The 56233-nt window shown below is 69.6% G+C and carries 55 protein-coding genes and 1 tRNA gene (2 of these 56 running past the window's edge); 22 read left to right on the top strand and 34 right to left on the bottom strand.

Going from position 1 to position 56233, the window contains the following annotated elements:
• On the top strand, positions 1-66 hold the end of the coding sequence (locus tag FK219_RS02705) for an SDR family oxidoreductase (RefSeq protein WP_152582164.1). Its footprint begins 714 nt before the window's first position; 66 of the gene's 780 nt are visible here — the last part of the coding sequence; its start codon lies off the left edge, out of view; the stop codon is at positions 64-66.
• On the opposite strand, the gene FK219_RS02710 is transcribed toward FK219_RS02705, so the two are convergent.
• Positions 54-635 (bottom strand): PadR family transcriptional regulator, encoded by a 582-nt coding sequence (locus tag FK219_RS02710; RefSeq protein ID WP_165638019.1) that lies wholly within the window; start codon positions 633-635, stop codon positions 54-56. The genes FK219_RS02705 and FK219_RS02710 overlap by 13 nt on opposite strands.
• Before the next feature lie 79 nt (positions 636-714).
• On the opposite strand from FK219_RS02710, the gene FK219_RS02715 reads away from it, so the two are divergent.
• From FK219_RS02715 to FK219_RS02735, 5 genes are all read left to right on the top strand, one after another.
• Positions 715-1635 carry an alpha/beta hydrolase gene (locus FK219_RS02715; RefSeq protein WP_152582166.1) on the top strand — a complete coding sequence of 307 codons (921 nt, stop codon included), beginning with the start codon at positions 715-717 and terminating at the stop codon, positions 1633-1635.
• A complete protein-coding gene (locus FK219_RS02720; RefSeq protein ID WP_152582167.1) occupies positions 1635-3236 on the top strand; it encodes a flavin-containing monooxygenase in 1602 nt (533 codons plus the stop codon). Before FK219_RS02715 ends, FK219_RS02720 begins: the two co-directional genes overlap by 1 nt.
• 69 nt (positions 3237-3305) lie before the next feature.
• Positions 3306-4049, top strand: coding sequence for an SDR family NAD(P)-dependent oxidoreductase (locus FK219_RS02725; protein WP_152582168.1), 744 nt, complete (start codon positions 3306-3308; stop codon positions 4047-4049).
• Positions 4046-4495 (top strand): acyl-CoA thioesterase, encoded by a 450-nt coding sequence (locus tag FK219_RS02730; protein ID WP_165638020.1) that lies wholly within the window; start codon positions 4046-4048, stop codon positions 4493-4495. The genes FK219_RS02725 and FK219_RS02730 overlap by 4 nt, the downstream gene beginning before the upstream one ends.
• The gene (locus FK219_RS02735) at positions 4492-4926 is read left to right on the top strand and encodes a nuclear transport factor 2 family protein (protein ID WP_152582170.1); all 435 of its coding nucleotides are present in this window, start codon (positions 4492-4494) and stop codon (positions 4924-4926) included. Before FK219_RS02730 ends, FK219_RS02735 begins: the two co-directional genes overlap by 4 nt.
• On the opposite strand, the gene FK219_RS02740 is transcribed toward FK219_RS02735, so the two are convergent.
• A complete protein-coding gene (locus FK219_RS02740; protein ID WP_152582171.1) occupies positions 4910-5965 on the bottom strand; it encodes an MBL fold metallo-hydrolase in 1056 nt (351 codons plus the stop codon). The genes FK219_RS02735 and FK219_RS02740 overlap by 17 nt on opposite strands.
• Positions 5966-6051: 86 nt before the next feature.
• Here FK219_RS02740 and FK219_RS02745 point away from each other — a divergent pair, with 86 nt between their 5' ends.
• Together FK219_RS02745 and FK219_RS02750 are read left to right on the top strand one after the other, a co-directional pair.
• Positions 6052-7431 (top strand): MFS transporter, encoded by a 1380-nt coding sequence (locus tag FK219_RS02745; RefSeq protein WP_152582172.1) that lies wholly within the window; start codon positions 6052-6054, stop codon positions 7429-7431.
• Between the two features lie 43 nt (positions 7432-7474).
• Entirely contained in the window at positions 7475-8689 is a 1215-nt protein-coding gene (locus tag FK219_RS02750; protein ID WP_152582173.1) for an NADH:flavin oxidoreductase/NADH oxidase, read from the top strand.
• Here FK219_RS02750 and FK219_RS02755 read toward each other — a convergent pair.
• The 7 genes from FK219_RS02755 to FK219_RS02785 form a co-directional block, all read right to left on the bottom strand.
• The gene (locus FK219_RS02755) at positions 8642-9106 is read right to left on the bottom strand and encodes a nuclear transport factor 2 family protein (protein ID WP_152582174.1); all 465 of its coding nucleotides are present in this window, start codon (positions 9104-9106) and stop codon (positions 8642-8644) included. The genes FK219_RS02750 and FK219_RS02755 overlap by 48 nt on opposite strands.
• Complete coding sequence (locus FK219_RS02760; RefSeq protein WP_152582175.1) at positions 9103-9858, bottom strand: hypothetical protein; 756 nt, start codon at positions 9856-9858, stop codon at positions 9103-9105. The genes FK219_RS02755 and FK219_RS02760 overlap by 4 nt, the downstream gene beginning before the upstream one ends.
• 46 nt (positions 9859-9904) lie before the next feature.
• On the bottom strand, positions 9905-10783 hold the full coding sequence (locus FK219_RS02765) for a cytochrome b/b6 domain-containing protein (protein WP_328821580.1): 879 nt from the start codon (positions 10781-10783) through the stop codon (positions 9905-9907).
• 533 nt (positions 10784-11316) lie between these two features.
• A complete protein-coding gene (locus FK219_RS02770) occupies positions 11317-12276 on the bottom strand; it encodes an electron transfer flavoprotein subunit alpha/FixB family protein (RefSeq protein ID WP_152582177.1) in 960 nt (319 codons plus the stop codon).
• 10 nt (positions 12277-12286) lie between these two features.
• Positions 12287-13063, bottom strand: a complete 777-nt coding sequence (locus FK219_RS02775; RefSeq protein ID WP_152582178.1) for an electron transfer flavoprotein subunit beta/FixA family protein — start codon at positions 13061-13063, stop codon at positions 12287-12289.
• 87 nt (positions 13064-13150) lie between these two features.
• On the bottom strand, positions 13151-13915 hold the full coding sequence (locus FK219_RS02780; protein WP_152582179.1) for an enoyl-CoA hydratase/isomerase family protein: 765 nt from the start codon (positions 13913-13915) through the stop codon (positions 13151-13153).
• Between the two features lie 382 nt (positions 13916-14297).
• Positions 14298-14369, bottom strand: a tRNA-Gln gene (locus tag FK219_RS02785).
• A 136-nt stretch (positions 14370-14505) separates the two neighbouring features.
• Here FK219_RS02785 and FK219_RS02790 point away from each other — a divergent pair.
• Entirely contained in the window at positions 14506-15009 is a 504-nt protein-coding gene (locus FK219_RS02790) for a MarR family winged helix-turn-helix transcriptional regulator (RefSeq protein WP_152582180.1), read from the top strand.
• Between the two features lie 98 nt (positions 15010-15107).
• On the opposite strand, the gene FK219_RS02795 is transcribed toward FK219_RS02790, so the two are convergent.
• Together FK219_RS02795 and FK219_RS13570 are read right to left on the bottom strand one after the other, a co-directional pair.
• Positions 15108-15515: a hypothetical protein gene (locus tag FK219_RS02795; RefSeq protein WP_152582181.1), complete on the bottom strand. Its 408-nt coding sequence runs from the start codon at positions 15513-15515 to the stop codon at positions 15108-15110.
• A gap of 25 nt (positions 15516-15540) precedes the next feature.
• Entirely contained in the window at positions 15541-15948 is a 408-nt protein-coding gene (locus FK219_RS13570; RefSeq protein ID WP_152582182.1) for an arsenate reductase ArsC, read from the bottom strand.
• Positions 15949-16099: 151 nt separating this feature from the next.
• On the opposite strand from FK219_RS13570, the gene FK219_RS02805 reads away from it, so the two are divergent.
• Genes FK219_RS02805 through FK219_RS02815 form a run of 3 tightly spaced genes read left to right on the top strand, consistent with a single transcriptional unit; the run spans position 16100 to position 17677 of the window.
• Positions 16100-16450, top strand: a complete 351-nt coding sequence (locus tag FK219_RS02805; protein ID WP_152582183.1) for an ArsR/SmtB family transcription factor — start codon at positions 16100-16102, stop codon at positions 16448-16450.
• An 18-nt stretch (positions 16451-16468) separates the two neighbouring features.
• Positions 16469-17236 carry an MIP/aquaporin family protein gene (locus FK219_RS02810; RefSeq protein WP_152582184.1) on the top strand — a complete coding sequence of 256 codons (768 nt, stop codon included), beginning with the start codon at positions 16469-16471 and terminating at the stop codon, positions 17234-17236.
• 9 nt (positions 17237-17245) lie between these two features.
• The gene (locus tag FK219_RS02815; protein WP_152582185.1) at positions 17246-17677 is read left to right on the top strand and encodes a hypothetical protein; all 432 of its coding nucleotides are present in this window, start codon (positions 17246-17248) and stop codon (positions 17675-17677) included.
• Between the two features lie 91 nt (positions 17678-17768).
• Here the strand turns inward: FK219_RS02815 and FK219_RS02820 are convergent, their stop codons facing one another.
• From FK219_RS02820 to FK219_RS02830, 3 genes are all read right to left on the bottom strand, one after another.
• Positions 17769-19337, bottom strand: a complete 1569-nt coding sequence (locus FK219_RS02820; RefSeq protein ID WP_152582186.1) for a SulP family inorganic anion transporter — start codon at positions 19335-19337, stop codon at positions 17769-17771.
• A gap of 153 nt (positions 19338-19490) precedes the next feature.
• A complete protein-coding gene (locus FK219_RS02825) occupies positions 19491-21314 on the bottom strand; it encodes an ABC-F family ATP-binding cassette domain-containing protein (protein ID WP_152582187.1) in 1824 nt (607 codons plus the stop codon).
• 10 nt (positions 21315-21324) lie between these two features.
• The gene (locus FK219_RS02830; RefSeq protein WP_152582188.1) at positions 21325-22107 is read right to left on the bottom strand and encodes an IclR family transcriptional regulator; all 783 of its coding nucleotides are present in this window, start codon (positions 22105-22107) and stop codon (positions 21325-21327) included.
• Positions 22108-22236: 129 nt separating this feature from the next.
• Between FK219_RS02830 and FK219_RS02835 the strand changes: the two genes are divergently transcribed.
• From FK219_RS02835 to FK219_RS02850, 4 genes are read left to right on the top strand one after another with little or no spacing between them, the layout of a single operon-like run.
• Positions 22237-22968 (top strand): CoA transferase subunit A, encoded by a 732-nt coding sequence (locus FK219_RS02835; protein WP_152582189.1) that lies wholly within the window; start codon positions 22237-22239, stop codon positions 22966-22968.
• Between the two features lies 1 nt (position 22969).
• Positions 22970-23617, top strand: coding sequence for a CoA transferase subunit B (locus FK219_RS02840; protein ID WP_152582190.1), 648 nt, complete (start codon positions 22970-22972; stop codon positions 23615-23617).
• Positions 23614-24780, top strand: a complete 1167-nt coding sequence (locus FK219_RS02845; protein ID WP_152582191.1) for an acetyl-CoA C-acyltransferase — start codon at positions 23614-23616, stop codon at positions 24778-24780. Before FK219_RS02840 ends, FK219_RS02845 begins: the two co-directional genes overlap by 4 nt.
• Positions 24781-24814: 34 nt before the next feature.
• Positions 24815-25411: a signal peptidase II gene (locus tag FK219_RS02850; RefSeq protein WP_152582192.1), complete on the top strand. Its 597-nt coding sequence runs from the start codon at positions 24815-24817 to the stop codon at positions 25409-25411.
• On the opposite strand, the gene FK219_RS02855 is transcribed toward FK219_RS02850, so the two are convergent.
• The 6 genes from FK219_RS02855 to rsmI all read right to left on the bottom strand — a co-directional run bounded on the left by FK219_RS02855 (position 25341) and on the right by rsmI (position 31790).
• A complete protein-coding gene (locus tag FK219_RS02855; RefSeq protein WP_152582193.1) occupies positions 25341-26276 on the bottom strand; it encodes a 4-(cytidine 5'-diphospho)-2-C-methyl-D-erythritol kinase in 936 nt (311 codons plus the stop codon). The two genes, FK219_RS02850 and FK219_RS02855, sit on opposite strands and share 71 nt — an antisense overlap.
• A 37-nt stretch (positions 26277-26313) precedes the next feature.
• A complete protein-coding gene (locus tag FK219_RS02860) occupies positions 26314-27321 on the bottom strand; it encodes a hypothetical protein (RefSeq protein WP_152582194.1) in 1008 nt (335 codons plus the stop codon).
• Entirely contained in the window at positions 27318-28196 is an 879-nt protein-coding gene (gene rsmA / locus FK219_RS02865; RefSeq protein ID WP_152582195.1) for a 16S rRNA (adenine(1518)-N(6)/adenine(1519)-N(6))-dimethyltransferase RsmA, read from the bottom strand. Before rsmA ends, FK219_RS02860 begins: the two co-directional genes overlap by 4 nt.
• 24 nt (positions 28197-28220) lie before the next feature.
• Positions 28221-29246, bottom strand: coding sequence for a TatD family hydrolase (locus FK219_RS02870; protein ID WP_152582196.1), 1026 nt, complete (start codon positions 29244-29246; stop codon positions 28221-28223).
• Positions 29247-29286: 40 nt separating this feature from the next.
• Complete coding sequence (gene metG, locus FK219_RS02875) at positions 29287-30876, bottom strand: methionine--tRNA ligase (RefSeq protein ID WP_152582197.1); 1590 nt, start codon at positions 30874-30876, stop codon at positions 29287-29289.
• 98 nt (positions 30877-30974) lie between these two features.
• Complete coding sequence (gene rsmI / locus FK219_RS02880) at positions 30975-31790, bottom strand: 16S rRNA (cytidine(1402)-2'-O)-methyltransferase (RefSeq protein ID WP_152582198.1); 816 nt, start codon at positions 31788-31790, stop codon at positions 30975-30977.
• A gap of 49 nt (positions 31791-31839) precedes the next feature.
• On the opposite strand from rsmI, the gene FK219_RS02885 reads away from it, so the two are divergent.
• On the top strand, positions 31840-33417 hold the full coding sequence (locus FK219_RS02885; RefSeq protein ID WP_152582199.1) for a dolichyl-phosphate-mannose--protein mannosyltransferase: 1578 nt from the start codon (positions 31840-31842) through the stop codon (positions 33415-33417).
• Here FK219_RS02885 and FK219_RS02890 read toward each other — a convergent pair.
• On the bottom strand, positions 33414-34658 hold the full coding sequence (locus FK219_RS02890; protein WP_165638022.1) for a DUF418 domain-containing protein: 1245 nt from the start codon (positions 34656-34658) through the stop codon (positions 33414-33416). The two genes, FK219_RS02885 and FK219_RS02890, sit on opposite strands and share 4 nt — an antisense overlap.
• A 266-nt stretch (positions 34659-34924) precedes the next feature.
• On the opposite strand from FK219_RS02890, the gene FK219_RS02895 reads away from it, so the two are divergent.
• From FK219_RS02895 to FK219_RS02910, 4 genes are all read left to right on the top strand, one after another.
• A complete protein-coding gene (locus FK219_RS02895; RefSeq protein ID WP_152582201.1) occupies positions 34925-36649 on the top strand; it encodes a hypothetical protein in 1725 nt (574 codons plus the stop codon).
• A 67-nt stretch (positions 36650-36716) separates the two neighbouring features.
• Entirely contained in the window at positions 36717-38009 is a 1293-nt protein-coding gene (locus FK219_RS02900; protein WP_152582202.1) for an O-acetylhomoserine aminocarboxypropyltransferase/cysteine synthase family protein, read from the top strand.
• 2 nt (positions 38010-38011) lie between these two features.
• The gene (locus FK219_RS02905) at positions 38012-38602 is read left to right on the top strand and encodes a CoA-binding protein (RefSeq protein WP_152582203.1); all 591 of its coding nucleotides are present in this window, start codon (positions 38012-38014) and stop codon (positions 38600-38602) included.
• 46 nt (positions 38603-38648) lie between these two features.
• Positions 38649-39845 (top strand): cellulase family glycosylhydrolase, encoded by a 1197-nt coding sequence (locus FK219_RS02910; protein ID WP_152582204.1) that lies wholly within the window; start codon positions 38649-38651, stop codon positions 39843-39845.
• Between the two features lie 9 nt (positions 39846-39854).
• Here FK219_RS02910 and FK219_RS02915 read toward each other — a convergent pair whose 3' ends face one another.
• The 11 genes from FK219_RS02915 to FK219_RS02965 form a co-directional block, all read right to left on the bottom strand.
• Positions 39855-41732: a thioredoxin domain-containing protein gene (locus tag FK219_RS02915; protein WP_152582205.1), complete on the bottom strand. Its 1878-nt coding sequence runs from the start codon at positions 41730-41732 to the stop codon at positions 39855-39857.
• A 144-nt stretch (positions 41733-41876) separates the two neighbouring features.
• Complete coding sequence (locus tag FK219_RS02920; protein WP_152582206.1) at positions 41877-42719, bottom strand: aldo/keto reductase; 843 nt, start codon at positions 42717-42719, stop codon at positions 41877-41879.
• A 34-nt stretch (positions 42720-42753) separates the two neighbouring features.
• Complete coding sequence (locus FK219_RS02925; protein ID WP_152582207.1) at positions 42754-43884, bottom strand: bifunctional 2-methylcitrate synthase/citrate synthase; 1131 nt, start codon at positions 43882-43884, stop codon at positions 42754-42756.
• A gap of 78 nt (positions 43885-43962) precedes the next feature.
• Positions 43963-44859, bottom strand: coding sequence for a methylisocitrate lyase (gene prpB, locus FK219_RS02930; protein ID WP_152582208.1), 897 nt, complete (start codon positions 44857-44859; stop codon positions 43963-43965).
• Complete coding sequence (locus FK219_RS02935) at positions 44859-46367, bottom strand: MmgE/PrpD family protein (RefSeq protein WP_152582209.1); 1509 nt, start codon at positions 46365-46367, stop codon at positions 44859-44861. The genes prpB and FK219_RS02935 overlap by 1 nt, the downstream gene beginning before the upstream one ends.
• On the bottom strand, positions 46364-47107 hold the full coding sequence (locus FK219_RS02940) for a GntR family transcriptional regulator (RefSeq protein ID WP_152582210.1): 744 nt from the start codon (positions 47105-47107) through the stop codon (positions 46364-46366). Before FK219_RS02940 ends, FK219_RS02935 begins: the two co-directional genes overlap by 4 nt.
• 54 nt (positions 47108-47161) lie before the next feature.
• Positions 47162-47599, bottom strand: coding sequence for an ArsR/SmtB family transcription factor (locus FK219_RS02945; RefSeq protein ID WP_152582211.1), 438 nt, complete (start codon positions 47597-47599; stop codon positions 47162-47164).
• A gap of 227 nt (positions 47600-47826) precedes the next feature.
• Positions 47827-48645, bottom strand: a complete 819-nt coding sequence (locus FK219_RS02950; RefSeq protein WP_235923698.1) for an ABC transporter permease — start codon at positions 48643-48645, stop codon at positions 47827-47829.
• Entirely contained in the window at positions 48642-49574 is a 933-nt protein-coding gene (locus FK219_RS02955) for an ABC transporter ATP-binding protein (RefSeq protein WP_152582212.1), read from the bottom strand. The genes FK219_RS02950 and FK219_RS02955 overlap by 4 nt, the downstream gene beginning before the upstream one ends.
• Entirely contained in the window at positions 49571-49867 is a 297-nt protein-coding gene (locus FK219_RS02960; protein WP_152582213.1) for a transcriptional regulator, read from the bottom strand. Before FK219_RS02960 ends, FK219_RS02955 begins: the two co-directional genes overlap by 4 nt.
• Entirely contained in the window at positions 49864-50520 is a 657-nt protein-coding gene (locus FK219_RS02965; RefSeq protein WP_152582214.1) for a hypothetical protein, read from the bottom strand. The genes FK219_RS02960 and FK219_RS02965 overlap by 4 nt, the downstream gene beginning before the upstream one ends.
• A gap of 107 nt (positions 50521-50627) precedes the next feature.
• Between FK219_RS02965 and hrpA the strand changes: the two genes are divergently transcribed.
• Positions 50628-54491 carry an ATP-dependent RNA helicase HrpA gene (gene hrpA / locus FK219_RS02970; RefSeq protein ID WP_152582215.1) on the top strand — a complete coding sequence of 1288 codons (3864 nt, stop codon included), beginning with the start codon at positions 50628-50630 and terminating at the stop codon, positions 54489-54491.
• Positions 54492-54906: 415 nt separating this feature from the next.
• Here the strand turns inward: hrpA and FK219_RS02975 are convergent, their stop codons facing one another.
• Positions 54907-55257, bottom strand: coding sequence for a VOC family protein (locus FK219_RS02975; RefSeq protein WP_328821581.1), 351 nt, complete (start codon positions 55255-55257; stop codon positions 54907-54909).
• A 55-nt stretch (positions 55258-55312) separates the two neighbouring features.
• Positions 55313-56233 carry the 3' portion of an acyl-CoA thioesterase gene (locus FK219_RS02980; RefSeq protein WP_328821582.1) on the bottom strand. The gene runs 57 nt beyond the window's last position, so only the last 921 of its 978 coding nucleotides appear in the window; its start codon lies off the right edge, out of view; the stop codon is at positions 55313-55315.

Genomic DNA, 56233 nt, shown 5'->3' on the forward strand with positions numbered 1-56233 from the left:
GCGTCGTCACGTGCCGGATTCATCACCGGGCACAAGCTCGACGTCGACGGCGGCTACGGCGTGTAGTCGTTCTGGCGAGACAGCCGTTCGATCAACCACTCGGTGCGCGCGGCTTCGTCACGGTAGTAGCGATCGGCCCACTCCAGAGCGACCGACGAGAAGTGCCATTCGGGAACGTCGGCGGAGTGCTCGGCGTGAAGGCGAGCCTGGTCCGCGCGCGTCAGCGCCGTCTCACGGTGCTGCCGCAGAATCTCGGCCAGGCGATTCCGATCGCCCATGTGAGCCGCCCACACTCGCAAGACGATCGGGTGCTTGAGAACGACAGCCTCCGGTGAGATGTCGTCGGCCCACCGCCGCATCGCCGCGACACCGTCGTCGGTGATGCCGTAGAGCCGCCGCGACTTCGCCTCGTGCGTCTGCTCGACGCGCGAGACGACCAGGCCGCGACTCTCGAGCCGCCGAAGCTCGCCGTAGATCTGGCTCTGCGAAGGCGCCCAGTAGAAGAACGCCAGGCTCTGATCGGCCCATCTCTTGACGTCGTAGCCCGAGAGTTCTGACCCAAAGGACAACACCCCGAGCACGGCCCAGGCGGTGGGAGGAAGCTCGTCGTCGCGCGCTGGGCTGCTCTCAGTCACGTGCGTTCCCCTCGACATCTTCCGGTAACTATGCCTAATAGTATTATGCTCACCTGGCATACCGATCGAAGGAGATCCCATGTCGCAGACCCAGCGCATGATCGAGCTGCTCAACGAGAACTTTCCCGACCTCGCTGCGCTGCCGCCGCTGGAGGCGCGTGCGACCGCCGACGCTCGCGTGAGGACTCCCGACAATCTGGATGACGTGGCCGGAGCGACCGATCACCGAATCGACGACCACGGCGTGCCGGTGCGGGTGTATGTGCCGCACTCCCCTCGGGCCGGAGCGCCAGTAACCGTCTTTGCCCACGGCGGCGGTTTTCTGCACGGTTCGATCGCCAGCCACGATGGCTTCTGCCGGCGCTGGTCGCGCGGCACCGGCACCATCGTCGTCTCCGTTGGTTATCGCCTCGCACCCGAGCACCGAGCGCCCGCGGGTGTCGACGATGTGCTGGCCGCCGTCGACTGGGTACTGCGTGAAGGGTTGGGCACCGAGGTGGTTCTCGCTGGCGACAGTGCCGGCGCCACCCTCGCGGCGATCGCCAGCCTCCGTCTTCGCGACCGAGGTCACTCTCCGGTCCGCGCACAGGTTTTGCTCTATCCCTTTCTCGATCCGACGATGTCGAGCGAGTCCCACCGGGCACTCGCCACGGGCACGTTTGTCACCGGCCGCCTCCTGTCGTACTACTGGGAGGTCTACCTCGGCGATGAGCCTCGCTCGGCGATCACCGCTGACGTGAACCCGAGCCTCGCCGAGCGTCATGACGGGCTACCGCCAGCCATTGTCGTGACAGCGGGGCGCGATCCACTCTGCGACGAGGGACGCGACTACGCACAGCTGCTCAGTCGCGCTGGCGTGCACACCACCCATCGTCACTACCCGGATCAGTTCCACGGCTTCGCCACGATTCCGAACTACGCCCCGAGCGAGTCAGCCGCACACCTGTTGTGGTCCGACCTCGCCGATGCGCTGTCCGCCACTGCAGAGGAGACCCCCTGATGAGCACTGCCCCCGTCGATTTGGTGATCATTGGCGCCGGCTTCGCTGGCATCTACACCACCCTTCACGCCCAGCGCCGTGGGCTCACCACCGTGGGAATCGATGCCGCGAGCGACGTTGGCGGCACCTGGTACTGGAATCGCTACCCGGGCGCGCGCTGCGATGTCGAGAGTCTTGACTACTCCTACTCGTTCGACGACGACCTTCAGCGAGAGTGGCGGTGGAGCGAGCGCTACGCGACGCAACCCGAGATCTTGCGCTATCTGGAGCATGTCGCAGACCGTTACGACGTTCGTCAGCACTATCGATTCGGTGAACGGATGCTCAGCGCCGACTGGAGCGAGACGACGCACACCTGGACTGTGCGCACCGACGCTGGCTCGGTCGTCGAGAGTCGATGGCTCGTCATGGCCACCGGCAGCCTGTCGGCGCCGATCCTGCCCGACCTTCCGGGTCGTGACACCTTCCGGGGCGAGGTTTACCAGACGGCGGCCTGGCCGATCGAGCATCCCGACCTCCGCGGCAAGCGCATCGCGCTGATCGGCACCGGGTCGTCGGGCATTCAGGCTCTGCCCCACCTGGCGGCAGCAGGCTCCGAGGTTGTCGTGTATCAGCGCACGGCCAATTACAGCGTGCCCGCCTTCAATCGCAATATTGACGACGACGAGTGGCTGGCTGCGCTCGCCGACTATCCCGAACGCCGTCGCGCATCGTGGAACAGCTTGGCGGGCTCTCCGTGGACCAGCCACCCCGTGCCCTTCCACGAGGCGTCTCCCGACGAGCGCGAAGCGGTCTTCGAAGAGTTCTGGACTCGGGGCGGGGTTCTCTTCGCCAAGGCCTTTCAGGGCCTCACCGGCGATGCGGAGATTAACGCAGCGGCGACGGAGTTCTTCGAACGTCAGCTCGCGACACTGGTGGACGATCCGCACACCCTCGCCGACCTGACCCCCCACGACCACCCCCTGGGCACGAAGCGCATCTGCACCGACTCTGGCTATTACCAGACCTTCAATCAGGAGCACGTGCATCTCGTGAACCTCCAGCGTGAGCCCATCACAGCGGTGTCAGAGAGGGGCATCACCACGAGCTCGACGTTTCGTGAACACGACGTGATCGTCTACGCCACGGGGTTCGATGCGATGACAGGCGCCTTGACCGAGGCTGACATTCGAGGTCGTGACGGCCGCCTGCTTCGAGATGAGTGGAAAGGCGGCCCCACGACGCTGCTGGGCATCGGCATTCCCGGCTTTCCGAATCTGCTGTCACTCAACGGACCCGGTTCTCCCAGTGTGCTGTCGAACATGGCGCTGTGCTCAGAACAGCAGGGAGACTTCGCCCTGCGCCTCATCGATCACTGCGCACAGACGGGGTTCACCTCTGCCGAGGCTCGATGGGACGCCGCGCTCGAGTGGACTGAGCACGGTCGAGAGCTCGCGAGTCGATCCTTCTTCGGATCAACCCGTTCCTGGTACACGGGCGCGAACGTCGAGGGGAAGGCGCGCGGTTTCTTGCCCTACATCGGCGGCTTCCGCCCCTACATCGAGCGGTGCGACGACGTTGCGGGCGCGGGTTACGCCGGTTTCGTGCTCAGCGAGCACTGAGGCTAGGACTGTCGAGCGTTCCCGGCTACGATCAGTTAGCAAGCAAATGCTTGGTAGTGGAGGAGCGTCATGGGCGATGCACAACTCGGCTTCACGGCCGACGACACGATTTTGATCACAGGGGCGGGAAGCGGCATCGGCCGAGCCACGGCCTTGCGCGCGGCCGAACAGGGACTGCGCGTGAGCGCCTGGGACATTGCCCCCGGGGGAGTGCACGAGACGGTCGACCTCATCACTGCCGCGGGAGGAACCGCGCGCGCATGGGTCGGCGACGTGTCGGATCCCGAGATCGTGACCACCGGCTTGCGCGATGCGGTCGAGGCTCTCGGTCCCGTTCGCTATCTGCACAACAACGCCGGACCCGCCTCAGCACACCCACTCGAGTTCGACCGGGCCATCCACATCTCCCTGGGCAGTGTGCGCCGGATGACCGACACCTGGGCCGCGAGTGGCCTGCCCGAAGGCGCAGCCATGGTTGTCACCACCTCGGTTGCGGGCAACCTCGTCGGCACCGATGTCGACTGGTACTCCACGGCAAAGGCGGGCCTCATGGGCTACGTGCGACACCTGGCAGCGCACCGCGCCCACGAGTTTCGCAGCAATGGCGTGGCACCGGGTATGACAGACACCCCCCGGCTCGCCTCGTTCAAGGCAAGTGAGATCGGCAATCGCGTGCTCGAGCGAATCCCCCTCAAGCGCATGGCGACGGCCGACGACATCGCGTGGGCGACGCTCTTCCTGTTCTCTCCCCTCGCCGGGTACATCAACGGTGTCTTTCTGCCGGTTGACGGGGGTTGGACGGTCACGCAGTGAGCACGGCCGCTTCGGTGCTGCACAGTCACACCATCCGCTTGAGCTACGCCGACACCGACCCCGCGGGCATCCTGTACTACGGTTCGTGGTTTCCGAAAATGGAAGGCCTGCAGAGCGAGTTTCTCTTTATGCAGGGCTTTCGTCAGGACACTCTGGCCGAACGCTTCGGCTGGTGGACGGTCTCGCGCGCGACGCGCTGCGACTACCTCGCCGCCGCGCGCCTGTTCGATGAGATCAGAATCGACCTGCGCTTGGGTGAGATCGGCACCAGTTCGTTCCGCTTCGACTTCGAGATGCGTCGCCTGAGCGATGACGTTCTGGTGGCCACCGCATCCAACACTGCGGTGACCGTTGATCTCAGCCAGCGCCCGGTTCGTATTCCCGACGATTTTCGGCGGCACCTCAACGGCTGGCTCGCCGCCCACCGAGAGGGCGCCCCCGCATGAGCACCGAGCTGCACGACCTGACTGCGCGCCTGGCCATCACGAGCCTGCTCGCGCGCATTGCCCACTTGGCCGACGACGGAGAGGTCGCCGAGTACCTGGCTTGCTTCACCGCAGACGCCAGTTGGGAGCTGAAGAACGGCCGCGGCCTCGACCTTGCGCCGCAGGTTCGCCGCGGCTACGACGAGCTCGCTGCCGGGGTGCATGAGCGACGCGCGAGCGGAATGCAGGGCCCCGGCAGCCACACGATGCACGACATCTCGAGCATCGACATTCGGGTCGACGGCGACACCGCGCGGGCGACGAGCTACTTTCGCTACTACCGTTCGACCGACGCCACGCCAGAACTTGTCACGATGGGCCGGTACGACGACGAGTTCACGAAGACGGTGGACGGCTGGCGCATGCGGCGCCGCGTCATCCGTCGCGACTAGCGGCGACCGACAGCCAACGCTCCGCGCGGCCGGTCTCGACGAACTCCTTGTGCAGTTCGGTCTGCCGGAGGGCGGAGTGTAGCCAGAAGTCGTGCATGCCGTCCCATCCCGCCGTCCAGGTCAGACGACGTGCGTATTCCCAGACGGGAGCGTCGCCCAGTGTCGGCACGAGCGCCGCCACTTCGCGAGTGCGACGCAGGTGGTGGTTCACGATCTCCTCACGGCGACCCTCGAGCCCGATGAAGCGAAACTCGTGCCCGGGCAGCACCTGATAGTCATCCATCGGCGCGAGACGGTCGAGCGACGTGAAGTAGTCGTGGAGGGGGTCGGTGTCGGGCAGAGTGCCCAGCCCGATTCCCGCGAAGATACGGGGCAGTACGTGGTCTCCGGAATAGACCAGGTGGCGGCGATGGTCGACCAGGCAGACGTGTCCCCCGGTGTGCCCGGGGGTCTCGATGATCTCGAGGTCGTGCTCGGCAATCGGGAGGCGCTCACCGTGCTGCATCGTGAGGTCGGGCTCAAGGTCATCGACCTCCGCCGACCGCCCGAACGAGGCCAACAACTCGTCCTGGCGATCGCTGGGTACACCCCATCGCGTCAACTGAGCCGGAACATCGAGCTCGTCTGCTCGGGATGGTGCAGTCTCCTGTGCGAGAACGGCCCGTTCGGTGCTCGAGAGGATGATTCGGGCGCCCACCTGCTCGCGCACCGCAGCGCACAGCCCCAGGTGATCGGGGTGGAAGTGCGTCGCGATGACCGTCTCGACGGCATCGAGCGAATAACCGATGACTCCCAGTGAGCGCTCGAGCTCGCCCATGGCGGCCTCCCCACCCCACCCCGGATCGATGAGGTGCACGGACCCGTCTCCGGAGACGAGAACGTAGGTCAGCGTGGCGGGGAGCGATCCCTGGGGGATCGGCGAGGCTATCGCCCAAACGCCCTCAGCAACCTGTTCGGGATTCGCCGCGACACCGGAGTCCCAGGCGACTTGCTGGGCCTGGCTCGCAGGGTGTACTGAGGTCGAGCCCGCAACTGCCATGCATCGAATCTAGTTCGCCGGAGCGCGCAAGGCCATTCCAAAACCAAGGAAACGCTTGTTTGCTAGGCTTCGAGAAGGAGGCGGGTATGCGACGGTGGCGCACGGAACGAGCTCTCGTTCCGGTACTCGCTCTCGCCGGCATGCTGTCGTCTCTGCAGTTCACGCTGATTCTGCCGACCTTGCCCGAGATTCCCGGCGTTCTCGGAATCTCGGCGAACGACGCCACCTGGATCGTGACGATCACGCTCCTGACCTCGACGGTCGGTAGCCCCATCATCGGCAGGCTCGCCGATCTCTTCGGGCGTCGGCGTCTCCTTATCGCCGCCCTCGCCTCCCTGGTACTGGGCTCGCTGATCGCGGCTCTCGGCATGACCTTTCTCACGGTGCTCATCGGCCGTGCGCTGCAAGGACTGGCGGCAACGATCATTCCGGTCGGCATCAGCCTGCTCCGAGAGGTCGTCGGCCGCGAACGATCCAACTCCGGAATCGGGTTCATCAGCGCCACCCTCGGCATCGGCTCAGCGCTCGGCCTTCCCCTCTCCGGCGTCCTCTCTAGCCTGGGCGGGCTCGCGGCCCTCTTCTGGTTCTCGGCTGCGACCGGAGCCGTGTTCCTCGTGCTCGTGATCCTGGTGCTGCCCGAGCCAGCGGGCCGCGCGACCGGCGGCTTCGACATCGCCGGCGCAGTCTTGCTCTCGATCACTCTGACCGCCGCCCTCATCGCCATCTCGAAGGTGCTGGTGTGGGGCCCGCTGAGCGCCGAGCTGCTCGCCGCTGTCGTCATCTGCCTCACCGCGCTCGTGGCGTGGATTGTGCGCTCGCTGCGCATCGCCAGCCCGATCATCGACCTCCGCCTCTCGTTCGGCATGCCGGTGGTGATCATCAACATCGCCTCCTTCTTGATCACGTTCGGCATGTTCGCGAACCATTTCCTGACGATCCACGAGGCGCGGGCACCCCTCGACACCGACATGGGCTTGGGCATTCCCGCCATCAGCGCAGGGCTCATTCTGATGCCCTCTGCCATCGCCATGTTCTCCGTCGCTCCCCTCGCCGGAAAGCTGCTGAACCGAGTGGGTGGCCGCCCGACTCTGGCCCTCGGAAGCGCAATCATCGCCTCGGCCTATGTCTTCCGTCTGCTCGTGCACGGCGACATCGTCGCTGTCGTGGTGGGTGCCCTGCTGGTGGGAATCGGCACCGCATTCGCCTTCGCCGCCATGCCCTCGCTCATCAACGATGCGGTGCCGCTGCATTCCTTGGCCTCAGCAAACTCGGTCAACGCCGTGGTGCGTTCGCTGTCGGGCGCAACGGCGAGCGCAACGCTGGCCTTTCTCATCGTGGCCGTGCCGAGTGCGGCCGATCCCGACTTTCTCGCCGAGTCTGGGCTGGTCATCGCCTTCGCCGTGACCGCGACCTTCGCCGCTGCGGCTGCCCTCCTGGCCTTCACCCTCCCCCGCCGAGCGCGCTGACCTTCTGGACCCCTACCAAGCACGCGCTTGGTAGTCTGGTGTGATGGATGCTGTACCCCCGGTCTCGGACCCCGCCCTCTTTCGACCCCTGACGCTTCGGGGCGTCACGATCCCGAACCGCGTCGGGGTCTCCCCGATGTGCATGTATTCCTCCACTGACGGGGCCGTCACTGACTTCCACCTGGTTCATCTGGGACGCTTCGCCCTCGGCGGCGCAGGTCTCGTCGTGATGGAGGCCACCGCGGTGACCCCCGCCGGCCGCATCTCGCCTCGCGACGCGGGCTTGTGGAGCGACGACCACCTTCCGGGGCTCCGCCGCATCGCTGGCGTCCTCACCGAGCAGGGCTCGGTTCCCGGAATCCAGCTTGGCCACGCAGGACGGCGAGCTGCCGTGACTGAACCGTGGCATGGCGGGCAGCCCCTGGTGTGGTCCGAGACAGAGCCCGGTCGCGAACCCTGGGCCCTGCAGGCACCCTCCGCCGCCCCGGCGGGCCCCGAGTGGCCCACACCTCGCGCGCTCTCCGAGTCTGAGCTCACGGCGAGCCTCGACCTGTGGGCGGCTGCGGCGCGCCGCGCATCCGAAGCCGGCTTTCGTTTCCTCGAACTGCATGGCGCTCACGGCTACCTGCTGCACTCCTTCCTCTCGCCGTTGTCGAACCATCGCAGCGACGCGTATGGGGGCACGCCCGAGGCCCGCATGCGGTACCCGCTCGAGGTCGTCCGCGCCGTGCGCGCGAGCCTGCCCGCCGAGACGGCCCTGTCGTATCGCGTGTCGACCGTTGATGGCATTGACGGAGGCCTCACTCTCGACGACACGGTCGTCTTTGCCGAACGGCTGGCCGAGGCAGGAGTCGACATCATCGACACCTCGTCGGGCGGCATCACGACCGACCGCAGCGTCGACACCCGCGTGCGACGCGGCTTCGCCTTCCACGCCGATTTCTCCCGCGCCGTGCGCGAGCGCGTCGGCATCCCGACCGCGACGGTGGGCTTAATCGTCGACCCCCAGCAGGCTGATGCGCTGATCGATCACGGGGATGCTGACCTCGTGCTGCTCGGACGAACCGCGCTCGATGACCCCAACTGGCCGAACCGAGCACGCCATGTGCTCGGCGCCGTCGACCCGACTGCAGACCCGCGCTTCGAGAGCTACCTCACGCCGTGGCGCGCCGGAATCGAGCGTCTGTTGGCACGCGGCGAGTCGCCCCTGTCACGGTTCGAGATCGATGCCCCGGAGGAGGTCACGGGCCTCCCCTGATCCGTTCAGCAACCGAGCGGTGCGGTGTCGCACCTTCCACGACCCCGCCACCCTCTCCAGCTCCCACCGATTGGCGCTCACCCGCACCGCAGCCCACTCGTTGCCGTCGTGTCGCAGCACGATGGAGTGATTGACCGCGTGCGCCCGGTCGCCCTGCAGGGTGACGCGCGGCGTGGAGAGCACGTGTGCGCAGCCCGCCGCGAGATAGTCGCGATGAGCATCCCACTCAACGAGCGCTGGCACCTCATCACCGACCATCGTCACGGCATCCACGGTGTAGCTACCCTCCGGATGCCAGAGCTCCGCAATCGCCTCAGAGTCGGCAGCGTCTGCTGCTGGCCCGTATGCGGCGAGCAGGTTCATGATCGCGAGATGGTCTTCGACCGCCTGCAGGCGCTCTTCGAGCGACGAACTCACCAGTCTTGCCAGGGAATGATCGTGGTCACCGCGCTCGAGAGCAGCTCGCGCTCGACGGGGCTCTCGCCCATCTCACGTTGGAGGCGCTCGATCTCGGCAGCAACCGCCACGGGCTCGTCGTCGAGATAGGCCAGGCGGATGCGAATACTGCCCGGCCGATACGCGTCGTCTCCGTTCAGCGGGAGGGAAGAGTGTCGCTGGGAGTGACTGAATGAGAATGTCCAGGCACCGGCAACACCATCGAGCTCGAGCATGTCGGGAATCAGCTCGCGGTCTTCACGCTGGAAGACATCGTGTGCGTCGAGACTGTGCGGCTCGTCAAAGTGCGTCACTCGCACATGCAGACCCTTGTTGGGACGATAGGGAAGCACATCGCTCGAGACCAGAGCTCGAGGCGCTGCGTATCCCTTGACCGGTCGGAAGAAGGCGAGCATGGCCCGCTCCACCCCCGGAATCAGCGGACCGCGACCCCACTGAAACGATGCTTCACCGAGGGCATCCCAGGCCGCGACAGCGTCGCTGACGGGCGGTCGAAACCAGTACATGGCCATGTAGTCGACATCGACAAGCGGACCCTGCGCGCGGGAGTTCTCGGCGCAGTCGCCGCGTCGAGCCCACCGGTCGCCCCACGCGACACCCGGCAACGCCAGGTTCTCAGGCCGATGGTCCAGCTGGTGCCACTCGTTGTAGGCCCGATGCTGCGTCGGATCGGTGAGGCGAACGAACGAGAAGAAGGCAAGCTCGGAGAACATGCCCCTAGTCAAGCGCTTGCTTGGTTATCGCGCAAGGCCCGAGTCGTCAGCGCGATGACACCGAACCGAACAGTCGCGCGATCGGGGCCAGCACGATCGGCCGCGCCGCGACCCAGGCCGCCACGAACACCGCCAGCGACAGCAGGAACATCCAGAAGCCGGTCCAGTTGTCGGCGAAGGCGTCAGGGTCAACCGAGCCCTGCGCGGCATACATGTGGTTCAAGTTGCGCAGGGCGCCGGTCGACAGCACCAGCGCAACGTGCACCACGATGAACACCACGAAGTACAGCATCACCGGGAAGTGCACGGCGCGGGCCCACTCGATGGGGTACGCCCGCGTGAGCTTCTCTGCCCGAGCGGGCCAGAGCGTGCTCATCCTGAAGCCGGTGATCGCGGCCAGGGGGGCTGCAATGAAGATGGTCGTGAAGTACGCCAGCTGCTGCAGCGAGTTGTAGTTCACCCAGCCGTTCTCCGTCGGCCAATCCAAGGACATGTACTGCAGCAGGGCCGACAGTGCGTTCGGGAAGACCTCGAGAGAGGTCGGCACCACCCGCATCCAGTGGCCCGTCGCCAGCAGCAGCACGATGAACAGTGCGCCATTGACCAGCCAGAGGAGATCGAGGCCCTGGTGGAACCACACCGTAAGGCTGACCTTCGTCTCAGGGCGGTTGCGCGGAGTCCAGTAGGCGGGCGGCTTCTTCTGCGTACGCACCCCCCAACCGCTGCGAATGATCAGCAGCATGAAGAACGCGTTGAAGAAGTGCTGCCAGGCCAACCACGCGGGAATACCCACGGGTGCCGCCTCGGGCAGGTGGTACTCGCCCGGGAAGGTCTGCACGAAGTCAGCCACTGGCTCGAGGGTCAGGGCCCAGCGGGCAGTCAGAACGGCAACCGTGGCCAGCACGCCGAGCACGATCGCGAGCACGGCGCTGACCCCGACCCACTGCTGCAGGGTGTAGCGGCCGTAGCGCTTCTGCTCTCGAGGGGCACCATCTGCCGGCACCGAGCGCGGAGCCCGTGCGGCGGGCTGCTCGGCGGGTGGTTCAGGGCTCGACGGCGCCGGAGCGGGCGCAGCGGTCTCGTGCGCTGGCGCGGTGGCCTCTCGCTCGGGGTAGAACGCAGGAGCCGCCACCTCACCCGGCCAGGGAGCAGCACCAGCGACGCGGGGGAGACCACGGCGGAGCATCCCGGCCGTGGCGACCGCGCCGCCCGTCTCGGCGACGGCAGCATTCTGTACGGGGGTTGCCGTGACCGGCTCGGCCAGCGCTGCCTCGGCGGCCGCCGGGGATGCGACAACAGAAGCAACGGGTGCAGCAAACACCTCGTCGACGACTGTCGAGGCGGCAGGCGTGTGGTCACCAGGCGCTGAGGCGGCGCCGCTCAGTGGGGGCCATGGCTCGCCCCCCGGCACTCGGGGCAATCCGCGACGAAGAGTCCTGCTCTCGGCATCCACGCTGTCTACCCCTTCTTCGCGTCGAGCGCTTCCAGCAACTGGGGCAGCACGGTGAACAGATCGCCCACGATGCCGAAGTCAGCAACATCGAAGATGGGGGCGTCAGCGTCTTTGTTGATGGCCACGATGGTCTTGGCCGTCTGCATGCCCGCACGGTGCTGAATGGCACCCGAGATACCCACAGCGATGTACAGCTGGGGCGACACCGAGACGCCGGTCTGGCCGACCTGCAGGGCATGCGGCACATAGCCGGCATCCACCGCTGCGCGCGACGCGCCGACCGCCGCCCCGAGGGCATCGGCCAGTGACTCCACCAGCGCGAAGCTCTCGGCAGACCCCAGACCACGACCACCGGAGACCACACGAGCGGCACTGCGCAGCTCTGGCCGCGTCGACGACACCACGACCGGCTCAACCGAGTCAATGGATGCGGCGGGAGCCTGAGTGGCAGCAACGTCGAGAGGAATGAGCTGCGCCTCTGCCGCAGTTGCCCGCGTCTCGACGGCGCCCTGACGCAGGGTAGCCAGCAAGGGCCCGAAGGTGGTGGCCGACTGGACGTTGTACGCCCCGCCATACACCGAGTGGTGCGCGACAACGCCCTGGTCGTCTCGGCTGATGTCCACAGCATCCACCGCCACGGAAAGACCGAGGCGTGCTGCCAGTCGACCCGCAACATCGCGACCGTCGATTGAGTTGGAGATCAAGATGGCCTCCGGCTGCACGAGCTCGACCGCGGCCGCGACCGCGTCGACCATCGGCACGGTGAGCCCATCACCGGCGGCAGCGTGCAGAACCTGCGCGGCCCCGAGCGCTCCGGCCCCGTCAGCCCCCTCACCCACGACGAGAGCAACGGGGGTACCAACCTGACTGGCAGCGCCCACGAGGGCCGCAGAACTCGCGGCCAGCTGACCGTCGGGCGTGGTGTCGAGAAGCACCAGAATGGAGTCGTTCGCAAATGTGGTCATGGGGTACTCCTCAGGCGAGTCGGTTCTCACGGAGGAAGTCAGCGAGCTTCTGACCAGCATCCCCCTCATCAACGATCTTCACGCCAGCCTGACGCGGCGGACGCTCGGCGATCGCCGTCATGATCGAGCGCGGTACATCCACCCGCTCCCCATCGATCTCCAGATCGGCGAGCGACCACGTCTCGTAGGGCTTCTTCTTGGCCGCCATGATGCCCTTGAAGTTCGGGAAGCGGGCGTCGGGAAGCGCCTCAGTGATCGAGACCAATGCGGGCAACGGCGCACTCACCTGCATCGTCGCGACATCGGTGACGCGTCGACCCGACACGCGCTCCGCCTCGATCGTCACCTCGGTGAGGGCGGTCAGCTGCGGAATGCCCAAGCGTTCGGCGATCATCGCCGGAAGCACTCCGGCAACACCGTCGGTTGACTGGTTGCCGGTGATGACCAGATCAAAGCCAGCCTTCCGCAACGCGGCAGCCAACACTTCGGAGGTCAAGGAGAGGTCAGCGCCGTGGAGTGCCTCGTCCACAATGTGCACTGCCGACGCCGCGCCCATCGCCAATCCCTTGCGAATCGTGGCCGCGGCCGACTCAGGAGCCATGCTCAACAGCACCACCTCGGCGTCGTCGTGCTCGTCGGCGTAACTCAGCGCCACCTCGATCGCGCGTTCACCGATCTCATCGAGAACCGCCTCCGAGGCGGCACGGTCAGCAAGGCCGGTCTCGAGGTTGAGCACACGATCACCCCAGGTGTCGGGCACTTCCTTCACCAAGACAACGATCTTCACCTAGGCCTCCTCGCGTTTGTGGCATCGTATCCTGGCCCGCTGAGAACAAACAATTGCTTGCTTGTCCACTTAGAGACAGACGACTCTTTATCTCGAGCGCCGACTCTTCAGGAATGCATCGATCAGCTGCATAGCTTCGGTCGTGCTCGCGGCGGCAGCTATGGTCTGCGCCTCGTCAGTGAGTTGCTCTGACAGAGTTCGGCCTGGCGCCGACCGAAGGAGACGCTTGGCCTCTCCGAAGGCCGATGGCGCCCGATCCACCCACAGTCGCGCGATGCGCCGAGAACGCTCCATCACTTCCTGCGGCTCAACGACCTGGGCGACAAGACCCCATTCTCGCGCTTCCGTAGCGGAGAGCATCCGGTCACTCAGCAGCAACTCCAGTGCACGACGCTCGCCGACAGCCCTGCCGAGTAAAGCTGACACCGACAGATCCGGAGTCATGCCGATGCCCGCATACAAGGCCCCCATACGAGCATCACTCGACGCTACGGCGTAGTCAGAGCTGAGCAGAAGCCCTAGCCCTCCGCCGGCAACGACTCCGGTCACGGCAGCGACGACGGGGATTCGAGACGACACGATCGACGCGATACCGTCTGCCATGACCGTTGCGAGCTCATGCACATAGTCAGAGCCGCTTCGGCTGATGGCCTCGACGTCGCCTCCTGCACAGAAGGCTTTGCCGCTACCGGCCAAGAGAATCGCAGACACCTGGTCTGCGTCGAGGGCGTCGCGGACAGACGATGACCAGAGCCGAGCAGTGTCAAGGTCGAGTGCGTTGAGCACCCCTGGCCTGTTGATCACAATCTCGGCCACACCATCTGAGACGGTCAGCGTTACGGTGGGCTCCATTGCGACTCCTTCGTTTGCCAGGCAAATAGACGGGCGACATGCTACCGATCCCCGAAGTGGGCTGAAGCGGTTGGCGAGTCGGGCAGAGGCGAAATGCTTCCTGACCCGCAAGTGCGCGATCTTCCGCGGCCGTGCGTCGCGACGCGTGCGCGCCGGCGCGGGCGGTTGCTCGCGAAAGTGACCGTTTGTGGCGAAAGTGCCTGAACATTGCACGCCTCCCGCTACATAAGGGCGCTCTCGCGGGGCAGTCGTTCGGCGGCGAAGTCTCGGCGCCCAGCTCGCGCTCGACCCGAGCTACTGTCACGCCGGAGCGGCGAGGAGTCGGCGGCGAGTCTTGACTTATGGCGAGCAACTGCCACGCCGGAGCGGCGCTGTGGCGCCGCTCCGCCCCCAGGATTCGAACCTGGACCTAACAGCTCCAAAGGCTGTCGTGCTGCCGTTACACCAAGGCGGATCACGCGAAACGCGCGCGTCTAGTCTGCCAGAGCGCGGGCAGCGCCAGACCAGCGCCGGGGCGGGATGCTCGCCGCGAGCTCGAGCGCAGCATCCACTCGTCCGACTGCGAGCGCCGCGCCCGCGATAATGAACAGATGACCGCCCGCGACGAAGTCGACCGCATCGTCGAGGCGTGGCGGCGCGAACGCCCCGACCTCGACGTCGAGCCGCTGCAGGTGCTCTCGCGCGTGAGCCGCCTCGCGCGCCACCTCGACCGCGCGCGCAAGGCGGCCTTCGCGGCCTCCGAGCTCGAGTCCTGGGAGTTCGACGTGCTCTCAGCCCTGCGCCGCGCCGGCGAGCCCTATGAGCTGAGCCCCAAGGCCCTGCTGCAGCAGACGCTCGTGTCGAGCGGCACGATGACGAACCGCGTCGACCGGCTCACCGTGCGCGGGCTCGTCGAGCGTCGCACCGACCCGAACGATGGGCGGAGCATCCGGGTCAGGATGTCGGCGGAGGGGCGCAGCCGCGTGGATCGCGCGATCGGCGAGCTGCTGCAGAGCGAGGCCGAGCTGCTCGAGCGGCTGCCCCGCACCGATCAGGCGCGGCTCGCCGACCTGCTGCGCACACTCGGCGCCGGCTTCGACGAGCTGCCGACCTAAACCAGCTCTTGCGCGCCGCCGTGTGTGGCACGCGCCGCAGAACGTTTCGCGTCGTGTGCCACAAACGGCGGTGTTCGGCGGCGCGGGCCGGCGAACGTTCAGCCGCTCGCGATGAGCGGCAGCACGAACGCGACGATGGTCGCGATCGCGCCGACCGTCGTGAGGATGCCGCCGAGAGTCAGCAGCACGCGCCCGTCGTGCGCGGGGTCGTCGAGGCGCGGAGTGTCGGGGCGCGACGGGTGCACCCAGACGGTGCGGGCATCCCCGACAGCCGGGATCTGGCCCGTGAGCGGCGACGTGCTCTCGCGCACCTCGCCCTCCTCGCCGAACCAGCGGATCTTCGCATCGCGCTCGCGCACCGTCGCGACGACCGCCTTCGCGGTCGTGTAGCGGCTCGACCAGGACCTGCGGCCGATGCCGATCACGAGTAGCACGATGCCGACGGGGAGCGCGAGCCACGCGAAGACCTCCGCGGCGATGGCAATGGCGTCGAGAGGCTCGGTCACCCTCACATCGTAGGGCCAGAACAGCTCAGGCGGCGGGGACGAGCTCCGCGACGAGAGCCTGGATGCGCGCCTTGATGTCATCGCGGATCACGCGCACCGACTCGATGCCCTGCCCGGCCGGGTCGTCGAGCTCCCAGTCCTCGTAGCGCTTGCCGGGGAAGATCGGGCAGGCGTCGCCGCAGCCCATCGTGATCACGACGTCCGAGGCGCGCACGGCGTCGGTCGTGAGCACTTTCGGCGTGTTGCTCGCGATGTCGATGCCCTCCTCTGCCATCGCCTCGACGGCGGTCGGGTTGATCTGATCCTTCGGCTCGGAGCCGGCCGAGAGCACCTCGACGCGGTCTCCGGCGAAGTGGCGCAAGTAGCCCGCGGCCATCTGCGAGCGGCCCGCATTGTGCACGCAGACGAATAGGACGGTGGGGGTGTCAGACACGGGCGCTCCCTCAGGGTGGGCGGGCCGACCCCGCGCGGGGATCGCACCTGGTGTATTGATGGACGTCGATGGCCAGGATACGCTGGTGACATCGACCACTGTCAATGCAACATCACGCGATTGAACGCGCGGTGAACGAGGGGAAGCTCGCATGACCACCCGAGAACTGCTGCCCGTCATCGACGTCACGGCCTGTTGCTCGCCCCTCACGCGCGACACGATCAGCGCCGACCACGCCGACGACCTCGCCCGCTCCCTCAAGGCCCTCGCCGACCCCGCGCGCCTGCGGCTCATCTCCATCGTCGCCGCGAGCGACGGCGCCGAGGCATGCGTGTGCGACCTCACCGAGCCGCTCGGCCTCAGCCAGCCGACCGTCTCGCACCACCTCAAGGTGCTCGTCGACTCCGGATACCTCGAGCGCGAGAAGCGCGGCACGTGGGCGTACTTCCGGCTCGTGCCCGGCTCACTCGACTCCGTCGCCCACCTGCTCGTGACCGTCTGAGCGGAAGGACCGCACCCCATGACCCCTCCCCCGCTCCCCCGCCGCCTGCTCGCCGAATACCTCGGCAGCGCTCTGCTCGCCGCGATCGTCATCGGCTCCGGCATCATGGCGACGACCCTCACGCCCGACGTCGGCGTGCAGCTGCTCATCAATGCACTCGCGACAGCGATGGGCCTCACGGTGCTCATCCTCGTCTTCGGCCCCGTCGGCGGGGCGCACTTCAACCCCGCCGTGACCCTCGCCATCGCGACCCTGGGCGGCATGCGGTGGCGGGATGCCCCCGCGTACGTCGTCGCGCAGATCGCAGGGTGCGCATCCGGCGCGATTCTCGGCAACGCCATGTTCGCCCTGCCCGCGGTGACGATCAGCACGACCGCGCGCGCGACGGGAGCGAATCTTCTCGCGGAGGTCGTCGCCGCGGCGGGACTCGTGCTCGTGATCCTCGCCCTCGTGCGCTCGAACCGTCTCGACTGGGTGGCGCCCGCGGTCGGCGCCTACATCGGCTCGGCGTACTTCTTCACGGCATCCACGAGCTTCGCGAACCCCGCCATCACGATCGGGCGGATCCTGTCAGACACCTTCGCAGGGATCGCCCCGGCGAGCGCCCCGCCCTTCATCGCCGCGCAACTGCTCGGCGCAGCCATCGCCGTCGGGCTCGCCGTGCTGCTCTACCCGCGCACCGTCATCGTCGTCGCCGAGACGCCGGGCGACCCCGGCGAGCCCGGCACGCTCACGGACGCCGCCGCGCACGTCGAGCCCGAGACGCAGCGCAGCGGCGCCCACTAGCATCGGCGCATGCCCTTCTGGCGACGCACCTCCAGCGCCGACGCGCACCTGCCCAAGAGCGACCGCGGCAGCGGCTCGCTCGACGACTACGACTACGACCTCGTGCCGAACAAGAAGTCGACGACGATGCGGCTCGCCGGTAGCGACGCCCACCAGGACGAGCTCGCCGCCCTCAGCGGCGAAGACCCTGAGACGCTCACCACCGCGACACCGGCCCGCTCGCTGGAGCAGGATAAGGTGGATGCTCCGCTCGAGATCCGCGTCTTCGCCGGGCGCCGCGTGAGCGGCGTCGTCGGCACGGTGCCGCGCGGGCTCGAGGGTGTGGTCGACGAGGCGATCCGCCGGTTGGAGGGTCGCGGCGACAAGCCGCGCATCCCGATCATGATCGCCGCCACGAAGCACGGCTACCGCGTCGACCTGCAGATGGGCCTCACCCGCTGATCAGCCGCGTCGAGTTGTGCGTTTCTGTCGAACAGGAGTGTCGCGAACCGTCAACTCGACAGAAGCACTCGACTCGACACCTCTCGGCGCGCTAGTGCCCGGCGCCGAGGTGGCCGGCGAGGCGCCCGTGCAGCGCTGACGACTCGTCATTCATGTCGATGATCTCGACGCTCTTGCCGTAGCGCTCGTACTTCGTCGTGATGGCGTCGAGCGAGGCGACCGTCGAGGCGTCCCAGATGTGCGAGCGCGAGAGGTCGATGACGACGTACTCGGGGTCGTCGCGGTAGTGGAACTGCGTCGTGAGGTCGTTGCTCGAGGCGAAGAACAGCTCCCCGTCGACCGTGTACAGCGCCGACTGCGTTCCGTCGAGTGCGTCGACGATGCGCCGCTCCACGGTCGCGAAGTGGGCGACCCGGCGGGCGAAGAGCGCCATGGCGACGACCACACCGAGACCGACCCCGATGGCGAGGTTGTGCGTGACGACGACCGCGACGACCGTCGTCACCATGACGGAGGTCTCGCTCTTCGGCATGCGCCGCAGCGTGCCCAGCTGCACGCTGTGCCAGTCGAACGTCGCGAAGGCCACCATGACCATGACGGCGACGAGCGCAGCCATGGGGATCGCCGCGACGACGTCGCCGAGGGCGAGTACCAGGACGAGGAGGAACACGCCGGCGAAGAACGTCGAGAGGCGTGTGCGCGCTCGCGAGACCTTCACGTTGATCATCGTCTGGCCGATCATGGCGCATCCGCCCATGCCGCCGAAGAAGCCGCTGAGCACGTTGGCGATGCCCTGGCCGTACGCCTCACGGGTCTTGCCCGACGGGGTGTCGGTGATGTCGTCGACGAGCTTCGCCGTCAGCAGCGACTCGAGCAGACCCACGACAGCGAGGGCGATCGCGTACGGGCCGATGATGCCGAGCGTCTCGAGGTTCAGCGGCACGTCCGGCCAGAGCAGCTCGGGCAGGCTCTCGGGCAGGTCGCCCTGGTCGCCCACGGTCGGAACCGTGATCGACATCCACGCGACGAGAACCGTCACGACGACGACCGCGACGAGCGGTGCCGGCACGACCGTCGTGAGGCGGGGCATCCCGATCATGATGAGGAGGCCGACCGCGACGAGCGGGTAGACCTGCCACGGCACATCGAACAGGTAGGGCAGCTGCGCGGTGAAGATGAGGATCGCGAGCGCGTTGACGAAGCCGACCATCACCGAGCGCGGAATGAAGCGCATGATCTTGGCGAAGCCGGTCGCCGCCATGACCACCTGGATGAGCCCGCCGAGAATCACCGTGGCGATGAAGTAGTCGGTGCCGTACTCGCGCGCGACCGGCGCGATCACGAGCGCGATCGCTCCCGTCGCGGCGGTGATCATGGCGGGGCGTCCGCCGAGGAAGGCGATCGCGACGGCCATGACGAACGAGGAGAACAGCCCGACGCGCGGGTCGACGCCCGCGATGATCGAGAAGGCGATCGCCTCGGGGATGAGCGCGATCGCGACGACGAGGCCCGCGAGCACCTCGCGCGTGAGGATGCGCGGGCTGCGCAGCGCGCCGAGCGTCTGGGACTGGCGGAACGGAATCTTGGACAGCAGGGACACGGAGGTCACCCTTCGATCGGGCGCGGATCGCGCGCGCAGGACATGACAGGAGCGCGTCATCGCGCGGCAGGCAGTCCTGCGGGTTCAGCGGCGGCCGCGGCGCACAGGCACAAGCGGCGTCCAGATCGAACCGGGGGTGTGGGAAGGTGACGCAGACTGCGGCGTCACTCCGAGACTACACGGGGCGTCGTCGGCCCGGCCGGGGGATGTTCGCTAGGCGAGTAGCTCGCCGAGTTCGAGCCAGCGCGTCTCGACGGTCGCGAGCTGCGATTCGAGCCCGCGCACCTGCTCGTGCAGCGCACCCATGCCGGCGTAATCGGCGGGGTCGTGCTCGGCGAGCTGCACGTGCAGGGCGTCGACCTGGCCCTGCAGCTTCGCGATCTTGCGCTCGGCGGCGGCGAGCTCCTTCTCGGCGTTGCGCTTCTCCGCTCCCGACAGGCGAGAGACGGGGGCCGTGGTCGCGGATGCTCCTCCCGCCTCCGTGACGGAGGCGACGGTCGCGCGCCCCGCATCCTGCGACCCCGTGGGCGCCGCGGCGGACGCCGCGATGCGCAGATACTCGTCGACCCCACCCGGCAGGTGGCGCAGCCGACCGTTCAGGATCGCGTACTGGTTGTCGGTCACGCGCTCGAGCAGGTAGCGGTCGTGGCTCACGACGACGAGGGTGCCCGGCCACGAGTCGAGCAGGTCCTCGATCGCCGCGAGCATGTCGGTGTCCATGTCGTTGGTGGGCTCGTCCATGATGAGCACGTTGGGCTCGTCCAGGAGGATGAGCAGCAACTGGAGACGGCGCTTCTGACCACCGGAGAGGTCTTTCACGGGGGTGGAGAGCTGCGCCGAGGTGAAGCCCATGCGCTCGAGCAGCTGCCCCGGCGTGAGCTCTTTGCCGCCCGTGACGTAGGTCGTGCGCTTCTCGGCGATGACGGCGCTCACGCGCTGGTGGGCGACGGCGCTCAGGTCGCCGAGCTGCTGGTCGAGGGTCGCCACGACGACCGTCTTGCCGCGCTTGACGCGGCCCGTGGTGGGCTTGAGCGAGCCGTCGATGAGCTTGAGGAGCGTCGACTTGCCGGCTCCGTTGATGCCGAGGATGCCCGTGCGCTCGCCGGGCGCGATGCGCCACTCGACGTCGCGCAGGATCTCGGTGTCGCCGTAGCTCACACCGACGTCGAGCAGGTCGATGACGTCCTTGCCGAGGCGCGACGTGGCCATCTGCGCGAGCTCGACGGTGTTGCGCAGCGGCGGCACGTCGGCGATGAGCGCGTTCGCGGCCTCGATGCGGAACTTCGGCTTGGCCGTGCGCGCGGGGGCGCCGCGGCGCAGCCACGCGAGCTCCTTCTTCATGAGGTTCTGGCGCTTGGCCTCCATCGTCGAGGCCTGGCGGTCGCGCTCCATGCGCTGCAGCACGTAGGCCGCGTAGCCGCCCTCGAAGGGCTCGACGATCCGGTCGTGCACCTCCCAGGTGTCCTCGCTGATCTCGTCGAGGAACCACCGGTCGTGCGTCACGACGAGCAGGGCGCCCTGACCGCGCGGCCATCGGCGCTTGAGGTGCTCGGCGAGCCACGCGACGCCGCCGATGTCGAGGTGATTGGTGGGCTCGTCGAGCACCACGATGTCCCACTCGTGGCTGAGGAGCGCGGCGAGGGCGACGCGGCGGCGCTGGCCGCCGCTCAGGTCGTCGACGAGGGTGCTGCCGGGGATGTCGGCGATGAGCCCCGCGAGCACGTCGCGCACGTTCGCGTCTCCGGCCCACTCGTGCTCGTCACGATCGCCGACGACGGTGTCGATGACCGTGCGGCCTGTTCCCAGGTCATCGGTCTGGTCGAGCATCCCGAGGGTCACGCCACGGCGGCGCGTGACGCGACCGTCGTCGGGCTCTTGGAGGCCGGCGAGGATGCGCAGCAGGGTCGACTTGCCGTCGCCGTTGCGCCCGACGACGCCGATGCGGTCGCCGTCGCCGATGCCCACCGTGACCCCTTCGAGGACGACGCGGGTGGGGTATTCGACGCGGAGCTGCTCGGCTCCCAGCAGGTGGGCCATTCGGGAAAGCCTACGGGCTCCCCCTGCGCCCCAGCTGCTGCGAGAGCGCGTGCGCGTGCTGCAGGAGCGCGCGACCGAGCTCGCGGCGGCGGTCGTCGCGGAACCGCGACTCGATGCCCGTGAGAGACAGCGCCCACGCGGGGCGCCCTCGCTCGTCGAACACGGCCGCGCCCATGCCCCAGCTGCCCTCGACGAGGAGGCCGGGGTTGACCGAGTACCCGGCCGCACGCGTGCGCTCGAGACGTTCGACGAGCTCGGAGACGGAGTGCGATGCTCCCCACTCGCCGTCGAGGCGCGCGCGCCCGAGGTACTCGTCACGTTCCTCCTGAGGCAGGAAGGCGAGTATCGCGAGGCCCGCCGAGGCGACGCCGAGGGGGAAGCGGATGCCTTCGTGCAGCACGAAGGAGCGGATGGGAAAGCTGCCCTCCTCGCGCAGGAGGCACACGGTCTCGTCGCCCCGGCGCGCGGAGAGGAACGCGCTCTCCCCCGTGAGGCGGGCGAGCTCTCGCACGTGCTCGCGCGCGAGCTCGGCGATGTCGTAGCGCTCGGCCGCGATCGAGCCCATGAGGTAGAGCTCGGGGCCTGTGACCCATCCGGCACCATCGCGATCGAGGAAGCCCTCCGTGGCGAGCGCGCTCAGCAGCCGGTGGGCTGTCGGGCGCGTGAGCCGGGTCGCGGCCGCGACCTCGCTCGTCGAGATCGGCGCGGGGGCGTGGGCGCTCACCGCACGCAGCACCGCGCCGACGCGCGCGACGACCTGGGTTCCGGCGCGCGGCTCGAGCGGAGCATCCATGTCCACATAATGGACCATCCCTGGCCCGCATTCCACATTGAGCACAAACATTGACCGTGCGGCAGGGGCTGGATAGCGTCTGCACTCATCAGAATGTGGTCACCGGCGACCCGCTGAGGAGGAGTCGACATGGGCAGCAGCACGATCAGGAGCTCCGCGGCGGAGGCTCTCGAACCCGTCGTCGCCGACGGGCAGACGATCGCCGTCGGAGGATTCGGGCTCAGCGGCAACCCCACCGATCTTATCGAAGCGCTGCGCGACCTGGGCGTGAAGGACCTCACGATCGTGAGCAACAACATGGGCGTCGACGGCGTCGCGCTCGGCCTGCTCATCGAGAACCGCCAGGTGCGCCGCGTCATCTCCTCCTACGTGGGCGAGAACCGGCTCTTCGCCGAGCAGTACCTCTCGGGAGAGCTCGAGGTGGAGTTCGCGCCGCAAGGGACGCTCGCCGAGCGCATGCGCGCGGGAGGCGCCGGCATCGGCGGCTTCTACACGCGCACGGGGGTCGGCACGCCCGTCGCCGAGGGCAAGCCCACGCGCGAGCTCGACGGCGTCGAGTACGTGCTCGAGCGCGGCATCGTCGCCGACGTGGCCCTCGTGCGCGCGCACCGCGCCGACCGCGAGGGCAACCTCGTGTATCGGAAGACGGCGCGCAACTTCAACCCGCTCGCCGCCATGTGCGGCCGGGTCACCTTCGCCGAGGCGGAGATCATCGAGGAGGACTACCTCGACCCCGACGAGATTCACACCCCGGGTGTCTTCGTGCAGCACGTCGTGCTGGCGAGCGACCGCGAGAAGCCCATCGAGAAGCGCACGACGCGCCCGCGAACCGCGAGCGCCGAGACAGACGGAGGTCGCTGACATGAGCTGGACGCGTGAGGAGATGGCCGCGATCGCGGCGCTCGAGCTCGCCGACGGGCAGTACGTGAACCTCGGCATCGGCATCCCGACCCTCGTCGCCAACTTCCTGCCCCCCGGGGTGTCGGTGTGGCTGCAGAGCGAGAACGGGATGCTCGGCATGGGCCCCTTCCCCGTCGAGGGCGAGGAGGACGCCGACCTCATCAACGCCGGCAAGCAGACCGTGACGATTCTGCCCGGCGGCTCGTACTTCGACTCGGCGACGTCGTTCGCCATGATCCGTGGTGGCCACGTCGACATCGCCATCCTCGGAGCCCTGCAGGTCTCCGCCCGCGGCGACCTCGCCAACTGGATGATTCCCGGCACGCTCGTCAAGGGCATGGGCGGCGCGATGGACCTCGTCGCCGGCGTGCCCCGCGTCGTCGTCATCACCGAGCACTGCGCGAAGGACGGCAGCCCGAAGATCGTCGCGGAGTGCGACCTGCCCCTCACGGGCGTCGGCGTCGTGCACCGCATCGTGAGCGATCGCGCGGTGTTCGACGTCACCGAGAGCGGTCTCGTGCTGCGCCGCCTTGCGCCGGCCGAAGATCTCGATGCGCTACGGTCCGACACGGGTGCACCGTTCGCCGTCGAGCTGGAGGAGGCCGCATGAGCACCGTCATCGCGGGGTACGCCCGCACACCCTTCGTGAAGTTCTGCGGCGTGTTCTCCGCCCTCTCCGCAACCGAGCTCGGCGCACACGCGACGACGGCCGCGCTCGAGCGGGCCGGCGTCTCGCCCGATCAGGTGGACCTCGTCGTCGCCGGCCAGGTGCTCCAGGGCGGCGCGGGGCAGAACCCGGCTCGCCAGACCGCCGTCGCGGCGGGCATCCCGCTCACGACCCCCGCCGCCACTCTCAACGCCGTGTGCCTCTCGGGCAGCGAGGCCGTCGCCGCGGGCGCCCGCGCGATCGCCGCGGGCGAGGCGCGCATCGTCGTCGCGGTCGGCCAGGAGTCAATGACGCTCGCGCCGCACGTGCTGCGCGATGCGCGCATGGGCCGCCGCTACGGAGCGATGGAGGTCGTCGACACGCTCGAGCACGACGGCCTGAGCGATGCCTTCGAGCGCACCTCGATGGGCTCGCTCACGGAGGGCCACACTGCCACCGCCCGCATCTCGCGCGAGCGGCAGGATGCCTGGGCAGCGCGCTCCCACGCGCGCCTCGCCTCCTCGGTCGGGTTGCTCGCCGACGAGATCGCACCCGTGACGCCCTCGGCGAAGGTCGGCACAGTCGCCGCCGACGACGGCCTGCGCGCCGACACGACGGTGGAGTCGCTCGCGCGCCTGCGCCCCGCGTTCGCGAGCGACGGCACCGTCACGGCCGGCAACGCGTCACAGATCTCCGACGGCGCGGCGGCTCTCGTGCTCGTGGAGGAGTCGTACGCCGCCGAGCTCGGCCTCACTCCGCTCGCACGCGTCGAGGGCGGCGCGCTCGTCGCCGGGCCCGACCTCTCCCTGCTCGAGCAGCCGGCCCGCGCGATCGAGGCGGCTCTCGGCCGTGCCGGCCTGCGTGTCGACGATCTCGTGGGCGTGGAGATCAACGAGGCCTTCGCCTCCGTGGCCGTGCGGTCCGCCGACATGCTCGGCATCGATGACGAACTCATCAACCCGCACGGCGGCGCGATCGCTCTCGGCCACCCGATCGGGGCCTCCGGCGCCCGCCTCGTGGGGCACCTCGCCCGCCGGCTCCAGGTGCTCGGTGCCGGCTCCCTGGGTGCCGCGGCCCTGTGCGGCGGCGGCGGTCAGGGCTCGGCGATCGTGCTGCGCTCGCTCTGACGCGCAGCCCGCGCGCACAGGGCAGAATAGGGGGATGCCCGCCGACGAGTCGTCCCCGACGCCCACCAGCCCCGCCTCCGCCGACGAGCCGATCGAGACCCACCCGATCCGCCGTGTGCTGCCGTGGACGCTCGTCTGGGCGGCCAGCATCATCCTGTTCGACCAGGGCACCAAGTACTGGGCCGAGGCGACGCTCGAGCGCGGCGTCGGCGTCCCCGTCATCGGCGACTGGATCGAGTGGCGCCTCGTCTACAACCCGGGCGCGGCCTTCGGAATCGGCGGCGACTACACCTGGATTCTCGCGATCGTGGCGGCGATCGCCGTCGTCGGCATCGCGATCTTCGTCGCCCGAATCTCGAGCGCGCCGTGGGCTCTCGCCGGCGGAGCGCTCCTGGGCGGGGCGATCAGCCACCTCGGCGATCGGCTCTTCCGCGAGCCCGGCTTCGCGCGCGGGGAGATCGTCGACTTCATCGACTACTTCGGGTTCTTCGTCGGCAACGTCGCCGACATCGCCCTCGTCGGCGGGGCGATCGCGATCGTGCTGCTGAGCCTGCTCGGCGTCAGCCCGAGACGACCCGTGCGCCGTGAACAGGACCCGTCGCCCGCAGCACCGTCAACTGGGACGCACTGAGCGCCACCTGCAGCTCGAGCGCGGCATCCGCGTCGGCCGCGAGGAAGGCGACCGTCGGGCCCGACCCCGAGACGATGCCCGCGAGCGCACCCTGCAGCTCTCCCTGCTCGAGCGTCTGCGCGAGTTCGGGCTGCAGGTGCAGCGCGGGTGCCTGCAGGTCGTTGTAGAGGTACTCGGCGAGCTGGTGCGCATCGCCCGCGCGCAGTGCCTGCAGCACCTCGACCTCGACGGCGGGCTGCTCGGGAGCAGGAGCGATATCGCTCGCGTGGCGCTCGCGATGCCGGTCGAGCTCGGCGTAGACCTCGGGCGTCGAGAGTCCGGAGTCGGCGAGGGCGAGCACCCAGTGGAAGGTGCCCTGCGCGAGCGCGGGCGAGAGGCGGTCGCCTCGGCCTGTGCCGACGGCCGTGCCGCCCATGAGCGCGAAGGGAACGTCGGCGCCGAGCTCGGCAGCGAGAGACTGCAGCTCATCCCGACCGAGCCGGGTGCCCCACAGGTGATCGCACGCGACGAGGGTCGCGGCCGCGTCGGCGGAGCCGCCGCCCATGCCGCCCGCGATCGGCACGTGCTTCTCGATGTCGAGAGCCACCCCACCGCGGTAGTCCGTCGTGCGCGCGAGCAGCCGCGCCGCGCGGATGGCGAGATTGCTGCCGTCGGTCGCCAGCCCGGCCGTGTCGATGGGGCCGCGGAAGCGCACCGAGAAGTCGTCGGCGTCGCGCGCGAAGACCTCCTCGTACAGGGAGATCGCCTGGTAGGCGGTCGCGACGTCGTGGTAGCCGTCGTCGAGGAGCGAGCCGACCTTCATGAAGACGTTGATCTTGCCCGGCGCCCTCGCGTGCACCGCAGGAGGGGTTGCCGCAGCCGTCATGCCACCACCCTATGCGAGCGGCGACAGCGCTCGTCTCCTAGTCCTGCGCGAGGGGGCCGCGCGACTGCTGCGTGACGCTCGGCACGAGCAGGCGGTACACGAAGAGCCCCACGACCTCGATGCCGATACCGAGCGCGACGACGACGGGCATGAGCTCGAAGCCCTCCTCGAAGGCCATCGCGATGGGCAGCACGAGCAGGCCGTTGCGCGCGGCGCCGCTGAACGTGAGGGCGCGCACCTGCGAGAGGCTGAGGCCCGCAGCGGTGCCGACGAGGATGCCGACGGGCGTCATGAGGATGAGGTAGACGCCGAACAGCGGCGCGACGGCCGCGAGCAGCTCGCTGCGCTCCGCCGCGCGCGGAAGCCAGACCGCCACGACGAGCCCTGCCGCGATCGCCGTCGCCGGCACGGCGAGTGCCGCCCCCTGCCGACTCGCGCGTTGCAGGCGAGGTGCGCGAGTGGACGCGAGCTGCAGCAGGGTGACGGCAGCCGCGGGGGCGACGATACCCAGCAGAACGGCGAGCGGGAGGCGTGAGAGGTCGAGGCTCAGGAAGCCGTCGCCCGCCGTGAAGAGCACCATGAGCGCGGGGAGGCTCACCGCCTGGATGACGAGCATGAGAGGCGCTGTGGCGAGCAGCGACTCCACCGCCCCGCCCGCGCGCCGCACGAAGATCGCCACGATGCCGACGCCGGGGGCGAGCAGCACGAGCAGCAGGCCGAGCTGCAGGTCGGGGTCGCGAAAGACGATGCGACTCAGGATGAGCGCGAGCACCGGCGAGACGACGATGTTCAGCCCGATCACGGCGAGCAGGAAGCGGCGACCGACGACAGCACGCCCGAGCGAGGCGAGCGGCACCGGCAGCAGGGTGATCGCGATCGCGACGGCGACGACCGTGGCGACCACGGCATCCGGAGTCTCCGCGAGGTCGGGAAGGAGCGTGCCGGCGAGGAAGCCCGCCCCGACACCGGTGAGGATGACGGGCACGGGGCGCTCGCCCGGCCAGCCCAGCACGGGGCCGACGCCCTCCGGTCGCGCGGTCGTCACGAGGTCGGAGCCTGCCGCGGCGCCTGCGCGAGCCGCAGGAAGTCGTCGAAGCCGAGCTGCTCGCCGCGCGCCGTCGGGTCGAGCCCCGCCGCCCGCAGCGCTGCTGTCGCGGCGGCCGACGACCCGTACAGCTCGGCGAGCGCCTGCCGCAGCATCTTGCGGCGCTGCCCGAACGCCGCGTCGACGATCTGCCCGAGACGCACTCGGTCGGCCTCCGAGCCGGGCGGCGCCGTGCGCGTCATGCCGACGAGCACGCTGTCGACGTTCGGCACCGGCCAGAACACCTGCCGACTGATGGTGCCCTCCACGCGCCACGGCCCGTACCAGCGCGCCTTGACGCTCGGGCTGCCGTAGACCTTCGACCCGGGCGGTGCCGCAATACGGTGGCCGACCTCGGCCTGCACCATGACGAGAGTGCGCTCCAGGCTCGGCACGGTGGCGAGCAGGTGCAGCAGCACGGGCACCGAGATGTTGTACGGCAGGTTGGCGACGAGGGCGGTCGGCGGCGCGGGCTGGTGGGCAGACTCGGCCGCGTGCAACGCCTTCGCATCGATGCGCAGGGCGTCGGCGGTCACGACCGTGAGCGGAGCATCCGGCTGCAGCTTCTCGACCGTGCGCGGCAGCTGGGCGGCGAGGCGCGCGTCGATCTCGACGGCGATGACCGGATGCCCGGCCTCGAGCAGCCCGAGCGTGAGCGAGCCGAGCCCGGGCCCGACCTCGAGCACCGTCGCGCCCGCGGGCAGCCCGGCTGCGGCGACGATGCGCCGCACCGTGTTCGCGTCGTGCACGAAGTTCTGGCCGAGCCGCTTGGTGGGCTGCACGCCGAGCTGGTCGGCGAGCTCGCGCACCTCAGCGGGGCCGAGCAATGCGCTCACGGCAGGATCGTCATCGGTGCGGGGTCACGAGCCCGAGGAGTCGGAGCCCGACGTGCTGGAACCCGAGTGGTCGGGCCCGTCGGTGAGGTCGGCCGGGTGACCGGGAATCTCCTCGATGCGGTCAGCCCACGGGTCACCCGGAGAGGTCACGGGCTCGGCGTCCCAGTGCCCGTAGACGAGCTCGGTGTTGGAGCTCAACTGCGCCGCGAGCATCGACGGATCGGTGCCGAGGTGGTCGGCGATCGCGCGCATCGTCCAGGGCAGCAGGTACGGGCCATTCGGCCGACCGCGGTGCGGGTGCGGCGTGAGGAACGGCGCGTCCGTCTCCACGAGCAGGAGGGCCCGCGGCAGGATCTCGAGCGAATCGCGCAGGTTGCGGGCGTTCTTGAACGTCACCGTGCCCGCGAAGGACGCGTACCAGCCGCGCTCGGCGAGGATGCTCGCGAGCTCGATGTCGCCGCTGAAGCAGTGGAACACCACGCGGTCGGGTGCACCGACGCGCAGGAGCGTGCGCACGACCTCCTCGTGCGCGTCGCGATCGTGAATCTGCAGCGCCAGGTCGTGCTTCTTGGCGAGCTCGATGTGCGCTTCGAAGGAGCGGATCTGCGCGGCGCGTCCACTCTCGCTGTCGGTGCGGAAGAAGTCGAGGCCGGTCTCACCGATCGCGACGACGCGGGGCTGCGCGGCGAGTTCGTCGATCTGCGCGAGAGCGGCATCCAGCTCACCGGATTCGACGAGAGCGGGCGCCTCGTTCGGGTGCAGCGCGACGGCCGCGAGAACGCGCGGCTCGCGCGCGGCGACCGCGGCCGACCAGCGGCTCGTGATGACGTCGGTGCCCACCTGCACGACGCCGCGCACGCCCACGGCGGACGCTCGGTCGAGGTGCTCGCGGTAGTGCAGCGGGTTCTCACCGTCGGCGATCTCGAGGTGCGTGTGGTTGTCGTAGACGGGCACGACGAGCGCCTCGGGGCTCGGTGGGTAGCTCAGGTCGCGACTGGAATCCTCCATCGCGGCGCGCGTGCGCACGTGCGGGTCGACTGGATCACTCATGAGTCTCTCCTTCTCTCCCCGGCCGATCGGCGCGACGTCGTTAGACGGCCGCCTCCTGCTCGATGCGGGGGAACAGTCCCTCCATGGGCGACACCACGGCGCCGGCGGGCAGTTGGCCCCACACCCCGGCGTCGGGGATGCGCTGGTCGGTGAGCGAGCCGAGGGCGCTCTCGGCGCCGAGGGCCCGCCACAGCTTCTGGGTGGCCTGCGGGGTCACGGGCGACAGCAGCACGGCGAGGGCGCGAAGGCCGTCCGCTGCGGTGTAGAGGATCGTGTGGAGGCGCGCGGTGCGCTCCTCGTCCTTCGCGACCTTCCACGGCTCCTGCTCGGTGAGGTAGCCGTTGAGCTCGTCGACGACCGTCCAGATCGCCGCGAGCGCCTCGTGGATCGCGAAGCGGTCCATCGCGCCCTCGGCTCGGGCGACGGCGCTCGCGAGCACCTCGTGGATGCGTTCCTCAGCCGCGGTCACCTCGGTCGCGGCGGGCAGGATGCCGTCGCAGTAGCGGCCCACCATCGACACGACGCGGGAGGCGAGGTTGCCGAAGCCGTTCGCGAGCTCGGCCTGGTATCGCGCGCTGAGGTCCTCCCAGCTGAACGAGCCGTCCTGCCCGAAGTTGATGGCGCGCAGGAAGTAGTAGCGGAAGGCATCCGAGCCGAACACGTCGGTGATCTGGCTCGGCGCGATGCCCGTGAGCTTCGACTTCGACATCTTCTCGCCGCCCACGAGCAGCCAGCCGTGCGCGAAGACGCGGCGCGGCACCGGCAGGTCGGCGGCCATAAGCATCGCCGGCCAGATGACGGAGTGGAACCGCGCGATGTCCTTGCCCACGATGTGGTTGCTCGGCCAGAAGCGCTCGAACGCGGGAGCGTCAGCCGTCGGCTCCCAGCCGAGGGCCGAGATGTAGTTGAGCAGGGCGTCGAACCACACGTAGACGACGTGGCTGTCGTCCCACGGCACGCGCACGCCCCAGTCGAAGCTCTGGCGCGAGATGGAGAGGTCATCGAGGCCGCGGCGCACGAACGACACGATCTCGTTGCGCACGCTGTCGGGCTGGAGGAAGTCCGGCTGCGACTCGTACAGGTCGAGCAGACGCTGCTGGAAGTCGCTCATGCGGAAGAAGTAGTTCTTCTCCTTGAGCACCTCGACCGGGCGGCCGTGGATGGGGCACACGAGCTGGCCGTCGAACTCACCGGCACCCTCGACGAGGTCGCCGTGCTGCTTGAACTCCTCGCAGCCGACGCAGTAGAAGCCCTCGTACTCACCGTCGTAGATGAAGCCCGTGTCGTACAGCTTCTGCAGGAAGGCCTGCACGACGCTCTCGTGGCGGTCCTCCGTCGTACGGATGAAGTCGTCGTTCTGGATGTCGATCGTCTTGAGCAACGGCACCCAGGCCTCGTCGACGAGCTTGTCGGCCCACTCCTTGGGGCTCACGCCGTTCGCGACGGCCGTGCGCAGGATCTTCTGACCGTGCTCGTCCGTGCCCGTGAGCGACCAGGTGTCGCGCCCGCTCTGCCGGTTCCACCGCGCGAGCACGTCGGCGGCGACCTCCGTGTACGCGTGCCCGATGTGGGGCGCATCGTTGACGTAGAAGATCGGCGTCGAGATGGAGAAGGTGTCAGCGGCGGCCATGATGCCCCCATCCTACGGGCGGGCTCCTGACTGTGACGGCGGGGCGGGGCGTTGACCGGGCGCTGGCCGGGCTCTGGCTGCGGCTGGTGCGGCCGGGGTCAGCGGCGGCGTACGGCGAGCGCCGCCTCATACAGCTCGCGCTTGCCGAGCCCGGTGGCGTCGGCGACCGCGGCGGCGGCGTCCTTGAGCCGCTCCCCCGCGGCGGTGCGCGCGAGCACCTCGTCGACCGCGGTCGGCAGATCGGCGTCGCTCACGCGCGCCCCCTCGACGACGAGCACGATCTCACCCCGGGCACCCTCGGCGAACTGCTCAGCGAGCTCGGCCAGCGACCCGCGCGCGACCTGCTCGTAGCGCTTGGTGAGCTCGCGGCAGACGGCGCCGCGGCGCTCGGCGCCGAAGGCGTCCCGAGCGTCGGCGAGCGCCGCGGCGATGCGGTGGGGCGCCTCGAAGAACACGAGGGTGCGCGGCTCCGCGGCGAGGGCGCGCAGCGCGCCGGCGCGGCCCTTGCGCGGCAGGAACCCCTCGAACGCGAAGCGGTCGGTCGGCAGGCCGCTCAGCACGAGCGCCGTGAGCACCGCGCTCGGCCCGGGCAGCGCCGTGACGCGCACGTCGGCGGCGATGGCGGCCTCGACGAGGATGTAGCCGGGGTCGCTGATGCCGGGCATCCCCGCGTCGGTCAGCACGAGGATGTCGCTCTCGCGCGCCCGCTCGACGAGGTCGGCCGAGCGCTCGCGCTCATTGTGCTCGTGCAGGGCCTCCAGCCGCGGCCGGTTCTCGATGCCGAGGGCGCGCAGCAGGTGCGCGGCCGTGCGGGTGTCCTCCGCCACGACGAGCTCGGCCGACTCGAGCGACTCGATGAGGCGTCGGCTCGCGTCGCCGAGGTTGCCGATGGGCGTCGCCGCGAGCACGATCATCCCGCCATCCTCCCACCGCCACCCCCGCCGACACCCCTAGCATGGGCGCGTGGTCACCCGAGAGCGCCTCCTGCGGGTCGGGATGCCCGCCGCCGTGCTCGGCGTCGCCGCCGCCACCCGCCTCATCGCGCTCGACCAGCCGGGGGTCCTCGTCTTCGACGAGACGTACTACGTGAAGGACGCCGCGTCGCTGCTCGAGCTCGGCTACGAGGGCCGCTGGCCCGACGGCGCCGATGAGGCATTCGCTGCCGGAACGCCGCCGGCGGTGACTGACGGCGCCGCGTTCGTCGCGCATCCGCCGCTCGGCAAGTGGGTCATCGCCCTCGGGATGCTCGCCTTCGGCCCGGCCTCGCCTTACGGCTGGCGGTTCGGCGTCGCCGTGTCGGGCGTCCTCCTCGTCGTCGCCCTCATGCTGCTCGCCCACCTGCTGTGGCGCCAGCTCGCGCTCACGGTCCTCGCCGGGGGCCTGCTCGCGATCGACGGCAACGCCATCGTCATGAGCCGGGTCGCCCTGCTCGACGGCGTGCTGGCGCTCGTCGTCGTGCTCGCCGTCATCGCGATCGTGCTCGATCGCCGCACGGCGCGCGCCCGTCTAGCGCGCTGGCTCGACGCGCGACGAGCCGCCGGCCGGTCGACCGACTGGGGGCCGGCGATGCTCGCGCGCCCCTGGCTGCTCGCGGCCGGCGTGCTCTTCGGCCTCGCGGTGTCGGTGAAGTGGAGCGCGCTCTACCTGTTCGCCGCGTTCGCCGTGCTCACCGTCGTCGCCGACGCGATCGACCGGCGCCGCGCGGGAGTGGCGCTGTGGGCGAGCGGCACGCTGCTGCGTCAGGCACCGCTGAGCGTCCTGCTCACTATCCCGGCCGCCGCGGCCGCGCACCTCGTCACGTGGTGGGGGTGGTTCGCGACGAGCGGCGGCTACGGGCGGTCGCGCACGATCGACGCGGCCGAGCGGTGGCCGGGCATCCTGGGCAGCGCTCCGGATGCTCTGCAGAACTGGTGGGCTTACCAGCAGAGTGTCTACGGCTACCACGTCGGGGAGTCGTCACCGCACCCCTACGAGGCGCCGGCCGCCGGGTGGCCGCTGCTGCTGCGCCCTACCTACATGCACTACCTCGACCGGGGCGACGGCACGGCCGAAGCGCTCACGGGCATCCCGAACCCGCTGCTGTGGTGGGGGTCGGTCGCCGCGGTACTCGTCATCCTCGTGGGCTGCGGCATCGCCGTGTGGCGCGTGCGGCGACCACGGCCGGTCGCGGTGACGGCGGGCACGGAGCCGCCGGCCGCGCCTCCCCTCCCCTTCGTGGGCTCGCCCTGGGTGATCGCCGTCATCCTCACAGGAGTCGCGGCGGGATACCTGCCGTGGATGCTCTACCCCGAGCGCACGACGTTCTTCTTCTACACGATCGTGATCACGCCGTTCCTCGTGCTCGCGCTCGTGAGCGTGCTCGCAGCCGTGCGGGGTCGGCCGTCGGACAGCCCGGAGCGCCGCCGCCTCGGCACCGCCCTCGTGGTGGCCTTCGTGACCATGCTCGTGATCGTGAGCGCGTTCTTCCTGCCCCTGTGGACGGGCACGCCGATACCGCTCGACTTCCTGCGCATGCACTACTGGCTGCCCAGCTGGATCTAGCGCGGAACCTCGGGCGCGGGAGCGGGGAGCGCGGGCCGGCGCCGGTAGACGATGCGGCGGTAGAGCCACTCGGCCGGCCCGGGCTTGTCGACCGCACCCAGGACGCCCGCGATGATGAGCGTGCCCAGCCACGTGAGCACGGCGATCTGCGTCGCCTCGGCCACCGAGACGACGCCGCCCAGGCCCAGGGTGTACGGCGCGAACAGGATGAGGAACACGACCGACTGGGTCAGGTAGCCGCTGAGCGAGCGCTGGCCGAGCGCCGCGAAGAGGCGCGAGATCGGGCCGCCCGTGCCGGCGCCCCCGACGATGAGGGCGATGAGGGCCACGTATCCGGCGCCGCCGATCGCGCCCGTCACCACGTGCAGCATCGCGATGAAGGGCTCCCCCAGGATGCCCGGCTCCCAGACACCCAGCAGCGCGAGCGACATCGGCAGAGCGCCGAGCAGCGACACGGGCACGCCGATGCCGGCCATGAGACCGAGTGCGCGACGGTGACGCGCGGGCTCCTCGAGCATGCGCCGCCGCGCCGCCCACATGCCCAGAATCATCGGCGCCAGCAGCCCGAAGCCGCCGAAGGGGATCGCGAGAAGGCCCAGAGACCACTCGAGCGCCCGCTGCAGCGTCGCGAGGAGGTACGTGTCGGCACCCGGCGAGGAGAACGCCACGAGCCCCGCCTCGACTCCCCCGGCCTTGCCGATGAGACCCGTCAGCCCCTCGGCGAAGCCCGTGATCGCGAGCACGCCGAACGAGATCCACCCCACGATCGCGAGCACCTTGCCCGACACCCGGATGAGCAGCACGAGAGCGAGGCCGAGCAGACCGTAGGCGCCGAGGATGTCGCCGAAGAAGAGCAGCACTCCGTGCGCGGCGCCGAAGGCGATGAGCCACAGGTTGCGGCTGACCAGAAGGCGCCGCACTCCCCGCCACTCCGTTCCGCGCGCATGCTCACGCGAGAGGATCTGCGTGAGGCCGTAGCCGAAGAGCAGTGCGAAGAGCGGGTAGCTGCGGTTGTCGGCGAGCAGAGCGACCGCGGCGTTGACCCAGGGGTCGGCGGGAGCATCCGTCACCGGCTTGAACAGCAGGCCGACCTCGCGACCCCACAGCAGGAACGGAACGTTCGCCACCGCGATGCCGAGCAGCACGAGGCCGCGCGCGACATCGGGCGCGAGAGCACGGTCGCGACGAGAAGTCGGGCCCGTCGCGGGGGCAGGGGTCGGGGGCGCAGTCGACTCGCTCATGCCATCGACACTAGGAGTGCACTGCGTGGGGCCGCCTCCCCCGGATGGCGGATATTGTTCCCTCCTCCTGGGGGACGCCGTCCTCCTGGGGGACGCCGTGCACGCGGGCGAAAAATTACACTGGTGCACCATCGCACGCACGGAATATGCTCACGACACCCGCACTCCATGGCCTCGCCCACCCGAAAGTCGCCACCTTGAGCATGGAACCCCGTCTCCTGCCGCGCCCGCGCGCTCGTCGGCGCGCGTTCCCACTGCGCGCGATCGTGAGCCTCGGACTCGCGGGCGCGCTCTCCCTCGGCGGAGCAGGCGCCGCGATCGCCACGAGCATGAGTCTCTCGCTCACCTCCACCCAGGTGCTGCAGAACACTGCTGTCAGCATCAGCGGCACGAAGAGCGCGGAGAGCACGGTCGTCGTCGAGCTGCGGCCGCCGCGTGGGGGCGGGTGGCAGAGCGTCACGGCGGCGTGCGCGGGCGTGCAGGAAGGCTCCACAGCGTGGAGCTGCCGGCTCAGTAGCGGAAGCGTCCTCGGCGACCACCACCTGCGCGCGACCGAGACCAGCGGCTCCACCCGCACGGTGGTCGGCAATCACTTCGTCGTGGTGCCGCCGGCCGTCCAGCATGCGGCAGCGGCACCCGAACCGGATCCAGAACCAGAACCAGAACCAGAACCAGAACCGGATCCAGAACCAGAACCAGAACCAGAACCCGAGCCAAAGCCCAAGCCCGAGCCGGGACCGAACCCCCCGCCAGCGGACAAGCCGACCTCGCCCGGCACCGAGACGGAGCGCGCGCCAGAGACCGAGCGAACCGACGAGCGCACACCGCGCGAGCCGACCCCAGCGCCGACCGACGACGCTCGCCTCGATCTTCCGACCGAGTCGCTCGCCGAGCGCGCAACCCCCGAGCGCACGGTCGATCCGACGCTCGCGCCCACCGACCGCAACGACCCCGCCACCCCGAGCGCACTCAGCTCGGGGATGATCACCCTCGCGACCGTGTGGCGCGACCCCTTCATCCTCGCGGTCGCCGGGGGCATCGGCGCCCTCTTCCTCCTCCTCGTCGCCATTCCCGCCGAGATCCTCAACTCGACTCTCGAGCGCAACGCCCACCGGTGGCGCTGGATGTATGCATGGTCGCTCCCCCTGCTGGCCCGACTGCGGCGAGCGCTGCGAGTCATGCCGGCCTGGACCTCGTCACCCGCCGTCGTCATCATCCTCACCAGCATCGCCTTTGGCTTCGCCGACCCCCAGTTCGGCTTCGACCTGACCTCGCTGCGCCTCGTCGCGTCCCTGGCGATCGGCCTCATCCTCGTCGTCCACCTGCCGCAACGCATTACGGCGGCACTCCTCGGCCGCCGTTGGCACGTTTCGAGCGCGATCATCACTCAGCCGGGAGCCATCGTGATCGCGGTGCTCGGCGTACTCGCCTCACGCATGCTCGACTTCAGCCCCGGGCTGCTCATCGGCCTCGTGCTCGGGCTCGAGCTCGCCTCCACCGCGCGTCGGGAGGATCATCAGAGAGCGATCGTGACACGCATGCTCGTCACTCTCGCCATCGCTCTTCTCGCCTGGCTCGGCTACTCATGGCTCGACGGCGCGATACCCGCTGCCGAGGCGAACGTCGCCTCCGTCTTCGTCATCGAGACCCTCATCGCCACTGTTCACGAAGGGCTCACGGGTCTCCTCGTGGCGCTCCTGCCCCTCGCGTTCCTCGACGGGAAGGACCTGTTCGACGCGGACAAGCGAGTGTGGGTCGCCCTCGCCGGGCCGACCGCGGTCGCGTTCGCGCTCCTCGTACTGCCCACCTCCGAGACGCTCGACGACGGCGCTCCCCTCCTGCTCTGGATCGCTGTGTTCGTGGCATTCTGCCTCGTGGTCGCCGCCGTCTGGTTCAGTTTCCGCATCCTCGAATCCCGAGACACCCCAGACTCCGGCGCGGCTGACCGCAGCCCGGCACACGACGCGGTGTCGACCGGCTCCCGTCCCTGAGAGGCGAAGGTTACGTTGCGTAACGCGCCTGCTCGGCCCTGAGCATCCGCTCGCCTAGCCTGGAGGGATGGCCGACCGCGAATACGGATTCAGGACCCGCGCGATCCACGCGGGCAACGTGCCCGACTCGGCGACAGGCGCCCGCGCCATGCCGATCTACCAGTCGAGCGCGTTCGTCTTCGACTCGACCGAGGATGCCGCCGCGCGCTTCGCCCTGCAGAAGTACGGCAACATCTACTCGCGACTCGCGAACCCCACCGTGGCGAGCTTCGAGGAGCGCATCGCGAGCCTCGAAGGCGGTCTCGGCGCGGTCGCGACGGCGAGCGGCCTGAGCGCGCAGTTCGTGACGTTCGCCTCCCTTGCGGGCGCGGGCGACCACATCGTCGCCTCTTCGAACCTCTACGGCGGGTCCATCACGCAGCTTGACGTAACCCTGCGCCGCTTCGGCATCGACACGACCTTCGTGGCGAGCGACGACCCCGCCGACTACGCCGCGGCGATCATTCCCGGCCGCACGAAGCTCGTCTTCGCCGAGACCGTCGCCAACCCGAGCGGCGACGTCGCCGACATCGCCGGGCTCGCCGACGTCGCGCACGCAGCCGACATCCCCCTCGTCATCGACTCGACCATCGCGACCCCCTACCTGTGCCGCCCCATCGACTGGGGGGCCGACATCGTCGTGCACTCGGCGACGAAGTTCCTCGGCGGGCACGGCACGACCCTCGGCGGCGTGGTCGTCGAGTCGGGCCGCTTCGACTGGTCGAACCACACCTTCCCGCTCTTCGAGGAGGTCGTGCCGCACTACGGCGGGCTCACGTGGCACGGCAACTTCGGCGAGTACGCCTTCCTCACCCGCCTGCGCGCCGAGCAGCTGCGCGACATCGGGCCGGCTCTCGCCCCGCACTCGGCCTTCCTGCTCGCGCAGGGCGTCGAGACGCTGCCGTACCGCATGCAGGCGCACATCGACAACGCCCGCGCGGTCGCGGAGTGGCTCGACGCCGACGACCGCGTCGAGGCCGTCCACTGGGCGGGGCTCCCCTCGCACCGCCACCACGAGCGCGCCCAGCAGTACCTGCCGCTCGGGCCGGGCGCGGTCTTCAGCTTCGACGTCGCCGGGGGCCGCGCGGCTGGCCAGAAGGTCATCGAGAACGTGCAGCTCGCAAGCCACCTCGCCAACATCGGCGACGCGAAGACGCTCATCATCCACCCCGGTTCCACGACGCACGCGCAGCTCACCGAGCAGCAGCTCGTCGAGGCGGGAATCGGGCCGGGCCTCGTGCGGTTGAGTGTCGGTATCGAGGACGTCGCCGACATCATCGACGACCTCGACCAGGCGCTCGACGCTGCGAAGGGAGCATGAGGATGTCCGACACCGCTGTTTCTGAGGGTTCCGGTACCGAGACGGTCACGCTCGCCAACGGGCTCACGTGCGCGATTCCCGCGAGCTCGCCGCTCGCCAAGCTGCTCAAGTCTCAGCGCACCTGGGTGGGGCCCGGCGCGAAGGAGCGGCTGGGCATCCTGCGCCGCGCGAAGTCGATCGCGATCGTCGGCGCCTCGCCCAACCCCGCGCGCTCCTCGTACTTCGTGGGCACCTATCTGCAGCAGTCGAGTGACTACCGCGTGTACTTCGTCAACCCGAACGCGAGCGAGATCCTGGGTCAACCCGCCTACCCGGATCTCGCCTCCCTGCCCGAGGTTCCTGACATCGTCGACGTGTTCCGCAAGGCGAGCGACATCCCCTCCGTGATCGACGACGTGCTCGCCATCGGCGCCTCCACCGTCTGGGTGCAGCTGGGCATCTGGAACGAGGAGGCCGCCGTCTACGGTGAGGAGCAGGGGCTCACGGTCGTCATGGATCGCTGCATCAAGGTCGAGCACGCACGCTTCCACGGCGGGCTGCACCTCATGGGTTTCGACACGGGCGTGATCAGCTCGCGCCGCCAGGTGCGCTGACCTCTCCCTCCCGCTCGCACGGCCGTCCAGGGGTCAGACTGGACCCATGACCGAACGCACTCGCCGAACTCGACTGCGGCGCTCGATCGCGCTCTCGACTGTCGGCGTGCTCCTTCTCGGCGTCGCGGCACTCGGCACCCTCGCGCTCGCGCTCGGGTGGCTCGAGCGGCCCGCACGGCAGGCCGGTCACGCCCTCGCGAGCGCCACACCCGCGGCGCCTGTCGTCGGCGTACGCGGCGCTGAGCTCATCGACCGCAGCACCGGTGACACCCTCGCGCTGCTCGGTGCGAACTGGCCGGGCTTCGAGTACGCGTGCATTCAGGGTCGAGGCCACAACGACGGCGGAGACGTCGATGCGGCCGTCGCCGCCATGACCGAGTGGGGAATGACCGCGGTGCGCATCCCGCTCAATCAGGACTGCTGGTTCGACGACCGGCCCGCGATCGCCTTCGGCACGGGCGCCGAGTACCGGGCGAGTGTGCGCGAATGGGTGGGGCGCCTCACGCAGGCGGGGCTCGTGGTCGTGCTCGACCTGCACTGGAGCGCTCCCGCCGGCGTGCCCGCCGACGGCCTGCGACCGATGCCCGACGTGGGCTCGATCGAGTTCTGGAGCTCGGTCGCGAGCGAGTACCGCAAGCACCGCGGCGTGATCTTCGACCTCGTCAACGAGCCGCACTCGCGCTTCGACACCGACGCCGGGGAGTGGGTGTTCGAGCTCGACTGGTCGTGCTGGGCCGACGGTGGGTGCGCAGTGCCGGTGGAGAACGACCGCGTTCAGAACCACAGCGGCGAGACCTATACCGCGGTCGGCATGATCGCTCTCGTCGACGCGGTGCGCTCCGCCGGGGCGACGCAGCCACTCGTGCTGAGCGGTATCGACTACGCGAACGACCTGCGCGGCTGGGCAGCGGCGGCCCCCGATGACGACCAGCTCATCGCGGGCGTGCACCTCTACCCCGACCAGCGCTGCGCCGACCGTGCCTGCTGGGAGCGCGAGCTCGAACCGCTCGCCGACCGAGTGCCCGTCCTGGTCGCGGAGTTCGGGCAGAGCGACGGAGGCGACGTGTTTCTGCGCGAGGCCTACTCCTGGGCGGAGGGCCACGCGGCCGGTGCACTCGCGTGGGCGTGGTGGGACATCACCGACGAGACGTCACCGGATGCCCGCTTCGCGCTCGTCGACGGCCCCGACTTCGCCCCGCGCGCCCCCTCGGGCACGGCGCTGCGCGAGCTGCTCGCCGACTGAGGGCCGCTCTCACTCCTGCCCGGTGAGGTCGTGCAGGGACGTCACCGGTAGTCCGCAGACGAAGTCCGTGCAGAGATAGGCGGTGGTGCGACCGTCCAGCGCGACCCGATCGGCGAGCAGGGCGAACCCTGCCGACACCCACTCCGTGGCCTGCGCGCTCGTGACAGCGAGCGCAACAGTTCCGGCGTCGTCCGTTGCGCGCGCGTAGTGCCTGAGGTCGTCGTCGGATGCGCCCTCGCGGCTCACCACCACGAGCTGTCGTGACGGCCGAGCGAGCGCCGTCGCGACCGCGAGCGTCGCCCCGAACCCGATCGGCCGGGAGACCGCGAGCGCCCCGAGCGGCCCGACGAGCCCCTCGGCGAGCGAGCGGTAGCGCGGCTCCGCGGTGAGCTGGTGCAGCAGGAGTGCCGCGCGCGAGAGCGCGGCCGTGCCGCTCGGCGCCGCACCCTCCTGAGGGTCGTCGACCGAGGCGAGCCCGTGGGCGACGAGCGTCGCGTCGTCGCCTCCGGGCGGGCGCACGAGCGGCCCCTGGCTCTCATCCGGCGGAACGATGCACGCGTCGATGAGCGCGCGCGCCTCACGTGCCCAGCGCACGTCGCCCGTCGTGATCGCGAGCTCGAGCAGGCCCACAGCGAGGTCGCCGTAGTCCTCGAGCGTCGCCGCGGCATCAGAGAGGCGCCCGTCGCGGCTCGCGCGGGCGAGCCGTGCCCGTCCGTGCTCGTCGTCGGGCAGCCGGTGACCGGCGAGCAGCTCGTCGGCGAGCTCGACGGCGAGGGCACGGGCGCGCTCGGCCACGCGGGCATTCACGAGACGTCGTCCTGCGACGGCGAGGCCGCCGATCGCCAGCCCGTTCCACGCTGTGAGCACCTTGTCGTCGAGCGCAGGAGGGTCGACCTCAGCGCGCTCAGCCGCCGTCAGCGAGTAGTAGCCGCCCTCGCTGCGCTCGCCATCGAGCACGCTCTCGCTGTCCTGCCCCGAGGCGAGCCCACCCGGCACGCGCAACACCACACCGAAGAAGTCGACGATGCCGGCGGCGGGCTGCTCGAGCCCCGCACGGGCATAGGCCTCGAGCAGGAGCGCGTTGTCGTAGAGCATGCGCTCGTAGTGCGGCTCGCTCCAATCGCGCCGGGTCGCGTAGCGGAAGAAGCCGCCTTCGACGGGGTCGCACAGCAGGCTCGCGGCGAGTCGCTCGAGGGTGCGCTGCGCGAGCGCAGCCGCGTCGTCGTCTCCCGTTGAACCCTGCGCCTGCAGGAACAGCAGCACGGGCGCGACCGGGAACTTGGGCGCCCCGCCGAACCCGCCGAACTCGCGGTCCTCGAACCCGATAAGTTCGGTCACGGCGTCGCCGAGCTGCTCCGCCGTCGGCAGGGCACCTGCGTCGCGGCGGGTGGCCTCGCGCAGAGCATCCTGCAGCCCTTCCGCGCTCTGCAGAACGTCGTCGCGACGTTCCGTCCACGCCTCCAGCACCGCCTCGGTCACCTGCCGGAACGACGGGATGCCCTGCATCGGCTCGGGCGGCAGATAGGTCGCCGCGTAGAACGTGCGGCCCTCGGGCGTCGCGAACACCGTGAGCGGCCACCCGAGCTGCTCGCTGAACGTGCCCGCCGCCGCGAGGTAGGCGGCATCGACCTGCGGATGCTCCTCGCGGTCGACCTTGATACTCACCACGCGCTCGTTGAGCCACTCGCCCATGGCCGGGTCGCTGAACGTCTCCCGCGCCATGACATGGCACCAGTGGCACGTGGCGTAGCCGATCGAGATCATCACCGGTACGTCGCGTCGCCGGGCCTCCACGAAGGCGTCGTGGCCCCACGGCCACCAGTCGACGGGGTTGTCAGCGTGCGAGCGCAGGTACGGGCTGACGGCGTTCTCGAGTCGGCGAGCCATGGCCGACACCCTACGGCCGCGGGCTCACAGACGGGTCGGGAACCGTGTCGGCGAGCTTCCACCCGCTCGGGAACACCTCACCGGGTCCGGAACGGGCGACGTGCTCCAGAACGGGTGAGATGTGCCGTCAGAGGAGACGGCGCGCTAGAAGTCGGTGGTGTCGGGGTGGGATCCCACGCGCTGGTCGCGGTCGGCGGCGGCGATCGTCGCCATCTCGTCAGCCGAGAGCTCGAAGTCGAACACGGCGGCGTTCTCGACCATGCGCTCGCGCTGCGTCGTCTTCGGGAACACGATGAGGCCCTCCTGCAGGTGCCAGCGGATCGCGACCTGCTGCACGCTCTTGCCGTGGCTCGCCGCGATGTCGGTCAGACCGGGCAGCTCGGCGAGCTCGTACTTGCCCTGCCCGAGGGGGCCCCACGACTCGGTGCGGATCCCCCACTGCTCCTGGTGCGCCCGCAGGGCGCGCTGCTGGAACGCCGGGTGCAGCTCGATCTGGTTGACGACGGGCGACACGTCGGAGACGGCGGCGATGTCGTCGAGGTGCTTCTCGAGGAAGTTCGAGACGCCGACCGAGCGGGCCTTGCCCGTCTCGCGCAGCTCCACCATCGCCTGCCACGTCTCCACGTGCTTGCCGTACTTCGGCGCCGGCCAGTGGATGAGGTAGAGGTCGACGTAGTCGAGGCCGAGGCGCTCGAGGCTCGCGTCGAGCGCGGCGGGCGTCGTGTCGGCGCCCTGGTCGCTGTTCCACAGCTTCGTCGTGATGAACAGCTCCTCGCGCGGGATGCCGCTCTTCGCGATCGCGCGACCCACGCCCTCCTCGTTCTTGTAGACGCGGGCGGTGTCGATGTGGCGGTAGCCGACCTCGAGGGCCTCGCTCACGACGCGCTCGGCCTCGTCGGGCTCGACGAGGAACACGCCGAACCCGAGCTGCGGGATCGTCTTGCCGTCGGAGAGGGTCAGGTTCGGGATAGGAAGTGCGTCAGTCATCCCGCCATCCTCTCGCACTCGTACGCGACCGCACTCAGGATGCGGCGGGAACGTGCCTCTCCTCGGGCCCGGTGTACAGACTCAGCGGGCGGATGAGCGCGTTCGCGGCGAGCTGCTCGCGCACGTGCGCCGTCCATCCTGTGACGCGCGCGGCGATGAACAGGGGCGTGAAGAGCGCCGTATCGAAACCCATGAGGTTGTAGGCGGGGCCCGACGGGTAGTCGAGGTTCGGCTTGATGTTCTTCGCCTCCCCCATCGCGGTCTCGAGCGCGTTGTACAGGTCGAGCACCTCGGGCCGCTCGTAGTGCTCGACGAGCGTCGCGAGGGCCGCGCGCATCGTCGGCACGCGCGAGTCGCCGTTCTTGTACACGCGGTGGCCGAAGCCCATGATCTTGCGCTTCTCGGCGAGCGCGGCATCCAGCCAGGCCTGCGCGCCGTCGGCCGAGCCGATCTCCTCGAAGACGTTCTGCACAGCCTCGTTGGCGCCGCCGTGCAGGGGGCCCTTGAGAGCGCCGATCGCGCCCGTGACCGCCGAGTACACGTCGCTCAGCGTCGACGCGATGACGCGCGCCGTGAAGGTGGAAGCGTTGAAGGAGTGCTCCGCGTACAGGATCATCGACACGTCGAAGGCCTCGACGACGACGAGCTCGGGCACCTCGCCGAAGGTCATGTGCAGGAAGTTCGCCGAGTAGCCGAGGTCGTCGCGCGGCTCCACGAGGTCCTCGTCGCGCAGGCGGCGCTGGGCGTAGGCGACGATCGCGGGCAGCTGCGCCCACATCCGGATGCTCCGCTCGAGCGTGAGGTCGGCATCGATCCACGTGGCGTCGGTCGTCAAGGTCTCATCGAGGGCTCCGAGCACGCTCACCGCCGTGCGCACGACGTCCATGGGGTGGGCGCTGAGCGGCAGCGCGTCGATCGCGTCCTTCACGGTCGGGTCGAGGTGCCGCATCGAGCGCTCGAGCGTCTCGAACTCGGCGAGCTGGCGCTCGTCGGGCAGTTCTCCGTGCCACAGCAGGTAGGCGACCTCCTCGGCCGTGCAGCGCTCGGCGAGCTCGTGCACGGGGTAGCCGCGGTACAGCAGCGAGTTGGTCTCGGGGTTCACCTTCGACACAGCAGTCTCGTCGACGACGACGCCCGCGAGCCCCTTCTTGATCTCGTCCGTCATGCTGCTCTCCTTCGCTCGGTTCTGCTGATGTCGCAACCGACTGCTGGGTCTAGCGGCCGGTGTAGGGCGAGGCCGCATTCAGCGGCCGTTGTAGGTATAGATGCTCGCGTCGAAGGCGTTGTACGCCTCGTAGTCGAGCAGCTCGTAGAGCCTCCCCCGAGTCTGCATGCTCGGCACCTCCGCGTCGAGGGTGCCGTCGGTGAGCAGAGTGTCGAGCCCACGCTCGATCGCCCCGAAGGCGATGCGCAGGAGCGAGACGGGGTGGATGACGAGGTTCACGCCGACATCGTGCAGCTGCTGGTGCGTGAAGAGTTCGCTCTTGCCGAACTCGGTCATGTTGGCCAAGATCGGCACGTCGACGGCGGCGCGCATCGCCGCGAACTCGTCGAGGCTCGCCATCGCCTCGGGGAAGATCGCGTCGGCCCCGGCGTCCTGGAGGGCCTTGGCGCGGTCGAGTGCGGCGTCGAGACCCTCCACTCCGCGAAGGTCGGTGCGGGCCATGATGACGAGGTCTGCGTCGCGGCGCGCGTCGACGGCCGCGCGGATGCGCTTGACCGCCGTGTCGGCGTCGACGACGGCCTTGCCGTCGAGGTGCCCGCACCGCTTGGGGTTGACCTGGTCTTCGAGGTGGAGGCCCGCGACGCCCGCGTCTTCGAGCTCGTGCACGGTGCGAGCCACGTTCATGGGCTCGCCGAAGCCCGTGTCGGCGTCGACGAGCGTCGGCAGGTCGCTCATGCGGCTGATCTGGTGCGCGCGCTGGGCGACCTCGGTGAGCGTCGTGAGGCCGATGTCGGGCAGCCCGAGCTCGGCGGCCATGACGGCGCCGGAGATGTAGGCGCCGTGGAAGCCCTTCTCCTGGATGAGGCGCACGCTCAGCGGCGTGAACGCGCCGGGCATGACCTGCAGCTCGCCGCTCGCGAGTCCCGCTCGGAAGGCCTGACGGCGCTGCGTGGGCGTGGTGGTCGTCGACAGCATCAGAAGAGTCCCTTCGGGGCGACGGGGACGGGGGCGCTGGGTGTCACGGTGAGGCCGCTGAGCTCGGCGGCGGTCAGCTGCGGCAGCCGTTCGGCGACATCGAGGAAGCGCTCGATCTCGGTCTCGTCGAGGATGCCCTGCGCGAGCATCCGGAACTTGGCCACGTACTCGGCGCGGCCGAAGGGCCGAGCACCCTGAGGGTGCGCGTCGGCGACGGCGATCTCCTCGACCACCCGCTCGCCGTTCGTCAACTCGATCTCGATGCGGCCGCCGAAGGCCTTCTCGCTCAGGTCGAGCGAGTGGTAGCGGCGCGTCCACTCCTTGTCTTCGACGGTCGTGATCTTCTGCCACAGCTCGACCGTGTCGGGGCGGGCGGCACGCTCGGGCGCGTAGGAGTCGACGTGGTGCCAGCCGCCGTCCTGCAGGGCTACCGCGACGATGTACGGGATCGAGTGGTCGAGGGTCTCGCGGCTCGCGGTCGGGTCGTACTTCTGCGGGTCGTTCGCGCCGGAGCCGATGACGTAGTGCGTGTGGTGGCTCGTGTGCAGCACGATCTGCTGCACGTTCGCGGGGTCGCGCAGTTCGGGCCGCTCGGCGCCGAGGCGGCGCGCGAGGTCGATCCAAGCCTGCGCCTGATACTCGGCCGAGTGCTCCTTCGTGTAGCTGTCGAGGATGCTCGTGAGCGGTTCGCCCTTCTCGGGCAGCGGCACCTGGTAGCGAGCATCCGGGCCACTGAGGAGCCACGCGATGACGCCGTCCTCGCCCTCGTAGATGGGGCTGGGGCTGGTCTGGCCGCGCAGCGCCCGGTCGACGGCCTCGACGGCCATCTTGCCGGCGAAGGCGGGGGCGTGCGCCTTCCACGTGGAGATCTCGCCCTTGCGCGATTGGCGGGTCGCCGTCGTCGTGTGGAGTGCCTGGCCGATGGCCTGGAAGATCGTCGCGCTCGGCAGACCGAGGAGGGTGCCGATGCCGGCGGCGGCGCTCGGGCCGAGGTGGGCGACGTGGTCGATCTTGTGCTCGTGCAGGCAGATGGCACGCACGAGGTCGATCTGAATCTGGTAGCCGGTGAGGATGCCGCGCAGGAGCGCGGCGCCGTCCGCACCCGTGTGCTGGGCGACGGCGAGGATCGGCGGGATGTTGTCGCCGGGGTGCGAGTAGTCGGCGGCGAGGAAGGTGTCGTGGTAGTCGAGCTCGCGCACCGCGACACCGTTGGCCCACGCGGCCCATTCAGGGCTGACTCGCTGGGTCTGCTCGAGGCCGAAGACGGTGGCACCGGGGCTGTGGGGGTGGGCTTCCGCCTGACCGCGCGCGGCGACGACGGGCGCGCGGCCGAGGCTCGCGACGGCGACGGCGGCGTTGTCGATGACGCGGTTGATGACCATGTCGACGGCGGCCTCGTCGAGGGGTCGGGTGGTGTCGGCGGCAAGGTCGGCGAGGCGGCCGGCGAGCTGCTCGCTCGGGGGCAGGTGCTCGCTGCTCTTGTGGGTGCGGATCTCGTAGGTCTTCACGGGTTCTCCTGACGGTCGTGAGAGGTGAGGTGGCTCTGGATGCTCGTGAGCGCGTTATGCAAGTGCAGCCGGGTGGCGGCGACTGCGCGTTCGGGGTCGCCGTCGGCGATCGCGTCGGCGATGGCGCGGTGCTCGGCGGCGGCGGTGAGCAGGCGTGCGTCGTCGTCGCGCGCGAGGCGGCGTACGCGCGCGAGGTGCAGGCGCACGCTCTCGATCGCGGCCGCGAGATAGGTGCTGCGCCCGCCGAGCGCGGTGTCGATGGCGGCGTCGAAGGCGGCGACGAGAGCGTAGTAGCCGTGGCGGCTGGTGTCGTCGTCGCGAAGGAATTCAACGGTGACGGACCCGAAGCGTGCGGCGAGCGCGCGGAACTCGGCGCGGTCATCGTGGGTCGCGCGGCGCGCGGCGAGGCGCGCGGCCTGCTCGTCGAGCGTGGTGCGCAGTTCGAAGAGCGCGACGACGTCGTCGGGGTTGATGCTGCTGACGAGGAGAGTGCGGGGGCCGCGCTCCTCGACGAGTCCGTCGGCGATGAGTCGTGCGAGTGCTTCGCGCACCGGCGTGCGGCTGACGCCGAGGCGCTCCGCCTGCTGAGCCTCGGTGAGGGGCGTGCCAGGCGTCAGGGTTCCGTCGACGATCTCGGCGCGCAGCGTCGCGAGGACGCGATCGGCCGCGGAGCGACTGGCGCGTGCACGCGGGCCCGCGCCCGGCGTTGCGCGCTGCAATCGCTCGCTCGTGTCGACCATTCCTCTACTGTATACATTGTTCGCTACTGAGTCGAGCAAACCCAACCCTACGGTCTATTTCGTATACATTACGCGCCGCCGTGCGCGGCAAGAGCGTTCGAGAGCGCTCGACCTCCTGATGCACCAGCACAACTCGGGGTCGTCGTCCTTCCAGCTCGGTGCCGGCTCGTGGCCGATGTCGTACTCGTGGCCGTCGAGGTCGAGGTCGTCGTACTGCGCCCCCTCACGCAGCTCGAGGATGCGCTCGATGAGGGCGGAGAGGGCGCCAATGACACGAGGGCTCAGCCGATAGACACGCACGTTCTCCGCGGGACGGCTGATGACGAGCCCAGCCCGAGCGAGCAGCGACAGGTGCTTCGAGATCGCTTCACGCCCGACACCGCGCTCGGTCTGCACGGCGTTCGCGATCTCGCCAGAAGCGTGCTCGCCACTCGCGAGAATCTCGATGATGCGCCATCGCACGGGCTGAGCCAGGAGGAAGAGGGTGTGCATTGGGCGAGTGTGCCTGCTGAGGCATGTGCCGTGAGAGGCACACTCGCGAAACGGGGATACCGGAGGAACCTTGCCCGCGGTGGAGGGAGCGGAAGGAGGGGAAGGGGCGGAGACGACGGCGGCGAAACGAGGAGCGGGAGGTAGAGGAGTGGACGTCGCGCTGCCCGGGTGGGCGGCGCAGGGGTGGGCGCCGGCGGGCGGGCGCAGGCCAGCGCCCACCCGCGGGCTCAGCGGTAGCGGCGCCCCTCGTCGCGGCGGTAGAGCCACAGCACGAGGGCGGCGGCGGCGAGGGTCCACGCGAGCGCGCCCGCGAGCATCCAGAGATCCGGCGCCGTGCCGTCGACCGCGCTGATCACGAGCTCTCGCGCATGCCGCGCCGGGATGAACCGCGAGAGAGCGTCGAGCCAATCGGGGAAGAACTGCGGCGGGAAGAACAGCCCGCCCGCGAACGCGAAGCCGAACATGCCCACCTGGATCACCGCGATCGCCGCCTTCGACGGGAACGCGTAGCCGATCGCCGCGCCCAGCAGCAGGAACGGGATGCTCGTGAGCGCGAGAACCACGAGCCCGAGCAGCAGTCCGCTCGCCGACACCGTCGCCGCCGTCGCGAACGCCCCCACCAGCAGCACGGGAATCATCGACGCGAAGCTCAGCGCGCTCGTCGCCGTGAGCTGGGCGCTGATGCGCACCGCGGGCGGCAGCGGGAGACTGCGCAAGTACGGGTCCCACGGCTTCTCGCGGTTCTCCGCGATCGTGAGCCCCAGATTGAACAGCGCGCTCACCATGACCGCGAACACCGACAGGGAGATGACCGCCTGCGTCGCCAGCACGGGGTCGTCCGCCACCGCCCGATTCGGCACGACGAAGAACAGGAGCGACATCGCGGGGAAGACCATCGAGCCGATGATCGCGATCGGCACGCGCAGCGTCTCCAACAGGAGCGCGCGCACGTGCATGCCGTAGAGCTTCACCATCGACACGCGACCGGAGGCACGGGTCTCCGGGGCGCGGGTCACTGGGTCGCGGGTGTCAGCGGCGGCGGTCATACGGGGATCCTCTCGGGCGATGCGGGGGTGGACACGGTCAGAGCGAGGAAGGCCTCCTCGAGGCTCGCCCCGCGCACCGCGAGACGCTCGAACGGCAGACCCGAGGTCACGAGAGTGCGCACGAACTCGTCGGAGTCGGCGACCGTGAGGTCGAGGCGGTCAGTACCGTCGCCTGAGGCCTCCCCACCCTCGGCACGCTCGGCGCGCACGACGCCCGCGAGCTCGGCGATGCGCTGCGCGCTCGGCGAGCGAAGCGACACGATGGACGACTCGACCCGCGAGCGCACGGCGTCGAGCGAGTCATCGGCGAGCACCCGGCCCTGGTCGATCACGACGACGCGATCCGCGAGCGCCTCGATCTCCTCCAGGTAGTGGCTCGTCACGACGACCGTCGCACCGTCGGCACGGTGGCGTCGGATCGCCGCCCACAGCCCATGGCGAGCATCCACATCGAGGCCCGTCGTCGGCTCGTCCAGCAGCACTAGGCGAGGGCGGCCCGCGAAGGCGAGCGCGACCGCGATGCGGCGCTTCTGGCCGCCCGACAGCGCCCCGCACTGGCGGCGCAGCAGATCCGCGAAGCCGAACTCCTCGGCCAGCTGCGCCGTCGGCACGCGGTCGGGAAAGTGCGCGGCGACGAGGTCGATGACCTCGCTCACGCGCAGGGTGTCGGGCAGCGCCGTCTCCTGCGGAGTGCTGCCGAGCTCGGCGCGGAAGCGCGCAAGGCTCGGGTCGCCGCCGAACAGCTCGACGGTTCCCGACGTCGGTCGGCGGCGGCCCTGCAGGAGCGTGAGCATCGTCGACTTGCCGGCGCCGTTCGGGCCGAGCAGGCCGAGGATCTCGCCGGAGCGGATCTCGAGACTCACCGCGTCGAGCGCGGTCGTCGACCCGAACCGTCGCGTGACGGAGTCGAGGCGGGCGAGGGTGGTCATTCTTCTCCTCCCAGCACTGCGCGCAGTGCATCGGTGTAGTCCTCGAAGGCGCGACGGCCGCGCCGGGTGAGGGTGACGAACGTGACGGGCGTGCGGCCCTGGTGGCTCTTCTCGACGGCCACGTACTCGGCCTCCTCAAGCTTCCGCAGATGCGTCGACAGGTTGCCCGCGGTCATGTCGAGCAGCTCCTGTAGCCGCGGGAACGTGATGCGGTCCCCCGGCTCGAGAGAGGCGAGCGTCGCCGTGATGCGCAACCGCGCAGCGGCATGGATGACCGGGTCGAGGTCGGTCATCGGGCTCGCCTGCTCAGCGACACCCGCATGACGATCGCCGCGACGAGGAATGCGCCGCCGCCGAGCACGGCCATGACGAGGTTGTTGGTCGGCGCGCCGAAGAGCGGGGCTACCGCACCGACCACGGCGATGATGACGCCCAGCACGAGCTGATCGAGGGAGCGCCAAAGTGCCGCCCCCATGAGATAGATGAGACCGGCCACGAGAGCGTACGCCGCCGGGTAGTAGAGCGAGAGGAGGGCGCCGTCGGCACCCGCTCTCGACAGGGCGATACCGGTCACGAACACCGCGGCCGAGCCCACCACCCAGCTGACGCCGTAGATCGCACCCGAGAACGCCGAATCGCCGCGCACACCGCGACCGATGCGCGCACCAACGACGGCCGATGTCACGATCGCCGCGACGAGCAACGCACCGAAGATCGAGCCCGCGAGCGGGAGCGGTAGCTGGAACCACGGGTTGCCGCCGTCGTATCCCGACCAGAGCGCGAGGAAGCCGAGGCCCCACGCGACTGCCCACACGCCGAGGATCCACGGAACACCGCCGAGCTGCTCGCGCTCGACCGACCGCTGCTGCTCGCGGATGAGTGCGAGCGCCTCGTCGGGGCTCTGCAGGGGCTCGTCGTCAACTGGTGGGGTGGAGTTCATGGTCATAACTACTTTGTACTGCAAACCACTTTGTGTGTCAACCGCACACGACGGGCGCGCGCGCAGAACCGACGAGCCGAACGATCAGAGCGCGACCCTAGACTGAAGGGCTCATGACTGCGCCCGCGAGCGGCCCCGTGCCGCGCATCCACTACCCGGCTGACCTGCCGGTGTCGCAGCGGCGCGACGACATCGCCACCGCCATTCGCGACCACCAGGTCGTCATCGTCGCGGGCGAGACCGGGTCGGGCAAGACGACGCAACTGCCCAAGATCCTGCTCGAGCTCGGGCGGGAGCGCATCGCCCACACGCAGCCGCGCCGCATCGCCGCCCGCACCGTCGCCGAGCGCATCGCCGAAGAGCTCGGCACCGAGCTCGGCGGGCTCGTCGGCTACAAGGTGCGTTTCACCGACCAGGTGGGCCGCGACACGCGCGTCACTCTCATGACCGACGGCATCCTGCTCGCCGCCCTCCGCGGCGACCGCGAGCTGAAGAATTTCGACGCGATCATCATCGACGAGGCGCACGAGCGCAGCCTCACGATCGACTTCCTGCTCGGCTACCTCAAGCAGCTGCTCCCCCGCCGCCCCGAGCTCAAGGTCATCATCACGAGCGCCACGATCGACCCCGAGAGCTTCGCCGCGCACTTCGCCAATGCGCAGGGCCAGCCCGCCCCGATCATCGAGGTGAGCGGCCGCACCTTCCCCGTCGAGATCCGGTACCGCCCGCTCGTCCCGGACGGCGCTGACATCGAGAACCTCACGGATCCCGACGACGACGAGAGCGACGGCCCCAGCACCCCCGGCGAGGCCATCGACATGCTCGACGGCCTCATCGCCGCGGTCGACGAGCTCGGCCTCGAGGGCGACGGCGACGTGCTGTGCTTCTTCAGCGGCGAGAACGAGATTCGCGACGCGACGGATGCCCTGCGCGGGCACCTCGCGAGCGCCGGCCCGCGCGGCGCCGCCACCGAAGTGCTGCCGCTGTACGGCCGCCTCAGTGCGGCCGAGCAGCACCGGGTCTTCGAGCGGCCCTCGCCGGGCATCCGGCGCCGCATCATTCTGGCGACCAACGTCGCGGAGACGAGTCTCACGGTGCCGGGCATCCGCTACGTCGTCGATACCGGGACGGCGCGCATCAGCCGCTACAGCGTGCGCGCGAAGGTGCAGCGCCTGCCCATCGAGCCGATCTCGCAGGCGAGCGCCAACCAGCGCTCCGGCCGCTCGGGGCGCACGAGCCCCGGCATCGCGATCCGCCTCTACTCGGAGGCCGACTACGAGCGACGGCCCGAGTACACCGACCCCGAGATTCTGCGCACCAACCTCGCCGCCGTCATCCTGCAGATGATTTCCCTCGGCCTCGGCGACATCGCGCAGTTCCCGTTCCTGCAGCCGCCCGACAAGCGCGGCATCAAGGACGGGCTCGACCTGCTGACGGAACTGCAAGCGATCACCACGAAGGACGGCGAGCCGCGCGTCACCAAGGTCGGCCGCGAGATCGCCCAGCTGCCGCTCGACCCGCGCTACGCGCGCATGGTCGTCGAAGCATCCAAGCTCGGGGTTGCGCGGGAGGTCATCGCGATCGTCGCGGGGCTGAGCATCCAAGACCCGCGGGAGCGGCCGGTCGAGAAGCGCGAGCGCGCCGACCAGCTGCACAACCGCTTCCGCGACCCGACGAGCGACTTCATCTCGCTGCTCAACCTCTGGAACCACCTGCAGAAGCGGCAGCGCGAGCTCAGCGGCAACCAGTTCCGCAAGGAGGTGCGGGCTGAGTTCCTCAACTATCTGCGCATTCGGGAGTGGGCGGATGTTGAGAGGCAAGTCAGACGGCAGACGAAGGGCGTCGGCAAGCATCCGGCAGACGGAGTAGACGGAGCCGACGCAACAGCGATTCACAAAGCGATCCTGAGCGGCCTCCTCTCGCACATCGGCCTGAAAGACCCCGCGAAGCGCGACTACCTCGGCGCGCGACAGCGCCGCTTCGTGCTCTTCCCCGGCTCGGGTCTCGCGAAGAAGCAGCCAGACGCCGTCATGGCCGCCGAGCTCGTCGAAACGAGCCGCCTCTTCGCGCGCACGGTCGCCGTCATCGACCCGGCGTGGGCCGAGCCCCTCGCGGGCGACCTCGCGAAGCGCCAGTTCAGCGAGCCGCGGTGGGAGAAACGCCAAGGCTCCGCCGTCGTCACCGAGAAGATCACGCTCTTCGGCGTGCCGATCGTGCCGCGCCGCCGCGCGCAGCTGTCGCGCTTCGACGTGCCGCTCGCGCGCGAGCTGTTCATCCGCCACGCCCTCGTCGAGGGCGACTGGGATGTCAGTCGGCTCGACAAGCGCATCACCGCGTTCCTGCGCGACAACGCGGCCCTGCGCCGTGAGCTCGAGCAGCTCGAGGAGCGCAGCCGGCGCCGCGACATCCTGCTCGACGACGAGCGCATCGTCGAGTTCTTCGAGGAACGCATTCCCGCAGACGTCACCGACGTGCGCCGCTTCGAGCGGTGGTGGCGGGATGCTCGAGCCGAGCATCCCGACCTGCTCACGCTGCGCCGCGCCGACCTCGTGGAGGTCGAGGAGGAGCCCGAGCACGACGCCGACGCCTACCCGACCCGGCTCACGCTGGGTGACCAGACGCTCACGGTCGGCTATCGCTTCGAGCCCGGTGCCGCCGACGACGGCGTCACCGTCACCGTGCCGCTGCCGCTGCTGCCGCGCCTCGACGAGAGCGGCTTCGACTGGCTGGTGCCCGGCCTGCGGCACGAGCTCGTGACGGCGCTGCTCAAGACGCTGCCGAAGGCGATCCGCCGCAACGTCGTGCCCGCGGCGGACTGGGCCCGCAAACTGCTCGACGCCGTGCCGCCGGGGGCCGACCTGCGCGAGTTGCCGCTCACCGAATTTCTCGCGCAGGAGATCCGGCGGCAGACGTACACGCCCGTCGACCCAGATGACTTCGAGCTCGACCGACTGCCCGCCCACCTGCGCATGGGCTACGCGGTCGTCGACGACCGCGGGCGGCGCCTCGCGCGCGGCACCGACCTGCGCGCGCTGCAGGCGAAGCTGCGCGAGCGCACGCGCGACTCGGTCGCGCGCGTCGCGACCGCGGCGGCCCCGAACCCGATCGAGCGCGGTATCACCGCGTGGGAAGCCTCGATCGGCGACGGCGGGCGACTGCCGCAGCAGCTCGACACGCGTCGCGGCGAGACGACGATCCGCGCCTACCCGGCGCTCGTCGACGAGGGCGCGAGCGTTGCCGTGCGCGTGCTCGCGACGCCTGAGGAGCAGGACCGCGCCCACCGCGCGGGCGTGCGCCGCCTCGTGCAGCTCGGCGTGCACTCGCCCCTCTCCTACATCCAGGAGCACCTGACGAGTGCCGAGAAGCTCAGCCTCGGCGCATCGCCCTACCGCTCGACGGCCGCGCTCATCGACGACGCGCTGCGCGCCGTCATCGACGCAGAACTGGATGCCGCGTCCGGTGTCCCCCGTGACCTCGCCGCCTTCGAGGCCGTGCGCGATCGCGTCAACGCGGGCTTGCCCGACCGTCTCTTCGGCGTCGTCTCAACGGTGGCCGGAGTGCTCGCGGCGGCCCGCGAGGCCGACGCGGCGATCAGTCGCGCCTCCTCGCTCGCGCTCATGGCGCCGCTCGCCGACGCGCGCGAGCAGCTCAACGCGCTCGTGTTCGACGGCTTCATCGGGCGCACGGGGCTCGAGCGCCTCCCGCGCCTTGCCGTCTACGTGCGGGGCATCAGCTACCGCGTCGAGCGCCTCGCCGAGAACCTCGGGCGCGATCGCGCGTGGATGCTCGAGGTCGCCGAGGCTGCCGAGCTCTACCGCCGCGCGGGCGGGACTCTGCCCCTCGCCTCCGACTCGCCAGCTCAGATCGTGGAAGCCCGGTGGATGCTCGAAGAACTGCGGCTGTCACTCTTCGCGCAGCAGCTCGGAGCCCGCGGACCGATCTCGGTGCAGCGCATCCGGAAGGCGCTGAGAGCCTGAACGGAACATCAGGCATTACTCCGTGTGTAGTTGCCGTGGTTGGCGCCTGCGCGTAGCTGGGCGAGTGACGATCCAGACTCCGACGACAGCCAGACAGAATCCGATCACTCCCACGATGGTGGCGACCCAGTCCGGGGAGGCCACGACGGTTGTACCGCCGGCTGAGTACGAGCACTCGAGTCCCAGCGGCCAGAGGGACAAGCGTGCGACGGGGTCAAGGCTCTCGGGCACGGTCTCCGGGGGCAAGCCCGGCGGTGGCACCACGTGCCGGCAACGGTCAACGGCGTCTGGGCGCGAGTAGAGAGAAACGAGCAGTAGCTCGAAGGCGGCGATTCCCGCGACGAGTATCCAGATGACGATGGAGGTGAGTGAACGTACCGGCTTCCGTAGGAATCGTGGCCCGGCCCCCTCGCTCTCAGCGATGCTGGTCGATGAGGATCGCATTGCCGTCAGGGTCGCGCAGCGTGATGTGGGCGGGGCCCTCGCCATCGGCGGCAACCTTCTCGTCGAGCTCGATGCCCCGATCGAGCAGCGACGTCTCGATCTGCCGCACGTCGGTGAAAGGGTCGACGTCTTGCGCCTCGGCCGACCACCCCGGATTGAAGGTGAGGATGTTGCCCTCGAACATTCCCTGGAACAGGCCCAGGTTCGTCGTCCCGTTGCGCAGAATCAGCCACCCCTCCTCGGCCTGCCCGCCGACGACCTCGAAGCCCAGGGCGGAGTAGAACTCGCGTGACGCCGCCAGATCCTTCACGGCCAGACTCACAGAAAAAGCCCCCAGATCCATCACCATCTCCTCGTCATCTCGTGTGCCGCCGACTCTAACCCTCACGCCCTCCCAACGCGAGGAGAGAGTCGGGCATCGGCGGAACACGGCGGCGAAGACGGGCCAGCTCGACAGCGTGCTCGTCGAGCCGGCGGTCTTCGTCGGAGTCGAGGGTCAGCGCTGGCACCGGGAGTGCGCGCCCTGTCTCCCCCCGATCAACGAAGACGCTCATGCACGTCGTCGTGAGTTCGAGCTCGGAGGGCCGACGTGCGCTGCCCGCACGCACGTGCACTGCCATATGCATCGAGCGCTCGCCCGTGTGGATGAGGCGCGCTGTCACCTCGACGAGGTCGCCGATGGCGATCGGCCGGGCGAACTGGATGCCTCCCGAGTAGACGGCGACGGCGTTCTCGCTCGACCAGCCGACCGCGCAGGCGTAGGCCGTCTCATCGATCCAGCGCATGACCGTGCCGCCGTGCACGTTGCCACCCCAGTTGACGACCGACGGCGAGGCGAGGAAGCGGAAGACGGTGCGAGGCGCGGTGCCCGCCTCGGTGTAGCTCTCGGCATGCATCGCTTCGCGAATGATCCCGCGCAGCGCGACTCGACGCTCGGCGCTGGACCGGGCCGAACGCTCGTCCTCAGTGCTCGGCTCCCACAGGGGGACAGGGGTCGATGCCCCGTTCTCGTCGACAGCGACGAAGACGAGGATGCAGTGGGTCGCGATCGAGAACTCGCGCGTGCGCGGGCTCGCGGCCTCGACGACGACGAGCACCTGCATGCTCGTGCGGCCCGTGTGGACGATGCGCGCGTGCGCCTGCACAAGGTCGCCGGGCGCGATAGGCCGCGTGAAGTGCACGTTGCCGACGTAGGCGGTCACGCAGTAGCTCGCGCTCCAGCCGACGGCGCACGCGTAGCCGGCCTTGTCGATCCACTCGAGCACGCTGCCGGCGGCGACGGTCTGCCCGCCGACGGC

The organism is Microcella pacifica, assembly GCF_009371975.2.
In the GTDB taxonomy this organism is placed as follows: Bacteria; Actinomycetota; Actinomycetes; order Actinomycetales; family Microbacteriaceae; genus Microcella; species Microcella pacifica.

Excerpts from the sequence above, each read along its gene's own strand:
- FK219_RS02955 (WP_152582212.1), bottom strand. The coding sequence starts at position 49,574 with ATGACCACCCTCGCCCGCCTCGACTCCGTCACGCGACGGTTCGGGTCG.
- FK219_RS02715 (WP_152582166.1), top strand. The coding sequence starts at position 715 with ATGTCGCAGACCCAGCGCATGATCGAGCTGCTCAACGAGAACTTTCCC.
- prpB (WP_152582208.1), bottom strand. The coding sequence starts at position 44,859 with ATGCTGTCGACGACCACCACGCCCACGCAGCGCCGTCAGGCCTTCCGA.
- FK219_RS02830 (WP_152582188.1), bottom strand. The coding sequence starts at position 22,107 with ATGGATGCTCCGCTCGAGCCGCGCGCCGGAACCCAGGTCGTCGCGCGC.
- rsmI (WP_152582198.1), bottom strand. The coding sequence starts at position 31,790 with ATGATCGTGCTCGCGGCGACGCCCATCGGCAACCTCGGCGACGCGAGC.
- FK219_RS02720 (WP_152582167.1), top strand. The coding sequence starts at position 1,635 with ATGAGCACTGCCCCCGTCGATTTGGTGATCATTGGCGCCGGCTTCGCT.
- FK219_RS02845 (WP_152582191.1), top strand. The coding sequence starts at position 23,614 with ATGAGCACCGTCATCGCGGGGTACGCCCGCACACCCTTCGTGAAGTTC.
- FK219_RS02855 (WP_152582193.1), bottom strand. The coding sequence starts at position 26,276 with ATGACGGCTGCGGCAACCCCTCCTGCGGTGCACGCGAGGGCGCCGGGC.
- FK219_RS02910 (WP_152582204.1), top strand. The coding sequence starts at position 38,649 with ATGACCGAACGCACTCGCCGAACTCGACTGCGGCGCTCGATCGCGCTC.
- FK219_RS02945 (WP_152582211.1), bottom strand. The coding sequence starts at position 47,599 with ATGCACACCCTCTTCCTCCTGGCTCAGCCCGTGCGATGGCGCATCATC.
- FK219_RS02965 (WP_152582214.1), bottom strand. The coding sequence starts at position 50,520 with ATGACCATGAACTCCACCCCACCAGTTGACGACGAGCCCCTGCAGAGC.
- FK219_RS02780 (WP_152582179.1), bottom strand. The coding sequence starts at position 13,915 with ATGGAGCCCACCGTAACGCTGACCGTCTCAGATGGTGTGGCCGAGATT.
- FK219_RS02725 (WP_152582168.1), top strand. The coding sequence starts at position 3,306 with ATGGGCGATGCACAACTCGGCTTCACGGCCGACGACACGATTTTGATC.
- FK219_RS02770 (WP_152582177.1), bottom strand. The coding sequence starts at position 12,276 with ATGACCACATTTGCGAACGACTCCATTCTGGTGCTTCTCGACACCACG.
- FK219_RS02745 (WP_152582172.1), top strand. The coding sequence starts at position 6,052 with ATGCGACGGTGGCGCACGGAACGAGCTCTCGTTCCGGTACTCGCTCTC.
- FK219_RS02850 (WP_152582192.1), top strand. The coding sequence starts at position 24,815 with ATGCCCGCCGACGAGTCGTCCCCGACGCCCACCAGCCCCGCCTCCGCC.
- FK219_RS02825 (WP_152582187.1), bottom strand. The coding sequence starts at position 21,314 with ATGGCCCACCTGCTGGGAGCCGAGCAGCTCCGCGTCGAATACCCCACC.
- FK219_RS02905 (WP_152582203.1), top strand. The coding sequence starts at position 38,012 with ATGTCCGACACCGCTGTTTCTGAGGGTTCCGGTACCGAGACGGTCACG.
- FK219_RS02810 (WP_152582184.1), top strand. The coding sequence starts at position 16,469 with ATGACCCCTCCCCCGCTCCCCCGCCGCCTGCTCGCCGAATACCTCGGC.
- FK219_RS02760 (WP_152582175.1), bottom strand. The coding sequence starts at position 9,858 with ATGTTCTCCGAGCTTGCCTTCTTCTCGTTCGTTCGCCTCACCGATCCG.
- FK219_RS02900 (WP_152582202.1), top strand. The coding sequence starts at position 36,717 with ATGGCCGACCGCGAATACGGATTCAGGACCCGCGCGATCCACGCGGGC.
- FK219_RS02815 (WP_152582185.1), top strand. The coding sequence starts at position 17,246 with ATGCCCTTCTGGCGACGCACCTCCAGCGCCGACGCGCACCTGCCCAAG.
- FK219_RS02750 (WP_152582173.1), top strand. The coding sequence starts at position 7,475 with ATGGATGCTGTACCCCCGGTCTCGGACCCCGCCCTCTTTCGACCCCTG.
- FK219_RS02735 (WP_152582170.1), top strand. The coding sequence starts at position 4,492 with ATGAGCACCGAGCTGCACGACCTGACTGCGCGCCTGGCCATCACGAGC.
- metG (WP_152582197.1), bottom strand. The coding sequence starts at position 30,876 with ATGGCCGCCGCTGACACCTTCTCCATCTCGACGCCGATCTTCTACGTC.
- hrpA (WP_152582215.1), top strand. The coding sequence starts at position 50,628 with ATGACTGCGCCCGCGAGCGGCCCCGTGCCGCGCATCCACTACCCGGCT.
- FK219_RS02950 (WP_235923698.1), bottom strand. The coding sequence starts at position 48,645 with ATGACCGCCGCCGCTGACACCCGCGACCCAGTGACCCGCGCCCCGGAG.
- FK219_RS02870 (WP_152582196.1), bottom strand. The coding sequence starts at position 29,246 with ATGAGTGATCCAGTCGACCCGCACGTGCGCACGCGCGCCGCGATGGAG.
- FK219_RS02915 (WP_152582205.1), bottom strand. The coding sequence starts at position 41,732 with ATGGCTCGCCGACTCGAGAACGCCGTCAGCCCGTACCTGCGCTCGCAC.
- FK219_RS02835 (WP_152582189.1), top strand. The coding sequence starts at position 22,237 with ATGGGCAGCAGCACGATCAGGAGCTCCGCGGCGGAGGCTCTCGAACCC.
- FK219_RS02890 (WP_165638022.1), bottom strand. The coding sequence starts at position 34,658 with ATGAGCGAGTCGACTGCGCCCCCGACCCCTGCCCCCGCGACGGGCCCG.
- FK219_RS02840 (WP_152582190.1), top strand. The coding sequence starts at position 22,970 with ATGAGCTGGACGCGTGAGGAGATGGCCGCGATCGCGGCGCTCGAGCTC.
- FK219_RS02790 (WP_152582180.1), top strand. The coding sequence starts at position 14,506 with ATGACCGCCCGCGACGAAGTCGACCGCATCGTCGAGGCGTGGCGGCGC.
- FK219_RS02820 (WP_152582186.1), bottom strand. The coding sequence starts at position 19,337 with ATGACGCGCTCCTGTCATGTCCTGCGCGCGCGATCCGCGCCCGATCGA.
- FK219_RS02805 (WP_152582183.1), top strand. The coding sequence starts at position 16,100 with ATGACCACCCGAGAACTGCTGCCCGTCATCGACGTCACGGCCTGTTGC.
- FK219_RS02920 (WP_152582206.1), bottom strand. The coding sequence starts at position 42,719 with ATGACTGACGCACTTCCTATCCCGAACCTGACCCTCTCCGACGGCAAG.
- FK219_RS02925 (WP_152582207.1), bottom strand. The coding sequence starts at position 43,884 with ATGACGGACGAGATCAAGAAGGGGCTCGCGGGCGTCGTCGTCGACGAG.
- FK219_RS02960 (WP_152582213.1), bottom strand. The coding sequence starts at position 49,867 with ATGACCGACCTCGACCCGGTCATCCATGCCGCTGCGCGGTTGCGCATC.
- FK219_RS02940 (WP_152582210.1), bottom strand. The coding sequence starts at position 47,107 with ATGGTCGACACGAGCGAGCGATTGCAGCGCGCAACGCCGGGCGCGGGC.
- FK219_RS02740 (WP_152582171.1), bottom strand. The coding sequence starts at position 5,965 with ATGGCAGTTGCGGGCTCGACCTCAGTACACCCTGCGAGCCAGGCCCAG.